At 43.2% G+C, this 57,671-nt stretch carries 54 protein-coding genes, 1 pseudogene and 1 riboswitch (1 of these 56 running past the window's edge); of the genes and pseudogenes, 44 read left to right on the forward strand and 11 right to left on the reverse strand.

What is annotated here, in order from left to right:
• Positions 1-70 precede the first annotated feature (70 nt).
• Positions 71-512, forward strand: a pseudogene (locus IGI78_RS05310) (HIT family protein).
• 65 nt (positions 513-577) lie between these two features.
• Here IGI78_RS05310 and IGI78_RS05315 read toward each other — a convergent pair.
• A complete protein-coding gene (locus IGI78_RS05315; RefSeq protein ID WP_195265693.1) occupies positions 578-2,575 on the reverse strand; it encodes a beta-galactosidase in 1,998 nt (665 codons plus the stop codon).
• Between the two features lie 433 nt (positions 2,576-3,008).
• Between IGI78_RS05315 and arcA the strand changes: the two genes are divergently transcribed.
• The 10 genes from arcA to IGI78_RS05365 all read left to right on the forward strand — a co-directional run bounded on the left by arcA (position 3,009) and on the right by IGI78_RS05365 (position 13,140).
• Positions 3,009-4,226: an arginine deiminase gene (gene arcA / locus IGI78_RS05320; RefSeq protein ID WP_140965385.1), complete on the forward strand. Its 1,218-nt coding sequence runs from the start codon at positions 3,009-3,011 to the stop codon at positions 4,224-4,226.
• Between the two features lie 385 nt (positions 4,227-4,611).
• Positions 4,612-4,923, forward strand: coding sequence for a hypothetical protein (locus IGI78_RS05325; protein WP_081118806.1), 312 nt, complete (start codon positions 4,612-4,614; stop codon positions 4,921-4,923).
• A complete protein-coding gene (locus IGI78_RS05330; RefSeq protein ID WP_081118805.1) occupies positions 4,924-6,915 on the forward strand; it encodes a V-type ATP synthase subunit I in 1,992 nt (663 codons plus the stop codon).
• Entirely contained in the window at positions 6,899-7,372 is a 474-nt protein-coding gene (locus IGI78_RS05335; protein WP_005237160.1) for a V-type ATP synthase subunit K, read from the forward strand. The genes IGI78_RS05330 and IGI78_RS05335 overlap by 17 nt, the downstream gene beginning before the upstream one ends.
• 15 nt (positions 7,373-7,387) lie before the next feature.
• The gene (locus tag IGI78_RS05340; RefSeq protein WP_077452669.1) at positions 7,388-7,978 is read left to right on the forward strand and encodes a V-type ATP synthase subunit E; all 591 of its coding nucleotides are present in this window, start codon (positions 7,388-7,390) and stop codon (positions 7,976-7,978) included.
• Positions 7,979-7,992: 14 nt separating this feature from the next.
• The gene (locus IGI78_RS05345; protein ID WP_081118804.1) at positions 7,993-8,994 is read left to right on the forward strand and encodes a V-type ATP synthase subunit C; all 1,002 of its coding nucleotides are present in this window, start codon (positions 7,993-7,995) and stop codon (positions 8,992-8,994) included.
• Entirely contained in the window at positions 8,987-9,301 is a 315-nt protein-coding gene (locus IGI78_RS05350) for a V-type ATP synthase subunit F (RefSeq protein WP_005229240.1), read from the forward strand. The genes IGI78_RS05345 and IGI78_RS05350 overlap by 8 nt, the downstream gene beginning before the upstream one ends.
• Positions 9,302-9,332: 31 nt before the next feature.
• Positions 9,333-11,108 carry a V-type ATP synthase subunit A gene (locus IGI78_RS05355; RefSeq protein WP_081118803.1) on the forward strand — a complete coding sequence of 592 codons (1,776 nt, stop codon included), beginning with the start codon at positions 9,333-9,335 and terminating at the stop codon, positions 11,106-11,108.
• Positions 11,108-12,496: a V-type ATP synthase subunit B gene (locus tag IGI78_RS05360; RefSeq protein WP_005237151.1), complete on the forward strand. Its 1,389-nt coding sequence runs from the start codon at positions 11,108-11,110 to the stop codon at positions 12,494-12,496. Before IGI78_RS05355 ends, IGI78_RS05360 begins: the two co-directional genes overlap by 1 nt.
• Positions 12,496-13,140, forward strand: a complete 645-nt coding sequence (locus IGI78_RS05365; protein WP_005229243.1) for a V-type ATP synthase subunit D — start codon at positions 12,496-12,498, stop codon at positions 13,138-13,140. The genes IGI78_RS05360 and IGI78_RS05365 overlap by 1 nt, the downstream gene beginning before the upstream one ends.
• 76 nt (positions 13,141-13,216) lie before the next feature.
• Here IGI78_RS05365 and IGI78_RS05370 read toward each other — a convergent pair whose 3' ends face one another.
• The 4 genes from IGI78_RS05370 to IGI78_RS05385 form a co-directional block, all read right to left on the reverse strand.
• Positions 13,217-14,023 (reverse strand): ABC transporter ATP-binding protein, encoded by an 807-nt coding sequence (locus IGI78_RS05370; RefSeq protein ID WP_005237149.1) that lies wholly within the window; start codon positions 14,021-14,023, stop codon positions 13,217-13,219.
• Complete coding sequence (locus IGI78_RS05375; protein ID WP_077452666.1) at positions 14,023-14,943, reverse strand: ABC transporter permease; 921 nt, start codon at positions 14,941-14,943, stop codon at positions 14,023-14,025. The genes IGI78_RS05370 and IGI78_RS05375 overlap by 1 nt, the downstream gene beginning before the upstream one ends.
• 29 nt (positions 14,944-14,972) lie before the next feature.
• Positions 14,973-15,950, reverse strand: a complete 978-nt coding sequence (locus IGI78_RS05380; protein WP_081118802.1) for an ABC transporter substrate-binding protein — start codon at positions 15,948-15,950, stop codon at positions 14,973-14,975.
• Between the two features lie 499 nt (positions 15,951-16,449).
• Positions 16,450-17,610, reverse strand: a complete 1,161-nt coding sequence (locus IGI78_RS05385; protein WP_081118801.1) for a hydroxymethylglutaryl-CoA synthase — start codon at positions 17,608-17,610, stop codon at positions 16,450-16,452.
• Between the two features lie 192 nt (positions 17,611-17,802).
• Between IGI78_RS05385 and IGI78_RS05390 the strand changes: the two genes are divergently transcribed.
• Complete coding sequence (locus IGI78_RS05390) at positions 17,803-20,277, forward strand: hydroxymethylglutaryl-CoA reductase, degradative (protein ID WP_430618541.1); 2,475 nt, start codon at positions 17,803-17,805, stop codon at positions 20,275-20,277.
• A gap of 38 nt (positions 20,278-20,315) precedes the next feature.
• Here IGI78_RS05390 and IGI78_RS05395 read toward each other — a convergent pair whose 3' ends face one another.
• The 3 genes from IGI78_RS05395 to IGI78_RS05405 all read right to left on the reverse strand — a co-directional run bounded on the left by IGI78_RS05395 (position 20,316) and on the right by IGI78_RS05405 (position 22,292).
• The gene (locus IGI78_RS05395; RefSeq protein WP_081118799.1) at positions 20,316-21,026 is read right to left on the reverse strand and encodes a hypothetical protein; all 711 of its coding nucleotides are present in this window, start codon (positions 21,024-21,026) and stop codon (positions 20,316-20,318) included.
• Positions 21,027-21,139: 113 nt separating this feature from the next.
• Complete coding sequence (locus IGI78_RS05400) at positions 21,140-21,421, reverse strand: hypothetical protein (RefSeq protein WP_081118798.1); 282 nt, start codon at positions 21,419-21,421, stop codon at positions 21,140-21,142.
• Between the two features lie 25 nt (positions 21,422-21,446).
• A complete protein-coding gene (locus tag IGI78_RS05405; RefSeq protein WP_016613071.1) occupies positions 21,447-22,292 on the reverse strand; it encodes an aldo/keto reductase in 846 nt (281 codons plus the stop codon).
• 162 nt (positions 22,293-22,454) lie between these two features.
• Here IGI78_RS05405 and IGI78_RS05410 point away from each other — a divergent pair, with 162 nt between their 5' ends.
• Positions 22,455-23,459 carry a nucleoid-associated protein gene (locus IGI78_RS05410; protein ID WP_081118797.1) on the forward strand — a complete coding sequence of 335 codons (1,005 nt, stop codon included), beginning with the start codon at positions 22,455-22,457 and terminating at the stop codon, positions 23,457-23,459.
• 125 nt (positions 23,460-23,584) lie between these two features.
• Here IGI78_RS05410 and IGI78_RS05415 read toward each other — a convergent pair whose 3' ends face one another.
• A complete protein-coding gene (locus IGI78_RS05415; protein ID WP_081118796.1) occupies positions 23,585-23,944 on the reverse strand; it encodes a YxeA family protein in 360 nt (119 codons plus the stop codon).
• 246 nt (positions 23,945-24,190) lie between these two features.
• Between IGI78_RS05415 and tuf the strand changes: the two genes are divergently transcribed.
• The 14 genes from tuf (at position 24,191) to IGI78_RS05485 (ending at position 38,271) form a co-directional block, all read left to right on the forward strand.
• Positions 24,191-25,378: an elongation factor Tu gene (gene tuf, locus IGI78_RS05420; protein ID WP_005237121.1), complete on the forward strand. Its 1,188-nt coding sequence runs from the start codon at positions 24,191-24,193 to the stop codon at positions 25,376-25,378.
• Positions 25,379-25,593: 215 nt separating this feature from the next.
• A complete protein-coding gene (locus IGI78_RS05425; RefSeq protein ID WP_077452682.1) occupies positions 25,594-26,223 on the forward strand; it encodes a lysozyme family protein in 630 nt (209 codons plus the stop codon).
• Positions 26,224-26,380: 157 nt separating this feature from the next.
• Positions 26,381-28,216: a DNA primase gene (dnaG, locus tag IGI78_RS05430; RefSeq protein WP_081118795.1), complete on the forward strand. Its 1,836-nt coding sequence runs from the start codon at positions 26,381-26,383 to the stop codon at positions 28,214-28,216.
• Between the two features lie 23 nt (positions 28,217-28,239).
• Entirely contained in the window at positions 28,240-29,346 is a 1,107-nt protein-coding gene (gene rpoD / locus IGI78_RS05435; protein ID WP_005229298.1) for an RNA polymerase sigma factor RpoD, read from the forward strand.
• A 309-nt stretch (positions 29,347-29,655) separates the two neighbouring features.
• Positions 29,656-31,542, forward strand: a complete 1,887-nt coding sequence (locus IGI78_RS05440; protein WP_081118794.1) for a cell division site-positioning protein MapZ family protein — start codon at positions 29,656-29,658, stop codon at positions 31,540-31,542.
• Between the two features lie 119 nt (positions 31,543-31,661).
• Positions 31,662-32,369, forward strand: a complete 708-nt coding sequence (locus IGI78_RS05445) for an AzlC family ABC transporter permease (protein WP_081118793.1) — start codon at positions 31,662-31,664, stop codon at positions 32,367-32,369.
• Positions 32,362-32,679 carry an AzlD domain-containing protein gene (locus tag IGI78_RS05450; protein WP_081118792.1) on the forward strand — a complete coding sequence of 106 codons (318 nt, stop codon included), beginning with the start codon at positions 32,362-32,364 and terminating at the stop codon, positions 32,677-32,679. Before IGI78_RS05445 ends, IGI78_RS05450 begins: the two co-directional genes overlap by 8 nt.
• 34 nt (positions 32,680-32,713) lie before the next feature.
• Entirely contained in the window at positions 32,714-33,577 is an 864-nt protein-coding gene (locus tag IGI78_RS05455; protein ID WP_081118791.1) for a CvfB family protein, read from the forward strand.
• Between the two features lie 109 nt (positions 33,578-33,686).
• Positions 33,687-34,139 (forward strand): Fur family transcriptional regulator, encoded by a 453-nt coding sequence (locus tag IGI78_RS05460; protein ID WP_005237105.1) that lies wholly within the window; start codon positions 33,687-33,689, stop codon positions 34,137-34,139.
• 233 nt (positions 34,140-34,372) lie between these two features.
• Complete coding sequence (gene xerD, locus IGI78_RS05465; protein ID WP_081118790.1) at positions 34,373-35,263, forward strand: site-specific tyrosine recombinase XerD; 891 nt, start codon at positions 34,373-34,375, stop codon at positions 35,261-35,263.
• A gap of 14 nt (positions 35,264-35,277) precedes the next feature.
• Positions 35,278-36,027, forward strand: coding sequence for a segregation/condensation protein A (locus IGI78_RS05470; RefSeq protein ID WP_005237103.1), 750 nt, complete (start codon positions 35,278-35,280; stop codon positions 36,025-36,027).
• Positions 36,020-36,604 carry an SMC-Scp complex subunit ScpB gene (gene scpB / locus IGI78_RS05475; protein WP_005229316.1) on the forward strand — a complete coding sequence of 195 codons (585 nt, stop codon included), beginning with the start codon at positions 36,020-36,022 and terminating at the stop codon, positions 36,602-36,604. The genes IGI78_RS05470 and scpB overlap by 8 nt, the downstream gene beginning before the upstream one ends.
• Positions 36,605-36,606: 2 nt before the next feature.
• The gene (locus tag IGI78_RS05480; RefSeq protein ID WP_077452651.1) at positions 36,607-37,323 is read left to right on the forward strand and encodes a pseudouridine synthase; all 717 of its coding nucleotides are present in this window, start codon (positions 36,607-36,609) and stop codon (positions 37,321-37,323) included.
• 79 nt (positions 37,324-37,402) lie between these two features.
• A riboswitch (FMN riboswitch) is annotated at positions 37,403-37,527 on the forward strand.
• Positions 37,528-37,677: 150 nt separating this feature from the next.
• Complete coding sequence (locus tag IGI78_RS05485; protein WP_016613081.1) at positions 37,678-38,271, forward strand: ECF transporter S component; 594 nt, start codon at positions 37,678-37,680, stop codon at positions 38,269-38,271.
• 57 nt (positions 38,272-38,328) lie between these two features.
• Here IGI78_RS05485 and IGI78_RS05490 read toward each other — a convergent pair whose 3' ends face one another.
• Positions 38,329-38,544, reverse strand: a complete 216-nt coding sequence (locus IGI78_RS05490; protein WP_077452650.1) for a ferredoxin — start codon at positions 38,542-38,544, stop codon at positions 38,329-38,331.
• A 26-nt stretch (positions 38,545-38,570) separates the two neighbouring features.
• Here IGI78_RS05490 and IGI78_RS05495 point away from each other — a divergent pair, with 26 nt between their 5' ends.
• The 15 genes from IGI78_RS05495 (at position 38,571) to IGI78_RS05565 (ending at position 55,620) form a co-directional block, all read left to right on the forward strand.
• Entirely contained in the window at positions 38,571-39,566 is a 996-nt protein-coding gene (locus IGI78_RS05495) for a helix-turn-helix domain-containing protein (protein WP_081118789.1), read from the forward strand.
• A complete protein-coding gene (locus IGI78_RS05500; RefSeq protein WP_081118788.1) occupies positions 39,560-40,942 on the forward strand; it encodes a RecQ family ATP-dependent DNA helicase in 1,383 nt (460 codons plus the stop codon). Before IGI78_RS05495 ends, IGI78_RS05500 begins: the two co-directional genes overlap by 7 nt.
• 72 nt (positions 40,943-41,014) lie before the next feature.
• Positions 41,015-41,641 (forward strand): SAG1386/EF1546 family surface-associated protein, encoded by a 627-nt coding sequence (locus tag IGI78_RS05505; RefSeq protein ID WP_077452647.1) that lies wholly within the window; start codon positions 41,015-41,017, stop codon positions 41,639-41,641.
• A gap of 105 nt (positions 41,642-41,746) precedes the next feature.
• On the forward strand, positions 41,747-42,418 hold the full coding sequence (gene cmk, locus IGI78_RS05510; protein WP_081118787.1) for a (d)CMP kinase: 672 nt from the start codon (positions 41,747-41,749) through the stop codon (positions 42,416-42,418).
• 212 nt (positions 42,419-42,630) lie between these two features.
• The gene (rpsA, locus tag IGI78_RS05515) at positions 42,631-43,845 is read left to right on the forward strand and encodes a 30S ribosomal protein S1 (protein WP_005229333.1); all 1,215 of its coding nucleotides are present in this window, start codon (positions 42,631-42,633) and stop codon (positions 43,843-43,845) included.
• A gap of 163 nt (positions 43,846-44,008) precedes the next feature.
• Positions 44,009-45,319, forward strand: coding sequence for a ribosome biogenesis GTPase Der (gene der, locus IGI78_RS05520; protein WP_005237082.1), 1,311 nt, complete (start codon positions 44,009-44,011; stop codon positions 45,317-45,319).
• A 234-nt stretch (positions 45,320-45,553) separates the two neighbouring features.
• A complete protein-coding gene (locus IGI78_RS05525) occupies positions 45,554-45,829 on the forward strand; it encodes an HU family DNA-binding protein (RefSeq protein ID WP_003126821.1) in 276 nt (91 codons plus the stop codon).
• Between the two features lie 568 nt (positions 45,830-46,397).
• A complete protein-coding gene (ilvD, locus tag IGI78_RS05530; RefSeq protein ID WP_096742425.1) occupies positions 46,398-48,086 on the forward strand; it encodes a dihydroxy-acid dehydratase in 1,689 nt (562 codons plus the stop codon).
• A gap of 2 nt (positions 48,087-48,088) precedes the next feature.
• A complete protein-coding gene (ilvB, locus tag IGI78_RS05535) occupies positions 48,089-49,789 on the forward strand; it encodes a biosynthetic-type acetolactate synthase large subunit (protein ID WP_081118785.1) in 1,701 nt (566 codons plus the stop codon).
• A gap of 4 nt (positions 49,790-49,793) precedes the next feature.
• Complete coding sequence (gene ilvN / locus IGI78_RS05540; protein ID WP_077452643.1) at positions 49,794-50,270, forward strand: acetolactate synthase small subunit; 477 nt, start codon at positions 49,794-49,796, stop codon at positions 50,268-50,270.
• Between the two features lie 50 nt (positions 50,271-50,320).
• Positions 50,321-51,310 (forward strand): ketol-acid reductoisomerase, encoded by a 990-nt coding sequence (gene ilvC, locus IGI78_RS05545; RefSeq protein ID WP_081118784.1) that lies wholly within the window; start codon positions 50,321-50,323, stop codon positions 51,308-51,310.
• A 17-nt stretch (positions 51,311-51,327) separates the two neighbouring features.
• Entirely contained in the window at positions 51,328-52,575 is a 1,248-nt protein-coding gene (ilvA, locus tag IGI78_RS05550) for a threonine ammonia-lyase IlvA (protein WP_081118821.1), read from the forward strand.
• Positions 52,576-52,743: 168 nt separating this feature from the next.
• The gene (locus tag IGI78_RS05555; RefSeq protein WP_081118783.1) at positions 52,744-53,793 is read left to right on the forward strand and encodes a hypothetical protein; all 1,050 of its coding nucleotides are present in this window, start codon (positions 52,744-52,746) and stop codon (positions 53,791-53,793) included.
• Positions 53,794-55,053 carry a tetratricopeptide repeat protein gene (locus tag IGI78_RS05560; RefSeq protein WP_081118782.1) on the forward strand — a complete coding sequence of 420 codons (1,260 nt, stop codon included), beginning with the start codon at positions 53,794-53,796 and terminating at the stop codon, positions 55,051-55,053.
• A gap of 9 nt (positions 55,054-55,062) precedes the next feature.
• Positions 55,063-55,620, forward strand: coding sequence for a YpiB family protein (locus tag IGI78_RS05565; protein ID WP_081118781.1), 558 nt, complete (start codon positions 55,063-55,065; stop codon positions 55,618-55,620).
• Between the two features lie 45 nt (positions 55,621-55,665).
• Here IGI78_RS05565 and IGI78_RS05570 read toward each other — a convergent pair whose 3' ends face one another.
• Positions 55,666-56,571, reverse strand: a complete 906-nt coding sequence (locus tag IGI78_RS05570; protein ID WP_010749295.1) for a YitT family protein — start codon at positions 56,569-56,571, stop codon at positions 55,666-55,668.
• A gap of 136 nt (positions 56,572-56,707) precedes the next feature.
• Here IGI78_RS05570 and IGI78_RS05575 point away from each other — a divergent pair, with 136 nt between their 5' ends.
• The gene (locus tag IGI78_RS05575; RefSeq protein WP_016621021.1) at positions 56,708-57,058 is read left to right on the forward strand and encodes a nucleotide pyrophosphohydrolase; all 351 of its coding nucleotides are present in this window, start codon (positions 56,708-56,710) and stop codon (positions 57,056-57,058) included.
• Positions 57,045-57,671 carry the 5' portion of a CCA tRNA nucleotidyltransferase gene (locus IGI78_RS05580; protein ID WP_081118780.1) on the forward strand. It continues 588 nt past the right edge of the window, so only the first 627 of its 1,215 coding nucleotides appear in the window; it begins with the start codon at positions 57,045-57,047; its stop codon lies off the right edge, out of view. The genes IGI78_RS05575 and IGI78_RS05580 overlap by 14 nt, the downstream gene beginning before the upstream one ends.

Below are 57,671 nucleotides of genomic sequence, written 5' to 3' on the forward strand. Positions count from 1 at the left end.
CTCATATAGCAAAGATTTTTTTTGTTTTGTTACTATTGAAAGCCTTCCCTTAATCTTTTATAGTTTTTACATGAATAGCTGCAAGGAACAGGAAAGAGGGGGGATCAAATTGAAGCAGTTTTGCTGTTTATGGCGATGTCCAATTTCTTCCTGGATATTGTGTATTATTACCTAAAAGAGAGGTGGCTTCTTTAAATGATCTAGATTTAAATGAGCGACAGGTTTTCTTAACTGATATGACTCTTTTAGGAGATGCTATAATACAGGCTTGTTCTCCATTAAGAATCAATTATGAACTATTAGGAAATACCGATAACTTTCTTCATGCACATCTTTTTCCTCGTTATGAATGGGAAACCGACGAAGCGAAAAAAATGCCTGTTTGGCTGTATGACAAATCCCATTGGAGTAATCCAGAGTATCACTATTCAGAAAAAAGAGATGGAAAGCTAAGACAAAAGATAGCCTCTTGTTTAGAAAATGCCTATCGTTTGTCTAATGAATCTTCTTGAATCTAGTAACGACTATAAAAAGAACCTCCATGAAGCGATCGCTTCATGGAGGTTCTTTCCTTAGATCAATCAATATACTTAAGAACTGCGACTTCTTTTGGTTTCAGAACTGCCAATTGTTTGGTTTCTTTGGTAAGAAGGTCTACTCCAGCGGCTTTCAGCTTCACTTCTGTTGTCTGCTCGGTGTGGTTTAAGAGAAAGACGAGTGTATAGCCATCACCTTTGCGGCAGGTAACAGAGACTCCAGTAGGAGCAGCCAAGAAGTGCTGGGCATGAGTCGTTATTTTGTATTTTTCTAAAATGGTCGCTAAAAATGTGGTCACCCCATCAAGAGACAATTCTGTTCCCAGGTAATACGCATACCCATCATCGATTTGATTCATAGTAATGGCCGGCTTATCGGATAAAAAACCGGATTGGAAGGTTGCTAAAGCTTCAGCACCATTTAGATGGATAACTTCCTCCCAGAGGGAATTGTCGTACCGACGACCTTGAAAGTCAATCTGATGGTAGGAAGCGGCTTTCATTGGGGAAAACTCTTCTACAATGATCCCTAAGGTGTCTCTAAACAGTCCTGGATAGCCCCCAAGATAGACTTGGTCATATTCATTGACGATCCCACTAAAGAAATTCGTCAAGAAGATGCCGCCTTGTTGCACGTAATCATGGATCTTCTTGCCGAAGGCTTCGGGTGCTGAATAGAGATTCGGAGCGATCACTAAAGGATAGCCGTCTAGGGATTCGGAAGGATGGACAAAGTCTACGCTCAGATTTAACGCCCTTAGCGCGGCATACAGGCTGCGTAACTGATGAATGTACTTTAAGGTGCTTGGTTTGGCATCCAATTCCAGCGCCCACCAATTTTCCCAGTCGAAGACAACCGCGACATCAGCCAAGAAGCGCGTCCCAACGATTTCCGACAGTTGCGAAAATTCGTTGCCTAATTGTGCACATTCACGAAAGATACGGCTTGACTGAGGATCTCCGTGAGACACCATCGCACTATGGAATTTTTCCGCACCGCCACGAGACTGTCGCCATTGGAAGAACATGATACCATCAGCGCCATGAGCGAGCGCTTCATAACTCCAAAGACGCAACTGGTTGGGTGTTTTTGCCCCATTAATTTGCCGCCAATTAACGGCGCTGGTGGCTTGCTCCATGATCAAGAAAGGCTTTTTCTTCAAGCTGCGGGTTAAATCGTTAGCAAGAAATTGCGGGTAAGGAATTTTTTCAAAGGGATTCGGATACGAATTCCAACTGACCACATCCATTTCAGGGGCCCATTTAAATCCATCCACGTATTTGTGTAAGCCCATAAGATTGGTCATATAAGGGATGCCTTGCGAATATTTTGCAATCGCCGCCTTTTCGAGTTGATAAAGTTCCAGATTCATGTCGGAAAGAAACCGACGATAGTCTAATTGCTGCGCAGGATTTTTGAAGGTTGGCATTGCCTCAGGTAAAAAAATTTCCCCCCAGCTGCCATAGGATTGACTCCAAAACTTGGTTGACCAAGCATCATTCAATCCAGCGATCGTCTGATACTTCTCTGCTAACCATGTCTGAAATCTTTTCCGACAATGATCGCAATAACACTCGTGGATGTGACAGGTATATTCATTATTGATATGCCACATGACCAGCCCTGGATGATTAGCATAACGTTTTGCGACTGCTTCAGACAAATCGGCGGCATATTGACGATAGATAGGGGAAGTCGGACAGTAGTGCTGGCGCGCCCCATGAACCAGTCGATTGCCATGAATGGTCACAGGCAGCATCTCAGGATGTTTTTGAACAAGCCAAGCCGGTGGAGAAGCTGTACCATTGGCTAGGTCGATCATGACATTGTTTTTATATAAAAGATCCATCAACCAGTCCAGAAAGTCAAAATCATAGGTGGATTCATCTGGTTGTAGATTGACCCAGCCAAAAATATTGATACTCACATAGTTCACACCTGCTTCTTTCATTAAACGCATATCTTCAAGAATGACTTCTTTAGACCATTGTTCAGGATTGTAGTCGGCACCATAGTAAAGATGACGTTGCGTTTTCATCAAATCGCTCCTTTATAGACGTTTCGCTAGTAACAAGCTACTTGAATCATATCAAACAATCATGCTTTTGATAGCGTTATCATTAAACAAACATGAAATGATCCAAAAAAACAAAGATAGTTCAATCCTTTTTCAGAGCAGCGTCTATCGGCCAACAGTTCTTTTGTCTTGCTGTTTTTTTAACAAAAATATACAATTGAAAAAGGCGGTAAATTAAAACATCTAAACTTTATCTCTCTAATTAGTTGTTTTTTTTATTGATCGTTTCTTTATAAAAAATTGCATGTTTATAACCAACAAATCTAAAAAACTTTTAAACATTAGCAGAAGAACACTATGAGACAAAGAAATGAATAATTATGTGATGAGAAGTCATGAAAAAGGAATGACATAAGTTATTCTACAAAAAATGCGAAAAAGGAGAGACACGTCCATGAACCAGCCAATACAAATCTTTTCTGAGATTGCCCCTTTAAAGCGGGTGCTTTTGCATCGTCCAGGAGCAGAATTGGAAAACTTGATGCCGGATTATCTTGATCGCTTGTTGTTCGATGATATTCCCTTTCTAGACCAAGCGCAAAAAGAGCATGATTTTTTTGCCGAGACGTTAAGAAACAGAGGAGTGGAAGTTTTTTATTTGGAGGATCTAGCTGCTGAAACATTGACAACAACTGGTGCCAAAGAGGCCTTTTTAGAAGACTATTTAAATGAAACTACGATCCTTGATGAAGAGATTCGCAACGAAGTGCGCAATTTTTTCCTTTCGATCGAAGATAATCGCGCCTTTATCGATCATACGATGGCGGGCTTGAAAAAAAGTGAGGTAGAAATTTCAAAAGCCAGTAACTTAACGGCAATCGTTGAAACAGAATATCCTTTCTTGATCGATCCGATGCCAAACTTGTATTTCACGCGAGATCCGTTTGCAACGATTGGTCATAGTGTTTCCTTGAATCGAATGTATTCTGCAACGAGAAGACGGGAAACCCTCTACGGAAAACAAATTTTCACGCACCACCCGATGTTTGCCCGCAATGAGACGAACTTTTTGTATCATCGGGACGAAACGACGCGGATGGAAGGCGGCGATCAACTGATTTTATCTGATAAAATCGTAGCGATCGGGATTTCTCAACGAACCGAAGTTGCCTCAATCGAAAAAATTGCCGAAACGATTTTTGCCACAGAACCGAGTTTTGAACATATCTTGGCCTTTAATATTGGTGAAGAACGAAAATTTATGCACTTAGATACGGTCTTTACGATGGTGGATCATGATAAGTTCACGATCCATCCAGAAATCGAGGGAGAACTTTCGCTGTATTCAATCACTAAACACAAGGACAGTGTTCGGGTATTTGAGGAAAAAGATACATTGGAAAATATTCTTTGTCGTTATTTAGATCTGCCTGAAGTGCTCCTGATCCGCTGTGGTGGCGACGATTTGGCAGCAGCAGCTAGAGAGCAATGGAATGATGGCTCCAATACACTGGCGATCGCCCCAGGGGAGGTCGTGGTCTATGACCGCAACACCATTACCAACCGGCTGTTAAAAGAGGCTGGCGTTAAGTTGAATGAGATCTCCGGCAGCGAATTGGTTCGCGGACGTGGGGGTCCCCGCTGTATGAGTATGCCGTTTATTCGTGAGTAGGACAGTTCTTTGTTATTTAAAAATACGGCAACTTGCTTTGAAATTATGAAAGTTAAGAAATGGAAGAGAAAAAAATAAAAGGAAGATTTGAAACGGAATTCTGTTTCTAATCTTCCTTTTTTGTCCTCATTTAACCCACTTTAAATTGAAAAGGATTTCTTTTTGTGAAAATGTGTAATTTTTGTGACTTTTGTATGTAAAGACTATAAAAAAACGCTAGGAACCTTGTTCTATCGCTAGATTTATGTTACGGTTATATTAGAAAACGGAAATAGGTGAAGGTATTTGCCACTTATTGATTTTTGACACCCTACGATCAGCGAATGCCATATGCTTGATTTGTAGTGGTTTTTTTTGCGGAAAAAAAGTGAAAGCAGGTGAGAAAATGACAGTAGATGCCATTCGATTATTACAAGAAGCAGAGCAATTTGCGGAAAATAAAAATAAAGAAGCAGAAGCAGAAAAAAAACAATTGGCACAAGCACGCGAAGAACGGTTGAAGGCGTTTAAAAAAGAGTTGGCAGAAAAAGAGGCCCAACAAAAAGAAGCAATCAATCAAAAAATCGCAGCTGAGTTGGTACAATCAAAAGAACCGCTCATGGCTAAAACGAAAGCAGAAGTAGAAACACTAAGAACGATCCCTAATGAGTTAAAAGAAGAAGCATTAGCAATAATAATAAATAAGGTTGTGACATAAATGGCAATTGCAAAAATGCAAAAGTTCAGTCTGTTGACCTTTTACGATCAGAAAGAAGCTGTTTTAGAGCAGCTGCAAGACTTTCAAGGCGTAGAACTGCTTTCTTCGGAAAAATATTATGATTCTGAAGAAACGACGGGTGTTTTGGCACCGGTTCGCGAGGAACAGTCTGAAGAAGAAATGGAGAACCAGTTTGGTCAAGTCAACTGGAGCTTAAATTTTTTAGAAGAATATGTACCCAAAAAAGGAATGCTGGCACAACTGCGGCAACCAATCAAAAAATATACCCTTCAAGAATTGGCTGAAACAGCCCACACCTATCCTTGGCAAGAATTATGCCAAACCCTTCGTAAACAAGACAAACGTCTTCGCTTGATTGATCAAGAAAAACGCGATGTATTAGCACAAGAAGCAGAGCTGTCGATCTGGAAGTACTTCAAAGAACGGCCGGCTGTTTTAAAAGAATTAAAAAAATCAGGTGGCATGTTAGGATCGATTCCTACTTCTGAAATGGCTGACTTTACGACCAACAGTGAAAAGCTGCCGCTTGTCTATGTCGAAACCATTTATCAATCGCAAACGACAACTTACTTGTTGGTGCTTTTCCATAAAGATGTAAAAGAAAAAGTAACTACTCTTCTAAAGAAAGCAGCCTTTGAGCAATACATCTACCCTTATGAGGGCATTCCAGAAGAAGATCTGCAAACGATGAAAGAAAAATCCCAACGTCTAATTGATGAAGAAAAAGAGATCAAAGCCGCTCTTCGCGCAATGACAAACGAGCAAGAAATGTTGCGGATCGTTGCCGAGTATTTAGATGGAGCGATCACCCGCTTAAAAAGCAATAAAATGCTTTTACGTTCAACTCATGCGGTCTCGATTTCTGGCTGGGTTCCTGTTGATGGGGCGACCGAATTAGAAAAACGTATCAAAAAAGGAACCACAGGTAACTATTACCTCGAATACCAAGAAGTGACGGAAAAAGAGATCGCTGATGTGCCGATTTTATTAGAAAACGCACGTTGGATCAAACCTTTTGAAGGACTTGTTCGGATGTACAGCTTGCCGCAATATGATGAGTTAGATCCGACACCATTTATGGCGCCTTTTTATATGGTGGCATTCGGGATGATGGTTGCCGATTTTGGCTATGGGTTGCTCTTGTTTCTGGCGACATTCCTGGGGAAAAAGCTGTTTCACCTCAGCAAAGGGCTGGAACAAAATTTGACCCTCTTTCAGTTGTGCTCGATCCCTACGATTATCTGGGGCTTGATCTATGGCAACTTCTTCGGATTTGAATTCTCATTCCAGCTGTTGTCTGCCCAAGATGATGTCAATCAGATCTTAGTCTTATCCGTGATCTTTGGGTACATTCAGATCATGTTTGGATTGGCGCTGAAATTTTATATTTTATGGAAGAAAAAAGACCAGAAACTGGCTGCGATGTTCCAAGCCGGTTCGTGGATCGTCTTTTTGATCAGTGTGGTTTTTGTTGCCGCAGGAATGCTGCTTTTCCCTGATACACCGTTGCTAACGATTGGGATCGTGATGATCGCTGCCAGTCTTTTAGCAGTGGCGATCGGCGGCAGTTTAGAAGGAAAGACCTTAGCTGGAAAAATCGGTTCTGGATTGTACGGATTGATGGATGTGACCAATTATGTTGGTGACTTGATCAGTTACACCCGTCTGATGGCGTTAGGGGTTGCCGGCGGAAGTATCGCCTCAGCCTTCAATTTGATCATCAGCTACCTACCGCCGGCAGCCCGGTTTACCGTTGGTATCTTATTATTTGTGGCATTGCATGGCCTAAATATTTTCTTAAGTTACCTTAGTGCGTATGTTCATGGTATCCGTTTGCAGTATTTAGAGTATTTTGGAAAATTCTTTACGGGGGGCGGACGTGCTTTTGACCCCTTCAAATCAAATGAAAACTATGTAGAGATCATCTCAGAAGAGAAGTTACAGGAGGACAATAATGGAAAATTGGATTAGTTTCTTTTACGAAAATGGTGGAATTGTTTTTGCAGCTTTAGGTGTGGCGACCGCAACGATTTGCGGCGGTATCGGATCAACGATCGGTGTTGGGATGACCAGTGAAGCAGCGTCAGGCTTGATCTCTGAGCAGCCAGAGAAATTCGGGCAAGCGTTGATCTTGGAATTGCTGTCTAGTACTCAGGGATTATACGGGTTCGTAATTTCCTTTATGATCTTTGGTCAGATCAGCGGTTCGCTCTCATTCGATCGCGGATTGTACTTGTTTATTGCTTCATTGCCAATCGCATTAACAGCAATCGTAGCCGGAAAATGGCAAGGACGTGCCGCAAGTGCTGCGATGCAGATTTTAGCCAAAAAACCAGAACATGTGACCAAAGGAATTATCTTAGTAGCGATGATGGAAACGTATTGTATTTTAGGGTTCGTAATTTCCTTCTTGCTTGTCTTGAATTAAGAGGAGGGAAAGTGAATGTCTGATATTACACGTTTAACTGACAAAATAACCGCTGATGCGGAAAAGAAATACCAGTTGCAAATCAAAGAAGCAAAAAAAGAAAGTGAAAATCAAGAAAACTTAAAGCGAACGCAATTAGAAAAAGAGCTGAACGAACGACTAGCTTTCTACGAAAAAGAAAAACGTGCGGCGATGTATTTGGAAATCTCAGATGTGCATATCCAATCAAGAAACAAGGTCTTGGCAGCAAAGCAGTCTGTCTTAGATGAGCTGTTTTCTGAGGCTCTGACTCGTTTAAATACAATGGATCAAGCAGCATTTTATGCGTTTATCGCTAAAGGCTTGGCGAATGCACGGTTAACTGGTGAGGTTGAGTTGCTTTTAGGTGAGAAGACCCGCCATTTAGTAGATGAGGAACTCTTCACTAAGTTGCAAGCATCGGTTCCAGATGTTCAGCTGAAACTGGTAAATAAAACGATCCCTCGTAAGGGCGGCTTTTTGTTGCGACAAGAAGCGATTGAGTTGAATTTTACTTTTGATGCGCTGCTAGAAGCCAACAAAGAAGAGTTAAGCAATACGTTACTGCAATTGATTTTTGAACAGTAAGTAGGTGCAAACAGATGAATGACATCAAATACAATACCTTAAATACGAGAATTCGGACGTATGAATCGCAATTATTCGATCGCAGCCGCTATGAGCGGATGCTCTCGGCTGCTAGCGCAGAGGAAATCTACAGTATGTTGCAAGAAACGGTTTATGGTGACTTCATCAACGAGGATGATCGTGTACACGACTTTGAAGATGTGTTGATGGCGGAGTTGAAACGGGTATACGACACGATGTATCAGCTGACACCGGAAAAAGCGATCGTTGATTTCTTTGCTTTGAAATATGACTATCAAAATCTGAAAGTCTTGGTAAAAGCGGCGTATATGCAAGAAGATTTTTCTGAATACCTTGTCCCAATCGGCACCCAGCCGCTTTCCGTCCTTAAGGATCTGGTCAAGACCAGAAAAAGCAATCTTGTTGCCAAAGAGATGGTTGATTGTGTGGAAGAAGTCTTCTCTTATATTGAGAACTACCATGAGGTCCAATCGATCGATATCATCTTTGATAACCATTATTGGGAACAATTGTGGACGATCGGCAAAGAATACGACAACGATCTGCTGCAAAGCTTGATTCGTCGACAGATCGATATCTTCAACATTTCAACAACGTTGCGCAGTTACGCGATGAAACGCAAGCGCGGCTTTATCAGCGCAGTTTTAGCCGATCATGGGAACCTACCTGCAAAAGAACTGTTAGCTGAGATCACGACTTCCCTTGAGGCATTTGTGGCATATTTGCAAGGAACTCCTTATAAAGAACTGATCAATCACAGCTATGAAGAGTTGGTAGAGAAGAAGACCTTGAATACCTTTGATATACGCAAAGACAATTTTCTGATGGCGAAGCTCAAAGAACATAAAATTGTTCCTTTTGGCCCTTCAGCATTGGCAGGGTACTTGTACGCCAAGGAAATTGAAAGCAAGAACTTGCGAATTCTCTTGATTGGGAAAATCAATAAGGTGCCGGAAGAGATTTTAAGAAGTCGGGTGCGTGATAGTTATGCATAAAAAAATAGCAATGATGGGTGGTAAGAACTCGATCTTGCCTTTCAAAGGGCTGGGGATCGACATCTTTCCAGTCAGCGATTTGGATGAAGCCGCCCAACAACTAGAAGAAATGGCTGAAGCCTATGGGGTGATCTTTTTGACTGAGCGACTGATCGAACAATTAGAACCGATCGTTCGCCGCTATGAAGAAGTACCGACACCAGCAATCATTCCGATCCCAAGTAGTACAGGTAGTCTAGGAATCGGTATGGCACGCATTCAGCAAAATGTGGAAAAAGCGGTAGGAATGAATATTTTAGATTCATAACAGACAAGTCAGCCAGCTAGGAGGAATAAATGTGGCATTTGGCACAATTGAAAAAGTATCGGGACCACTGGTCACCGCCTCAGGATTGAGTGGCGCAAAAATCCATGAAATCTGCAAAGTCAGTGACAAGGGCCTTATCGGTGAGATCATTGAGATCAAAAAAGGGCTGGTTTCGATCCAAGTATACGAAGAAACAGCGGGAATCGGACCAGGCGAACCCGTGGAAACGACAGGCGCACCATTGTCTGTCGAACTAGCACCAGGTTTGTTGACTCAGATGTTTGATGGGATCCAACGACCATTAGATACGTTTATGTCGCAAACAGAAAGTGATTTTTTGGAACGAGGGGTCACCATCGATCCACTGAATCGCCAAAAGAAATGGACCTTTGTCCCTCAAGTACAAGTCGGTGATACCGTACAGGGCGGCGACATTTTAGGTTCAGTACAAGAAACGTCGGTGATCGAGCATAAAATCATGGTTCCACCAAACTATGAAGGAACCGTCAAAGAAATCATGGTAGGGAATTTTGCGATTACTGAAGTGATCTGTGTTTTAGAAACCATTGAGGGGGAAAAATCCTTGACGATGGTTCAGAAATGGCCAGTTCGTCAACCACGTCCCGTTACTGCTAAATTAAATCCAGGCGAACCGCTGGTCACTGGACAGCGAGTCATCGACACCTATTTTCCAGTAGCAAAAGGCGGCTCAGCTGCCGTTCCCGGACCATTTGGTGCCGGAAAAACAGTTGTTCAGCACCAAATTGCTAAATGGTCAGATGTGGATATCGTTGTCTATGTCGGCTGCGGCGAGCGAGGCAATGAAATGCGGGATGTTATGAATGAATTTCCTGAACTGATCGACCCAAATACCGGCAAGTCGATCATGGAACGAACGGTCTTGATCGCCAATACGTCGAATATGCCAGTTGCTGCTCGGGAAGCCTCAATCTATACAGGAATCACGATTGCAGAATATTACCGTGACATGGGCTATAGTGTGGCCATCATGGCAGACTCAACATCACGTTGGGCAGAAGCGCTGCGGGAAATGAGTGGCCGATTGCAAGAGATTCCCGGAGATGAAGGTTATCCGGCTTATCTTGGAAGTCGAATTGCGGAATACTATGAGCGAGCAGGGCGTTTCCATTCATTAGGCACGCAGCCTCGGGAAGGAAGCATTACCGCAATTGGCGCGGTTTCACCAGCTGGTGGAGACATCTCAGAACCAGTCACCCAAAATACCTTACGAATCGTGAAAGTTTTCTGGGCATTGGATAGCATGCTGGCGCAAAAACGGCATTTTCCCTCCATCAACTGGATGAATTCCTATTCCCTTTATGAAGATCAAATCAATTCTTATTTAGATCAATTATTAGGCGATCGCTGGTCGGAGCTAGTCAATGAATCAATGGCGATTCTCCAAGAAGAAAGTCGTTTAGAAGAGATCGTTCAATTGGTAGGGATGGATTCTCTTTCTCAAAGAGACCGTTTGACGATGATGACAGCCCGTTCTTTGAGACAAGATTACTTGCAGCAAAACGCCTTTGATGACGTTGACACGTATACATCTCGTAATAAGCAGTTCAAAATGTTAGAGAATATTCTTTACTTTAATGAACAAGCGCAACGTGCACTGCAGCTAGGTGCTTACTTAGATGAGATCACCAAAGGAACGGTTGATCTGCGTGAGCGCATCGCCCGCAGCAAATACATTCCTGAAGAAGAATTGACCCGCTTGGATACGATCAAGCATGACATCAAAGAAATGTTACAACGAATCATTGAAACTGGAGGTGTTCATTGATGTTAAAAGAATATCGTACAGTTTCCGAAATCGCCGGCCCTTTAATGGTGGTTGAGAACGTCAGAGGCGTTAAATTTGATGAACTCGTCGAAGTCCGCATGGACACGGGTGAGATCCGTCAAGGACAAGTACTGGAAGTCAGTGATGACAATGCCGTTGTCCAAGTATTTGAAGGTACTAGCAACTTGAGTGCCGAAGAAAGTAAAGCAAGATTTCTAGGAACTGGTTTGACTTTGGGGGTTTCTCTAGATATGATGGGTCGAGTGTTTGATGGTTTAGGAAAACCCAAAGATAATGGCCCGAGAATCTTGCCAGAAAAACGCATCGATGTAAATGGTGAAGCCATCAATCCAATGGCACGGGACTTCCCGGATGAATTTATCCAAACGGGAATCTCAACCATCGATCATTTAAATACCCTGGTTCGTGGACAAAAACTACCAATCTTTTCCGCCTCCGGTTTGCCTCATAAAGAGATCGCTGCTCAAATTGCGCGACAAGCAACAGTACCCAGCCAAGAAGGCAATTTCGCGATCGTCTTTGCAGCTATCGGAATTCCATTTGAAGAAGCAGAATTTTTCGTAGATGAATTTCGTAAAACCGGTGCGTTAGACCGTTCTGTTTTGTTTATGAACCTTGCCAATGACCCGGCAATCGAACGGATCGCTACCCCTAAGATGGCATTGACCGCAGCAGAGTATTTGGCTTTTGAAAAAGGCATGCACGTTTTAGTGATCATGACCGATATGACGAACTATTGCGAAGCATTGCGAGAAATCTCCGCTGCTCGCCGAGAAGTTCCAGGACGTCGTGGCTACCCAGGGTATCTATACACCAATTTAGCGACGCTGTATGAACGTGCGGGACGTTTGATGGGCAAAGAAGGCTCGGTCACACAGATTCCAATCTTAACGATGCCTGATGGCGATAAAACCCACCCAATTCCTGATTTGACCGGCTATATCACGGAAGGGCAAATCATTTTGTCGCGGGACCTTTACAAACGCAATATCAACCCGCCAGTGGATATTTTGCCAAGTCTTTCCCGGTTGAAGGACAAAGGAACGGGAGAAGGTAAGACCCGTGCCGACCATGCGGCAACGATGAATCAAATTTATGCCGCCTATTCCGATGGGAAAGCTGCCAAAGAGTTATCGATCGTTTTAGGAGAGTCTGCCTTGTCTGATCTTGATAAAAAGTACGCGCGTTTTGCTGATCTTTTCGAAAAAGAGTATGTCAACCAGGGATTTGAAACCAACCGGACGATTGAAGAAACGTTAGATTTAGGCTGGAAGCTATTAGCTACCTTGCCAAAACAAGAGTTGAGCCGTATCAAAGAAGAATTTATCGACGCCTATTACCCAACGGACGAGGATGTGAGTTCTTAATGGCGATCTTAAATGTCAATCCGACGCGGATGGAACTAAGTCGTTTGAAAAAACGGCTGACGACGGCAACCCGTGGTCACAAATTATTGAAAGACAAGCAAGATGAGTTGGTGCGCCAATTCATTCAGCTAGTAAAGAAAAACCAGGAACTTCGTAAAAAAATGGAAACTGCGCTGCAAGCAGGGATGGAAGAGTATGTGCTGGCTTCTAGTAGTATTCCCGATGTCGTTTTGCAAGAAGCATTTATGATCCCTTTAAATAAAGTGACCCTAGATGTACAAAGTCGGACCATCATGAATATGGATGTGCCAGTGTTAAATCCTGTTTACGAAGAAGAAAGCTCTGATGATGACTTTTCCTATGGTTTTGTAAGTACCACCAGTGAGCTGGATCTCTCATTGTCTCATCTCGACCAAATGCTGCCAGTAATGCTGCAATTGGCAGAGATCGAGAAAACCTGTCAACTGATGGCCAATGAGATCGAGCGGACGAGACGAAGAGTCAATGCGTTAGAGTATATGACGATTCCGAAACTGACGGAAACCATTCAATACATTGAAAGCAATCTGGCAGAAGACGAACGAGCAACATTGACCCGCTTGATGAAGGTCACAGATATCATTGCGGAAAATGAAGCAAAGTGAGGCTTTTGCAAATCACTTGGAAAAATCAAAAAAAGACACGTAGAAGGGGATTCCTTTCTACGTGTCTTTTTGCTTGTTAAGAGCGTAGGAGCAGTTGGTCATCTTTTAATTCAGCACCGCTATTTTGATGGAACATTTCCATCAATTCAGGGACGGTTAAATGTTGCTTTTGCTCACCGGCAATATCCACGACGATCTTGCCTTGATGAAGCATGATCAGGCGATTGCCATAGCGAATGGCATCTTCCATATCATGAGTAACCATGAAGGCCGTCAACTGTTGTGAACGAATCAATTGATCGGTCAATGCCATGACAGTCAACGAGGTCTTAGGATCAAGGGCCGCGGTATGTTCATCTAATAAAATCAATTTAGGCTGCTGCAACGTCGCCATCAAGAGGGTGATGGCTTGCCGCTGTCCGCCTGATAACAAACCGATCTCGGCAGAAAGTCGATTTTCTAATCCTAAGTTTAGGCTGGCTAATTTCTCTTGGAAAAACGCGCGGTTTTTCGCTTTGACGCCTGTTGCAAACCCTCGGACTTGGCCACGTTTGTAAGCCAGTGCTAAGTTTTCTTCAACAGTCAAACGAACGGCTGTCCCCATACGTGGATCTTGAAAGACTCGGCTAATATCCTTTGAACGTTTCGTAACGGATAAACGGGTGATGTCTTTTCCATCTAAGGTGATTTTTCCTTGTTCTGTTGGGATCGTTCCTGCAATACTGTTTAAAAGGGTCGATTTTCCAGCACCATTCCCACCGATGATCGTAATAAAATCACCGGCATTCATCGTCAGGTCAATGCCTCGCAAGACATGGTTCTCATTGATCGTTCCTTTTTCAAAGGTTTGGTGTAGATTTTCGATTGTTAAGACTGAAGTCATTAGGATTGGCCTCCTTTGGTTTTTGGCAGCATCTTTTTAAGTCCTAGTTTTGAACGAAGCTGCGGTAACGAGAGGCAGATGACTAAGACGATTGCGGATGCCAGTTTGATATCATTGGCTTCGACATTGAACTCGAAAACGACGGCCAGGATAAAGCGATAAACGATCGCTCCGATCACGATGGTGATCAACCGTAACAGCAAAGATTTATTGGCAAATAAAACTTCTGCAATAATGATCGATGCCAAGCCGATGACGATCGTACCGATTCCGGAGTTTAGGTCAGCAAAACCGTTGTTTTGGGCTAAAAGAGCACCTGAGAGGGCAATACAGCCGTTAGAGATCATGTAACCGATGATCTTCATGTTATCGGTGTTGATACCGTTGGCTTCACTCATAGCTAAATTGTCGCCCGTCGCTCGCAATGCTAAGCCGATCTCTGTACGGAAAAAGAGGAACAAGCACAAAATGACGACAGCTGCGAAGAGAAAGCCCGCAAGAATCACGGCATTGTTTTTGGTCAGTCCCATGGCTTGAAATTGGGTGAAGACCGTGTCTTGTCCTAATAGGGCAATGTTGGGAGCACCCATTACACGATTCGTGATGGAATAAAGCCCAGTCATCGTGATGATCCCGGCCAACAAGGCTGGGATCTTTAGTTTTGTATGCAGTAGTCCGGATACCAAGCCAGCTAACATGCCGCCGCCAAAGCCCATCAAGCTGGCTAATATGGGGGAGACGCCATTCGTAATACTGATTGCTGCGATCCCTGCACCCAAGGGAAAACTTCCTTCTGCAGTTAAATCAGCAATATCCAGAATACGGAAGGTCAAAAATACCCCGATCGCCAGCAATGCCCAAAGGATCCCTTGAGAGGTGGCAGATTGTAGTAATAGCAAGAACGTGTCGACTAAATTCATATGTTTTCCTCAAATCTAAATTAGTATGGTTATTCTGGAGCAGTGATGCTGGCAGGATCAATTCCTAAAGCAGCAGCCATTTCTTCATTGACGACTAACTCTAAATTTTCTGCTGTTTCAACAGGCGTAGTTGCTGGTTGTGCATCACCATCCAAAATTTTCGCTGCTAGTTTCCCTGTTTGAATACCAAGTGATTTATAGTCAATACCATAAGTTGCTAGGGCGCCATCGTCTACTTGTTCCACGGAACCTGCGACGATCGGTGTTTTGGTCTCTTTGGCCACTTCACCAACGATTGCTGAAGCAGAGGCAAAAGTATTGTCTGTTGGGACATAAATGCCATCGACGTCTTTTGCCAGGCTAGTGGTCACTTGCTGCACGTCATTGGTCGTATTGGCTGTCAATACTTTAACATCAACCCCAGCAGCTCTTAAGGCTTCTTCTGCCAAGTCTGCTTGGATTTTTGAATTAGCTTCTCCTGCGTTATACATGATGCCAATCGTTTTGGCGTCAGGGACGATACTTAACAGCAAATTGATCTGCTGCTCGATAGGCACCATGTCTGAAGTACCTGTGATGTTGCGACCGGGTTCTTCATTTGAATCTGCTAATTTTGCTCCAACTAAGTCAGTAACTGCAGTAACCACGATTGGGATATCCGTAGTTTCATTTGCCAATGAAACAGCAGCAGGGGTAGCGATGCCTAATAGAAGATCAGGATCGGCATTCACTAAGCGTTCACTCATACTTTTTAAATTATCTTGGCTGTTTTGCGCATTTTGGTATTCGATCGTCAGGTTTTCACCTTCTGTGTAGCCCGCTTCTGCTAAGCCTTCTTTGAACCCTTCATAGGCGGCATTCAAGGAGCCGTGTTCCACGAGTTGTAAAACACCGACTGTTTTTGTTCCATCGTTTTCCTCCGAAGCATTGTTTGATTCGCCACAAGCTGCTAATGCCAGCAAGGAAGCCGTAAGTAACCCAGTTGTGATCCATTTTTTCATTTTCATTGTAACTCCTCCTATAAACGTTTCTTTTTTTAATTGGGGTTTACCTGAACAAAAAAATCCATTCAGACAATCGTCTAAATGGATTCGATCCTATACTAAGCGTGAACGTATATTGGCAACCATTTAGAAGATTTTCTACATGGCTGCAAGTTCAAGTTAAAATGCTTTAGCCATCATAGATACAAACAAAACTTGTTTTGGGGTTTGCATCCATAATGTGATATGAATACAAACTATCTAAAGTAGCTAAAGTAAAAGATATTCAGTTGTGGGGATACGGTCGTTTTTAACATAAATGTTCCTCCAAACTTGAATTGATTTTAGTATAGACAAAAAAAAACAGACTGTCAAATGTTTTTCCTGAATTATCTGAAAATATTTGAATAACAATCTGAAAAAAGACTGAAAATGCAGATTTGTTTCAATTTTTTTGAACAAAAGAAAAAACTTTGTTCTATCAAGCTTTTTTTGCTTGAAAATAAACAAAGTTTTTCTTAGATCACTCGTTTTCTTCTTTATAATAACGAATGGTATTTTTGATTTCACGAATACTGTAGAGTAGATCATCCTCAAAGGATTGATCTTGATCAATATCGATGGTCTCATTGAACATCGCTTCGTATTCAGCGATCGTTAGTTTTTGCCGGTCATTGAGTAACGCTTGGTGGGCAGCTTGTGCTAACTGTTTTTCATAGCCAGGTACCAATATGCCACTGAAAAATTCAGCAACCGCTCCTGAGCCGTAACTAAATAATCCGATTCGATCATTGGCTTGCAAGCTGGAGGAATTTTCCAATAAAGAGATCAAGCCTAGGTACAATGAACCCGTATACAAGTTGCCGATACGACGACTGTAAACGATCGATTCTTCATAGCGAGCCATCAGGCGTTCTTGTTGCGTTTCTTCTTCTTCAGCAAAAACAGCCAACAAGGCTTTTTTACCCATTTTTGTATAAGGAATATGGAAGCTCAATGCAGCGTAATCTTTTGCTGTGCGTTGATTTTTTTCGCAATGGGCTTGCCAAACTTGTTTGAAGGAATCGATATAAACGGCATTTGACAAGTGGCCATCTACCATTGGATATTGATGGCCAACGGGACGCCAAAAATCATAAATGTCTTGTGTCAACATCAAGTTATCGTTATCAAGCTGCAAAATCGCTGGATCTGCAGAGATCAACATGGCAACTGCACCTACGCCTTGAGTTGGCTCTCCACCGGAGGCTAAGCCATAACGGGCGATGTCTGAAGCCACCACCAACACTTTGCTTTTTGGATTGGCTTGTACGTGGGCTTTAGCAAACTGCAAGCCTGCTGTTGCGCCATAACACGCTTCTTTGATTTCAAAGGAGCGGGCAAATGGTTGGATACCTAATAGGCGATGCAAAACCACTGCCGAAGCTTTTGATTCATCGATGCCGGATTCTGTGCCGACGATCACCATATCAATTGCTTGTAAATCTTCTTTTGTGAGGATATCTTTTGCCGCATGCATGGCAAAGGTGACGATATCTTGTGTTTTTTTATTGACCGCCATTTGATCTTGACCGATCCCGATCGTAAATTTATTTGGGTCGACCTCTCGGGCGTGAGCTAGATCAACCATATCTATAAAATAGGGGGGGACATAAAAATTTATTTTATCAATACCAACGTTCATTCCGTCGCTCCTTTATGTTCTACGTACTTAGTAGGCTACACGTTCTAAGGTATCATATTTTTTGAAAAAAATGAAAAAGAATTGATTAGAATTTAAACTTTATTAAAGAAAGTAGAAAAGGGCGCAGCAAGCTGATGTGGGGTATTCTTTTTTGGAGGATTTAATGATATATTTCAAGAGGAGGTGACGTACGTGGAAGAAGTTGTCATTATCGACGCACTAAGAACGCCAATTGGCAAATACCATGGGTCATTAAAAGAATATTCAGCAGTAGAATTAGGAACAGTTGCTGCAAAAGCCTTGTTGGCAAGAAACCAACAAGCAAAAGAACATATCGCACAAGTGATTATCGGAAATGTCCTACAAGCAGGCAGTGGTCAAAATCCAAGCCGTCAAGTTTCCCTGCAAAGTGGACTTTCTTCAGATATCCCAGCCTCAACGATCAACGAAGTTTGCGGTTCGGGAATGAAAGCGATTCTAATGGGCATGGAGCAAATTCAGTTAAACAAGGCATCCGTCGTTTTGACTGGTGGGATTGAAAGTATGACGAATGCGCCGCTTTTCAGTTATTATAACAAGGCGGAAGATCAGTATTCAGCCCCAATATCAACAATGATGCATGATGGCTTAACGGATGCTTTTAGCAGCAAACCGATGGGCTTAACGGCTGAAACTGTTGCAGAAAGATACGGCATCACGCGACAAGAACAAGATGAATTTGCCTACCACTCCCAAATGAAAGCTGCCAAGGCACAAGCAGAAAAGAAATTTGAGCAAGAGATCGTACCTTTGACTGAAAAGTCAGGGACCGTTTTACAGGATGAAGGCATTCGCGCCGCTACGACGGTCGAAAAATTAGCTGAACTTAAAACGGTTTTCAAAAAGGACGGTACGGTGACTGCTGGGAATGCCTCAACCATCAATGATGGTGCTGCCATGGTCTTGATCGCCTCAAAAAGCTACTGTGAGGAGCATCAGATTCCTTATCTGGCAGTGATCAAAGAGATCGTTGAAGTTGGCTTTGCTCCAGAGATCATGGGAATCTCACCAATCAAAGCAATCGATACGTTACTGAAAAAGCAAGCACTGTCGATTGAAGAGATCGGTATTTTTGAAATCAATGAAGCCTTTGCAGCTTCCTCAATTGTAGTAGAACGTGAACTTGGTTTGGATCCCAAGAAAGTCAACCGTTACGGCGGGGGCATTTCTCTTGGCCATGCGATTGGCGCGACTGGCGCTCGGATCGCAACGACGGTCGCTTATCAGCTAAAAGACACCCAAGAGCGCTATGGGATCGCCTCTTTATGTGTCGGTGGTGGGTTAGGGCTAGCGATGCTGTTAGAAAACCCTTTGGTCGCAGCAAGTCACACTGATTTTCATGAGGAGTCAGCATCAGAAAAAACAGAAAAAAAAAAGTTCTACGCCCTTACGCCTAACGAACGGCTAGCCTTTCTCGAAGCACAAGGGGCGATCGCGGCAACCGAATCCTTGGTTTTTCAAGAAATGGCATTAGACAAGGAAACCGCCAATCACTTGATCGAAAACCAGATCAGTGAAGTGGAAATCCCCTTAGGCGTGGGGGTGAATCTGCAGGTGAATGGCAAGTTATACAATGTCCCGTTAGCCACAGAAGAACCCTCTGTGGTTGCAGCGATGAGCAACGGTGCCAAAATGGCTGGTCCCATTACAACAACTAGCCAAGAACGTTTGCTTCGAGGACAGATCGTCTTTATGGGTGTTCAAGACCCAGATGCCCTTTTGGCAAAAGTCAATACAGAGCAAGCAACGATTTTTGCAGTGGCGAACGAGGCATATCCCTCGATCGTAAAACGCGGCGGAGGACTGCGACGAGTGATTGGTCGGAACTTCTCCCCAGCAGAATCTGAATTAGCAACAGCCTATGTCTCAATCGATTTGTTGGTTGATGTCAAAGATGCCATGGGCGCCAACATCATCAATTCGATTTTAGAAGGAGTAGCCGACCTCTTTCGGAAGTGGTTCCCAGAAGAAGAAATTCTCTTTAGTATTTTAAGCAATCTTGCTACGGAATCGTTAGTGACAGCCACTTGCTCCGTACTTTTTGATAAACTGAGCAAGACCGGAAATGGCAGACAAGTCGCAACAAAAATCGTTCATGCAGCTGATTTCGCTAAGATTGATCCGTATCGAGCGACTACCCATAACAAAGGGATCATGAATGGTGTCGAAGCACTGATTTTGGCTACCGGCAATGATACCCGAGCACTTTCCGCTGCTTGTCATGGGTATGCCGCACGTAACGGTCGGGTGCAAGGCTTAACTTCTTGGAAAATCGCTGAAGACCGACTGATCGGCAGTATTACACTGCCGTTGGCGATCGCCACGGTCGGGGGGGCGACGAAAGTATTGCCGAAAGCCCAAGCGGCGTTGGCACTGACTGGTGTTGAAACGGCGAGTGAGTTAGCTTCGCTGGCGGCAAGTGTCGGGTTGGTTCAGAATCTGGCAGCTTTGCGGGCATTGGTTTCAGAAGGGATTCAGCAAGGCCATATGAGCATGCAAGCCCGTTCATTAGCTATTTCAGTTGGGGCAAAAGGAAACGAGATCGAGCAGCTGGCAGCTAAGCTGCGAGCGGCGAGTCAAATGAATCAAGAGCAAGCCCGTAAATTTTTAACAGAAATACGCAACTAAAAAAGGTTCTCTAGGGAAATTCCTAGAGAACCTTTTGTTTATCGTTTAGAAATCGCCGTGTGGGCATACGCCTCGATCAATGGAATGACTTCTAATTTTACTTTGTATTTGCGTTCTAGCGCGGTTTCGATAGTAAAAGTATCACTTTCTGTTTCAGAAATTGTTGCTAGAACACGATCTTCTTTCGGGGAAGCTTCGATTACGATCGTTTCTCCTGAAGATTGTTTTGCAGAAAATTTAGGGAATGCTGCGATTTTTTCGGCAAATGCTGAAAAAGTCATGGCTTTGTCAGAATCATCAGCCGTTGATTCCGCTGATTTTTCTACTTCTTTAGTTGGTGCAGCCGTTTCGGTTGGTGTTGATTCTTCCTTCACTTCTGCTGTTTCTGTGACAGGAGCGGAAGCAGGCGTCGCACTTACTTGTGTATTGGTCGGCAACCAGTAGGCGGCGATTTCATCGACTAAGTTATCGCTGAAACGATCAAGTAAGCCAGCTTCTAAGCGTTGGATTCGTTTCACGACGATTTTGAAGTTCTCATCTAAAGGAACAGCGATTTTTTGTTCTTTTGGTGTTTCCTTCAACAATTCAATCAATAATTCCTCGTGATTTTTAGGATTGATATAAACAGTTGTCGGAAGGTCGAACTTATCTGCTGTTTTGCGCTCGATCGCTGTAAACAACTGTTGTCGAGCTGTTTCATAAGACGGGCGGAATTGTTGTTTCAATTTTGCTAATTGTTTCTTTTTCATAATCTTCTCCTCTCGATCACTATCGATTATAAGGAAAATTTGCAGAAAAGAACAGTGATTCTCATGAAAAAATACAAAAAAATTTATATACTTCCTGAAAAGCGCCAGCGCTGCTAAAGAAGCGGCGCTGGCGTTTCTACTAGATCATTGATTTGATGGTACTTAGGCATCAGGATCAAAAGCTCCTTGTCTCCAGTGGCGACTAAGTAGTTTTCCCAAAGAAAAAAGCGTATCTCGCCAGTGAGTTTCTCAGCCAGCATCTGCTGATAGTCGCTGGTTGACCATTGACGCGCCGGAAAATGTTGGACTTTGTCTGGCCATACAAGAAAAACAAAATCAGCATGTAAGGCTTTTTGAACAGCAGGGGAGAGGTGAATCAAATCAGTTGTCTTCATAGGCTTCTCCTTATAGAGAGTAAAATTAAAACCCTGTCGTATCTGGATTGGTCGCTTTCCCAACGACGCCATCTAATTGATCGATCGTTTTCATGTCTTCTTCAGATAGCTCAAAATCAAAGACATGGATGTTTTCTTCGATCCGACTTGATGTGACTGATTTTGGTAATGGCAAGAAACCATGTTGTAAAGACCAGCGTAATGCAACTTGAGCGATTGATTTTTGATGCTTTTCAGCTAATGCTTTCATTTCTGGTACATCAAATATCTTCCCGGTACCTAATGGGCTATATGCTTCAAGCAATACATCGTGTTCTTGGCAATAGGTCACGACTTCTTCTTGTAACTCGCCAGGTGCAAGGAAAATCTGATTGACCATTGGGAAGATGGTCGCTGTTTTTTTCAATTCTTCAAAATGATGTGGTAAGAAGTTGCTGACGCCGATCGCTTTGATTTTGCCTGCTTGATACAATTCTTCAAAAGCGCGCCATGTTTCTGCATTCGCTGTTTGCCAGTTGTCACGAAAGGCTACTGGGTTTGGCCAATGGATTAAGAAAAGATCGATATAGTCTGTTTGTAGTTTTTCTAAGGACTCTTCAAAAGAAGACATCACAAGATCATAGGAATGGTTTGCATTCCACAATTTTGTAGTCAAGAAAAGCTCTTCGCGGGGAATGCCGCTTTCTTTGATCGCTTGACCAACACTGGCTTCATTTTTATAGCCTTGTGCTGTATCAATATGGCGGTAACCTACTTCCAGTGCTTTTTTGACTGATGCTACGGCAACGTCGCCGTCTGGTGTTTGCCATGTGCCAAAGCCTAGCTCAGGGATGGTCACATTATTTGATAACGTATAGCTGTTCATGTTCATTCCTCCGTTTTCTGTGATACCTTTAGTTTAGCAGACGAAGACGGATTTTCCAATGAATGCATCTTTCAAAAAGGAAGTGTCCAACAAGAAAAATGACGTTTGACTCTTGTCAGTTCGCCTATTTTTTTTGTACACTAGACAAATGGATAAGGAGCGTAACCAATGGATATTTATTTGAAACATGCGATTTTACACATTATTGACCGTCAAACAGGCAATCCGGTTTTTTCACAAGTTGAACTTGATTTAACAACGGAATACATACGTGATTATTTGACGAAAAAAATACAGAAACTTGCAACACCGCAAACCAAAACAGGGCGTTTACTCGAAACATCAACGATCGCTCAACTGGTCAAACAAGCACCGGATGATTTTGTCGCAGCCAGTGAAGCGATCGTCCAACGGTGGTATGAAGCCTACAAGGAAAGTGAAGATGCACCAAGTGCGGATGCCTTTGTCGTCTTGTATGAATTTGATACAAGAATGCAGTTGGCATTTTTGAAGGTCAATTATCAAGACGGCTATACGCATTTTATTGATAATGGGGAAGCTGGGATCGAAAACAATTTGATTTTGCATCGTGCCCTACTAGCAGGTAAAACCCAAAAGGCCGATGAAGGGATCACAATTGATGTGGAGAGCTTAGATTTTGAACTGATTGAAAAGAAATATAGCTTTTCAGGGGAAAAATATGCTTACTTTTCAACGAAAGTCATTGATGCCGAACCGATTCCTTCGTTAGAAGAAAACGTCAAAGTCATCAAAAAAGTGGCGGAAAAAATTGGGCAGAAGTTTGAAACACCTACCTATAACGTTGTTGCCGATTTAAAAGAAGCGGTCTACGACACGATCGAAGAATCTGGTCATATCGATGTCAGCGAAGTAGCGCAAAAAGTCTTTAAAGACAATATTACCGCTCAGCTTTCTTTTCAAGAAGAAGTGGCTGAAAAAGGATTCGTCAATCAGGCGCCAATGATGCGGGATGTCCGTGAGATTTCGGAGAAAAAATTTGGGAAACAAAAACTGAAATTATCTAACGGGATCGAATTGATCGTTCCTTTGGATGTCTACCGAGATCCAAATTTGATTGAATTTATCAATAACCCAGACGGAACGATTTCTGTAACGATCAAAAATGTAGAAGAAGTAATTAATCGGATGTAGGAGAAGGGGCTTCTGTGGGGATGATACGGAGCTAACAACATAGAACAACAAAAAAAGCAGAGATTCCTCTTTAAGAAATGAGGAGTCTCTGCTTTTTTCTGGATATCTTTGATCAATATCAGCAATTATTGAGCGGCCAGTTTCTCAAGGGCGGCTTTAGGAACGTCTTCTTCAGAAACTTCTTCCCAGCTCAGAACACCTTTATTAGGATTGACCAATAATTTTAAATAGGCACCTTCTCTTAAAGGAGCGGAACGGTGCTCATTCATTTTGACCCTTTTGACTTCTCCAGAGGAACTGTAAGCGTCTTGTGTGTAACGGTAGACATCTTCGGCAACCCCGTTATCACTAATTTCTGTATCGTGCTCGCCGGCATCCGTGATGACTGTATAGTAGTCATTTCCACCATAGTAATAATGATAAGTAGCAAAACAGCCCCCAAGGAAAATTGCTGTAAAAACCAGCGCTGCCATGATTTTCTTCACATCTCTCACCTCATCTTCTATTATTCATAAAAATTGTCCTACGTCCAATAGATCGCTAAAAAGCAAAGAAATTCTTAGGGATTGGGAGCTGAGACCTCTGACTTGACTTTGACTAATTTTGACCTATAATAAGAGTAGATTTAAACTTACAAAAAATAAGTTGAGGCTTATGAATTTGGAAGCGTAAATCGCAAAAATATGATTCGAGTCAAACAGCGACTCAACTTTCTCTAGGAGGGAAACAATATGGCAAAACAACATTATGATCGTAGCAAACCCCATGTCAACATCGGAACAATTGGACACGTTGACCATGGGAAAACAACCTTGACTGCTGCTATTACCACAGTTCTTGGGAAAAAAGGGCTTGCCAATCCGCAAGATTACGCAAGTATCGACGCGGCTCCTGAGGAACGCGAACGTGGTATCACTATCAATACTGCCCATGTAGAATATGAAACAGAAAAACGGCACTATGCCCATATCGATGCACCAGGACATGCGGACTATGTGAAAAATATGATTACAGGGGCTGCCCAAATGGACGGCGCAATCTTGGTCGTATCAGCGACAGATGGCCCAATGCCACAAACACGGGAACATATTTTGCTTTCTCGTCAAGTAGGTGTGAAACATTTGATCGTCTTTTTGAATAAAACGGACCTTGTCGATGATGATGAGTTGATCGATTTAGTTGAAATGGAAGTCAGAGAATTGCTGACTGAATATGATTTTCCAGGGGATGACATTCCTGTGATCAAAGGCTCTGCTTTAAAAGCCTTGGAAGGTGATCCAGAAGCAGAAGCAGCGATCTTAACGCTGATGGATACGGTAGATGAATATATCCCAACACCTGAACGAGATACTGACAAACCATTATTGTTGCCGATCGAAGATGTCTTTTCAATTACTGGACGGGGAACCGTTGCTTCTGGTCGGATTGATCGCGGAACAGTAAAAGTCGGTGATGAAGTAGAAATCGTCGGAATCAAACCTGAAACACAAAAAGCAGTCGTGACAGGAGTAGAAATGTTCCGTAAAACGATGGACTTTGGCGAAGCTGGTGATAATGTAGGGGTATTATTACGGGGAATCACCCGTGATGAAATTGAACGGGGACAAGTGTTAGCAAAACCAGGTTCCATCACACCACATACGAAATTCCAAGCAGAAGTCTATGTGTTGACAAAGGAAGAAGGCGGTCGCCATACCCCATTCTTTAATAACTATCGCCCACAATTTTACTTCCGTACAACGGACGTAACTGGGAATATCGTTTTACCAGAAGGAACGGAAATGGTTATGCCTGGTGACAACGTAACGATCGATGTGGAATTGATCCATCCAATCGCTGTGGAAAATGGAACGACCTTCTCCATTCGTGAAGGTGGACGAACAGTTGGTTCTGGTATCGTGACCACGATCGAAAAATAAAAATCAGTGAAACAGTGCTTCCTTTATCTGAAGGAGCACTGTTTCCTTTTTCATGTCAAACCATCAACAATCCCTCCATCAGCTTAGGATTGCTTGTTTTTTTCTAAATAATCTTGTGATTTTATTAAGGATTTTTTAGGAGAGAAAAAATTCTAGTCAGCCTGTTCATTTCATAGTACGATAGATTCTGACTTAGAAAAGATGGGATGTATTTGATGAGAAAAATTCGACGTTTCCTAGGATTTGTACTGAAGCTTGCGCTCTTGCTGCTGCTGATCGGAGCAGGGGTTTGGGGCTATCGAAATTACACGGCATTGAAAGCTGTCTATGCGTATGAAGAGGAAATCGCACAGCAGACACAAGCCCACGACATCTCTGAATATCAGTCTTTAGCAATGAGTATCATGCTGACGGAGTCAAAAGGACAAGGCAATGACCCGATGCAAAGTTCTGAAAGTGTATATGGAAAACAAAATCAATTTGATACGCCAGAACAAAGCATCGAACAAGGGGTTTCTTATTTAGCCGAGTTGATCGAAAAAGCAGAGCAAATGAATTGTGATCTTTGGACCGCGGTCCAGGCTTATAATTTTGGGACAGATTATATTGATTATGTCGCTGAACGGGGTGGCGTGAACACCTTAGAATTAGCAGAAACATACTCCCGAGAGGTTTTATCCCCGTTGTTAGGCAATGATACAGAACAAACCTATCGTTATTGGGGCATCCAATCGGTCTTTTATAATGGCGGTCATTTGTATCACAATGGCGGCAATATGTTCTATGCGGATCTAATAAAAATGAACCGGTGGAAAATCGACGTTACGGCGCGGTTTTTTTCTTGATCGTCAAGAAACAACGCAAGCAAAAAAGCTTGAAATACAAATAGAATATGGTAAAATCATTATGAGTGATTCTGTCTAATTATTCTTCGCACTGATACCTATTAGTGCGTTTTTTTACCTAGTAAACGATGAATACTTACCAAATGGAGGTGAGTGGATGGCACGAATTCCTCAAACGATCATTGACGATATTCGCGAACGCAGCAATATTGTTGATATCGTGGGACAGTATGTCCAGTTAAAGAAATCCGGAAAGAATTATTTTGGTTTGTGTCCCTTTCATAATGAAAAATCACCTTCTTTTTCCGTTGCAGAAGACAAACAAATTTTTCATTGTTTTGGTTGTGGTCGTGGGGGAAATGTTTACGGTTTTTTACAAGAGCTTGAAGGCATCAGTTTTCCTGAAGCAGTCGTCAAAGTAGCAGAAATGAACGATATTCCTCTTGATCCGCAATATCAACAGTCAGAAGGTATCAATGAGGCGACCTCACAAACGAGTCAACTGATTGCGCTGCATGAAAAAGCCGCCGAGGTCTATCATCACATGTTGGTGAATACGGCTGCTGGACAAGAAGCGCTTGATTATTTGTTGGATCGCGGATTGACGATGGCATTGATTGAAGAATTCAATATTGGTTTTGCGCCGAACGAACGCTCGTTTTTGGAGAAAGTCTTTTTGAATGAACAAGCCAAAGCTGAATTTTTTCCTGATACAGGGCTCTTTGTTCAACGAAACGATGGTTCATTGGCGGATCGCTTTTACCAACGAATCATGTTTCCGATTCGTAATCCTCAAGGAAAAACGATTGGTTTTTCTGGTCGTTGGCTGGCAAGCGAAAAAGTTGGTGATCAAGACCAGCCGAAATATTTAAATAGTCCTGAAACGATCCTTTTCAACAAGCGCGAGGTTCTCTTCAACTTTGACAAAGCACGCCGTGCGATGCGCAAAGATGGCCAAGTGTATTTATTTGAAGGATTTATGGACGTGATCGCCGCTTGGCAGGCAGGAATCGAACATGGGATCGCCTCAATGGGAACCAGCTTAACCAATCAGCAGATCGCCCATATCGAACGAGTGGCACAAGAAGTGATTCTTTGTTACGATGGAGATAGTGCAGGGGTTGAAGCAACGAACCGCGGGATCGATCTTTTGCAAAACAATAGCCGTTTGAAACTATCGGTGGTTCGAGTACCGGAACGGATGGACCCAGATGAGTATTTGCGCAAATATGGGACAGAAGCTTTTTATAAATTAGCTGTCCACGGCAAAGAAACGGTTTTTGCATTCAAAATGGATTATCATCGGACGAATCGCAATTTAGCCAATGAGAAAGAACAATTGGACTATGTCCAAGTTGTGTTAAATGAATTGCAGCGTGTGGATTCTTTGTTGGAGCAAGACCGTTATTTGACCCAGCTGTCTACAGAGTTCAATTTGAGTCGTGAAACCCTGCAGCAGCAACTCAAGCAAAATCGGCAAGAACAGCGACCGATGCAAGATGCAGCGCCACCACCGCCAGCAGATAATCCTGTGGTCTTTATGCCGCCAACGCGGCAGCAGCCCAAAACACAGGTAGAAAAAGCACAAGAATTATTATTGTACCGTTTGTTTCATGACAGTACATTAAATCATCGCTTTCGAGCGAGTGGCATATCCTTTATCCATGATCGTTACCAACAGCTTTATCTGCTGTTTGATGCGTATATGGAAACAGAAGAACACTTTGTTTTAGCAAAGTTCTTAGATTTTTTAAAAGAAGATTCAATGAAAAAAATGGTGATCGATATTGCAGATCTTAAAGCTTCTGAGGAAGGGACTGAACAAGAATTTCAGGACATTCTGCAGGTCTTTCAAAAGTCGGGCATTGCTGAAGAAATCAATCAAAAACGAATCCAGCAGCAAGAAGCAAGACAAAAAGGAAACCAGCAATTAGAACTTGAACTAGCGATCGAAATCATTGATTTGACCAAACGGTTGAAACAAGCTAAATAGCGAACTGAAAGGGGCTTTCTTTCATGGCAGAAGAAACAAAAAAAACGTATGACAAAGCAGTTGCCGAATACATCCGAGAAAACAAAACAAAGGGGCAAGTTGTTTACGATGACATTACGAATCGTTTAGCAACGCCGTATACTTTGGATGCTGATGCAATGGACAAACTAATTCAAAAACTGGAGGATTCAGGCATCAGTGTCGTGGATGAAAACGGAGAGCCTTCAGTCCATAGTTTAAAGAGTAATGAAAAACGACAAGAAACCCAACCTCAAGAAGATCTGTCTGCACCGACTGGTGTGAAAATCAATGATCCCGTTCGGATGTACTTGAAAGAAATCGGTCGGGTGCCACTATTGACCGCAGAAGAAGAAGTGGCTCTTGCACTGAAAATCGAAGAAGGCGACCAAGAAGCAAAACAGCGTTTGGCAGAAGCCAACCTACGTTTGGTCGTTAGTATTGCCAAACGTTATGTAGGTCGAGGAATGCAATTCCTTGATTTGATCCAAGAAGGAAACATGGGTTTGATGAAAGCCGTTGAGAAATTCGACTACCGCAAAGGGTTCAAATTCTCGACGTATGCGACCTGGTGGATCCGTCAAGCAATCACCCGTGCCATCGCTGACCAAGCCCGCACCATTCGGATCCCAGTGCATATGGTAGAAACCATCAACAAATTGATTCGTATCCAACGGCAATTATTGCAAGACTTAGGACGCGAACCGACACCGGAAGAAATCGGTGCAGAAATGGATCTGCCGACAGAAAAAGTTCGTGAAATCTTGAAGATCGCTCAAGAACCTGTTTCATTAGAAACACCGATCGGTGAAGAAGATGATTCTCATCTAGGTGATTTTATTGAAGACCAAGATGCCACAAGTCCAGCAGAGCATGCGGCTTATGAGCTTTTGAAAGAACAATTAGAAGATGTACTGGATACCTTGACTGACCGTGAAGAAAACGTGCTACGCTTGCGTTTCGGAATCGATGATGGTCGTACTCGGACATTAGAAGAAGTCGGCAAAGTCTTTGGGGTAACGAGAGAACGGATTCGTCAGATCGAAGCAAAAGCGTTACGGAAACTACGCCATCCATCTCGTTCAAAACAATTGAAAGATTTCTTAGAATAATCAAGGTTTATCGACTTTCCAAAGGTCCTCTTTGGAAAGTCTTTTTTGTTCTCGTTCTGTCATCTCTTCACAGGATCAGTAAAGAACTTAATAAAAACGTAACCAAGCAAGTGTTGGCTAATTGCTTAGAATGTGATAAATTTAATTTTGTGCATCTGCATAATTGAGTAATTAAAAAGAAATGCGAAGAAGACTTATTATTTGTCGGTCTTTGAAATAGGGAGCAGTGGGCGCATCAAGCGTTTGATCTGGTAGGTTACTGCTCCATAAAAAGGAATTGCAAAAAACAAAAGGAGTCAGTTTGAATCAATGAAGAAGACATGTCCTGAATGTGGATTTCAAGCAATAGAAGAAACATCTGTTTGTCCCAATTGCGGGTTTCAATGGAAGGAAGCAAAGGAGAACCAACAGGAACCAGCATCTGACTCTTCCGTTACGCCAGAAGAGCTACAAAATAAAAACGATGATATTCGCTGGTCTGACTTTAAAAATGTTCCGATCGGAAAAATGGAGGAGCATTTAGGTGATCGGCCGTCCTTGAATGAAGAAACGATCGACCTTGCGCAGCAGGAGGCCCTTCCCGATGAGCAAAAAGTAGCACTTGAATCAGAGTCCAAAAAAGAACCAGAAACGGCGGAAAACTCTGGGTCTAAAGAAGACCAAACAACATCAGCCAGCGAAGAAGTAAATGAGACCGATGCATTAAATACGGATGATCAGCATGACTCTGAGATTTTGGCTGCTTATATCCGGCAGCACAAACTTGATGAAGAAGCCAAGGCAGCTGCAGCTTTGGAAGCAGAAGAAACCGCTGTTGATCTATCCTCTGCTGAAGCAGAAAGTCAGGTGCAAGCCAGCGAGGAATCTCTGCCGGCAAGTGAAGAGGAAGCAGTGATGGAGCCAGTTATTGAAGAAGCTGGGAAGCAGCCAGAGCCAGTCATCGATCCAATTCCTGAACCAATCACCATAGCGGAGGAAACACCGCAAAAGGCGACTGCTGAAGAAAAAACACCTGTTTCTACCGAAAACAAGAAGAGCCCTCGTAAAGCACTCTACATTACAGCGGCTTGTCTATTAGTGGCAGCAGGTGGTGGTTGGGCGTATTACTATCAACAACAGCAACAAGAAACTGCCCGACAAACGCAACTGGCACAAGAGAACCGCACGTTAGATCAGATCGAAAATGAGCTGAATGATTTTTATACAGATGATGAGCGTGTGTTCATTAAAAGCGACAAAACAGCAGAACAGTTGGCGGCTGTGACGAATCAGTTGGCAGATTTTCAAGACCACGAACGATACGATGCCTTGTCACAAGAAGCAGAGACGATCGCTGACAAAGTAGCGGCTTTAACAGAGATCAACAGCTATTTCAGCAGTCCTGCCGTTGTGGGGGATCAGTTGGAAGAAGTCCCCTTGAAAGAAGCTGCTGCTGTCACAATGGCGAAGCGTGAGAACGGGGATGCCTTTGATGAGTTGATCAATCAAGCCATCGACATGGGACAAAAAGAGTTCAGCGCGATCGAGGAAGTTCAAAATGCAGTGAAGAGCATGGTGGCTTTAAGTGGTGATGGGGAAGCTCCGGCAAGTGTCACCCGCGAGAACTACAATGCTTTAATGAAAAAAGTCCAAGCATTGTCAATCGATTCATTGGTGGAAAGTCTTACGACTGAACTTCGTAAAGTCGATACTGCCTTGACGAAGCGTGAAACAGCTACCCAACAAGCAGCGGCGCAACAACAAGCCGAACAAGCAGCACAAGCAGCGGCTTCTGAGAACAATTCTTCAGCTTCGAGCGGTGGTTCTTCAAGCGCTGCGGCACCAGCGCAAAGTACTTCTGAAGAAGAGTATGTCCTTTCGCCAAATACGCCAACAAATACTAACAATCAACCAATCATTCCAGCTCGTCAAAGTGATTTGGATGATGTGAACAATAGTGCTTGGGTGTGGGCGGATGGCGTCCAAGAAAAAATCATCGCCACAGCGATTGCCCGTGGTTATGTGGTGGAAGGCGGCTATACTTTTGAACGTGTGCGAATCGTCAATGGTGAAGGCTATTACAATTTTTATGCGACAAATGCCCAAGGTAGCTTGCTCAAAGGAACGGACGATTCAGCCTTCCCGCTATACTTATTTACGGTAAACGCCAAAACCGGCTATTTCAGAGGCAATGGGAACGATCACACCGTTCGCTAAATCCCCTGAGTCACTAGCAAACTTTCAGAGTAATTACATGCACATGTGAAAAACTCTTGTTTCCCCTCCCTGTTTTCGATATGATGAAAGATAATCGTTCAAACAAGGAGGGGTTTTTTGTGCAGAAAATGGAAAGATATGATCGGTTTGAAGATGGAGTCATTGCTTGTGTACCAACGATTCTTGGGTATCTGGGCATTGGTTTTGCGATGGGGGTTGTGGGAAAAGGCGTTGGGTTGTCTATTTTAGAAATTATTTTAATGTCTATTATTGTCTATGCTGGCAGTGCCCAATTTATCATTTGCGCGTTACTAGCGATTCAAGCACCCTTCATGACGATCGTCGCAACAGTTTTTTTAGTGAATTTACGACACTTTTTGATGAGCTTGTCAGTAGCTTCCTATTTTAAAAAGACACCTTTGCTTTCTGCTATTGGGATTGGGACGCTTTTGACCGATGAATCTTATGGTGTTTTGACGACAGCACTGCAACAAGACAAACCAATCACAGCGAAATGGACCCATGGGTTGAACGTGATGGCTTATTTGAGTTGGATCTTCGCAACCTTCTTAGGCGGATTATTAGGCTCGTTTATTCCAGATCCGGAAGCGTTAGGCTTAGATTTTGCCTTGGTAGCCATGTTTGTTGGTCTTTTTTTATTTCAAGTAGAGCGACCGCTTAAGAAGAAAACCCAGCAAACCCTCTTAGTACTAGGGGCAGTTGTGGGGACATTGATTTTATTTATGCGTTTTTCGACAGCTGAGATTGCGGTAATTGCGGCGACCTTGGCAGGTTGTTTGGTTGGGACGGTGACACATCATGACTAATTTTGTTATACTAATGCTAGCATGTGGGTTGGTTACATGGATTCCGCGGATCGTTCCTTTTTTATTTTCTAAAAAGCTGGTCTTTCCGAAGTCCTTCACCATCTTTTTGAGTTATTTACCTTTGTGTATTTTGGCGGCATTGTTGGTGCAAAATTTGTTGATCTTTCGTGAAGGGCAATTTCCCCTCTTGAAAGTCAAAGAAGCTGTTGCCTGTATCCCAGCATTGTTGGTGGGGTATTATACCAAAGATTTGATGAAGATCGTTATTACAGGCGTTATTGCTATGGCACTGCTGCGTTTCTTTGTATAGCAACTGGCAGTTTTTATGAAGAAGGAGAGAATAGATGAAAGACTTATTAGCATCCGTATTTAGCGGATTGATCATTGATGAAAATGAACAAAATTATTTTGTTCAAAAAGGCGGGGTTACCTTCCGACTAGCCAAGGAAGAAGGCGAGCATCATTTAGGTGAAGCAGTCGAAGGGTTTGGCTATCAAAATCAAAAGCAAGAAAATGTGCTCACTACGAACATTCCGAAAAGCCGCAAAGGGCATTATGCCTTTGGTACAGTCACAGGAAGCCGTCGCGACTTAGGCGTTTTCGTCGATATCGGTTTAAAAGACAAAGATATGGTGGTTTCATTAGATGAATTGCCAACGATGCGGGAACTTTGGCCTAAAAAAGGCGACCGCTTGATGGTCAGCTTGCGGGTCGATGACAAAGAGCGCATTTGGGCTTCATTAGCAGATGAGAAAATTTTTAAGGCATTGAGCAAAAATGGTACGGAGCAAATGAAGAATCAAGATGTTACAGGTACCGTGTACCGTTTGAAGTTAGCGGGTACTTACTTGCTGACGGATGATTTTTATATTGGCTTCGTCCATCCATCAGAACGGTATCAAGAGCCGCGCCTTGGGGAAGTGGTCAAAGGGCGAGTGATTGGGATTCGTCCAGATGGTGTCTTGAACCTTTCATTGAAACCAAGAGCCCACGAAGCGATCTCAAATGATGCCGCCATGGTTCTAACCTTTTTAGAACGAGCACATGAGAACAAAATTCCTTTCACCGACAAATCAGCACCGGAAGAGATTTTACAAACATTTGGTATTAGTAAAGGCCAATTTAAACGGGCATTAGGAACCTTGATGAAACAGCGTTTGATTGAGCAAAAAGACGGCTTTACGATTCTTATCAAAAAACCTAATTGAGAATACTTGTTTCTTTTATCGTTCTAATTTATAATGATTACAATGTTTGTCTTGAGTGATTCTCACTCAGATTAGAATCGTTATAAATTAACGGCATACGGAGGCAACTATGAACACAACAGCAGCGTTAAAAAAGACCAAGAAACAATTGCACGAGTCGGGGTTTAAATTAACTCCTCAGCGAGAAGCGACGTTATTGGTCTTATTAGAAAATGAGAAAGACCATTTATCCGCCGAAGAGATTTTCTTTTTTGTGCGAAAAAAAAATTCTGAGATTGGCTTGGCAACCGTCTATCGAACGTTGGAGATCTTAACGGATTTGAAAATCGTCGATAAAGTCAGCTTTAATGACGGTGTCGCTCGCTATGATCTACGCAAAGAAGGTGCCAAACACTTTCATCATCACTTGTTGTGTTTGGAATGCGGCAATATTGAAGAGGTTGAAGAGGATTTGCTGGGCAGTGTCGAAGAGATCGTTGAACAAAAGTACCATTTTTTAGTAAAGGATCATCGGTTGACATTTCATGGTGTCTGCCAAAAATGCCAAAGCAAAGCCGAGTAATTGTACTTTGGCAATTTTAAATAAACGTTTGTTATCACCCGAATGATAGTCAGATGGTTTCCAATAGGAAGAGCGCTATTTTTTCCAATTTGAAAGAAACCGAAAAATCTGCTATGATTCGGGTGTTTCCTTGGGCAAACGATATGGGTAGGTGCCTCTTTTTTATTGGCAAGCTACTATCTTAACGAGCCAGAATTTGATATGATAAAAAAGCTGAAAGTAGAGGGAGCCCCATGAACGAACAAATCATTGATTATCTTCATTATTTGACCATTGAGCGCGGGCTATCCCAAAATACCCGTGCCAGCTACCAACGAGATCTGCAACAGTATCTTGCGTTTTTACAAAAAAAACAAGTCACTCAGTGGCAGCAGATCGACCGAGTAATCGTTTTGTCTTTTTTGCAAAGTCTGCAAGAAGCGGGAAAATCCTCGGCGACCGTGATTCGGATGGTCTCTAGTTTGCGAAGATTCCATCAATTTTTGCGTCAAGAACGGTTTACCGATCATGATCCAATGCAGCATATTGATTCACCGAAAAAACAGCAGAAGCTGCCTGATACCTTGAGTTTACAAGAAGTGGAGCGGTTGATCGAAACACCGGATACGCGAGCGGTGTTGGGCGTCCGTGACCGAGCGATTTTGGAAGTGATGTATGCAACGGGCTTACGTGTCAGCGAGTTGATCGGTTTGAAATTAAACGATTTGCATTTAAGTATGGGGTTGCTGCAAACAACCGGGAAAGGCGACAAAGAACGGATCGTTCCATTAGGGGATCTAGCGATTCAATGGATCGAAACCTATCTCAGCGATGCGCGTCCATATTTGACGAGAAAAACGCCAGATGAAAGCCATCTGTTTGTGAACAACCACGGCACGCAACTGTCTCGTCAAGGGATCTGGAAAAATTTAAAGGCCTTGGTTCGACAAGCTGGGATCACCAAGAATGTGACTCCCCATACGTTGCGCCATAGTTTTGCGACCCATCTATTAGAAAACGGGGCAGATCTGCGAACGGTTCAAGAGTTACTAGGACACGCAGATATCTCGACTACTCAGATTTACACGCATATAACGAAGAAACGGATGACGGAAGTGTACAAGCAGCACTTTCCGCGCGCCTAGAAATCGAGGATGGAATGGAAGAAATCAAAATAAAATTGGCTGTCTTTGAAGGACCGCTGGATTTGCTGCTTCATTTGATCAAAAAACTGGAGATCGATGTTTATGATATTCCAGTTGCTACCATCACCGAACAATACATGCAGTACATCCATGCCATGAAAATTTTAGAATTAGAAGTCGCTGGAGAATATTTAGTTATGGCGGCGACTTTGATGGCGATCAAAAGCCAGATGCTATTGCCTAAACAAGAATTGATTGCTGAAGTCGAAGAGTACGAAGAAGATCCGCGGGATATGCTGGTGGCACAACTGCTAGAATACCGGAAATTTAAGTACGCAGCCGAACAGCTTTCAGAAAAAGCGGAAGAGCGCAGTTTGTATTACACGAAAGATCCAATGGATGTCGATGAATACAAAGAGGAAGAAGATCAATTAAGAGCCAATCAATTCAACACGATCGATCTCTTTTTGGCTTTTCAAAAAATGGTCGAGAAAAAGAAAAATCGCCAAGTACTAGAAACCAAGATTTCTCCTGATGAAAGCACCATCGATGAAAAGATGGCGGCGATTCAGTTGGAGATGCAGCATGTCAGTGCCAAAAAAGGCCGCAGCTTCGATTCGTTTTTTACCTCTTACAATAAAACAGAAGTTGTGGTAACCTTTATGGCACTATTAGAATTAATGAAAAAAGGAACGATTCGAGTAGAGCAAACAGACAATTATGCGTCGATTCTGCTCTATCCAACAGGTAAAGAAGATGAGTAAATATAGTGAATTAGAAGCGATCTTATTCGTCGTCGGTGATGAGGGGATCGGACTTGAAGAACTAAGTTATTTAGTCAAAAGTAATACTGCCAGTGTCTATCAGCATTTGCAGGAATTAAATCAGCAATATGAAGAAAATGAACATACTGCGTTGCACATTCTAGAAGTCGGCAATCATTTTATCTTAACCACTAAGAAACAATTTGCCCCTTTATTGAAGAAATATGCCGAATCACCGATGGGCAGTTCATTGTCGCAAGCGGCTTTGGAAACTTTGTCGATCATTGCTTACAAGCAACCGATCACTCGGATGGAAGTAGAAGAGATTCGCGGCGTCCAATCCAGCGGCTCGGTTCAAAAACTGGTGGCAAAACGGCTGATTGAAGAAAAGGGCCGCGTGGACGGACCAGGACGAGCGATCTTATACGGTACGACGGAATACTTTATGGATTATTTTGGCTTAAAAAGTTTGGCTGAATTGCCTGACATCCAATCAATGGAAGATGAACTTGAAGAAGATGCACCGTTTGATCTTTTTTACGACCGCTACAAACAAGCAGAAACAGAAGGAGAATGAAGATGGAACGTTTGCAAAAAGTGATTGCCCATGCCGGCATCACCTCAAGAAGAAAAGCTGAAGGATTGATAACCGAAGGCCGAGTGCGAGTTAATGGACAAGTAATCAAAGAATTAGGGGTCCAAGTCAGTTCAAAAGACGTCGTTGAAGTCGATGGCATACCGATCGAACAAGAACAACACGTCTATTATTTGTTCTACAAACCTCGTGGCGTGATTTCAGCTGTTACGGATGATAAAAAGCGCAAAGTCGTTTTGGATTATTTTGCTGAAGTGCCTGAACGAGTGTATCCAGTCGGACGCTTGGACTATGATACCTCCGGTTTACTGCTCCTGACAAATGATGGGGAATTATCACAGACACTGATGCATCCAAAACACGAAGTCGACAAAGTGTATGTTGCCAAGGTCAAAGGCATTGCGGATAAAAAGCAGCTGCTCCCATTGACAAAAGGGATTCGGATCGAAGGCCGTAAGACGGCACCTGCTCGCTTTGAAATCTTATCGACAGACCAAACAGCGCAATCTAGTATTGTGCAATTGACGATCCACGAAGGTCGCAACCATCAAGTCAAAAACATGCTAAAAGCAGTTGGTTTGCCTGTGCAAAAACTAAAACGGGAAAACTATGGTCCGTTAGATCTGAAAGGACTTCGTCCAGGGGAATACCGAGAATTGTCGAAGAAAGAAGTCAGCCAGCTGAAAAATAGTGCAAAATAGTTGAAAAGTATCTGAAAACGTAACTATTGTTAATTTTTAGATTTTGTGTATAATAGAACATGTAATAAATAGAATAAAGGTTCGTCTTCAGGGGCAGGGTGCAATTCCCGACCGGTGGTTATAGTCCACGACCTATTTCTTCGGAAATAGCTGAATCGGTGAAATTCCGATACCGACAGTACAGTCTGGATAAAGAAGATAGAGCGTATTTGATTTGCTTATGGCTATTTCGAATGCCCTCTTTTTTCCCTGTGGAAAAAAGAGGGCATTTTTTGTCTGGCGCCGACAAGAAAGCCGAGGAAATTTAATAGGTTCGTTTGAAGAGGAATCCTGAACTTAGGAGGATTTATACTGATGAACAACAAAACAAGAAAAATGGTGACAATCGCCATGTGTGCTGCTATGGGAACAATTTTGCAATTTATCGCTTTTCCAATTTTTCCGGCATTCAGCTTTCTAAAGATCGATTTTAGTGATATTCCCGTGATGATCATGATGTTTTTATTTGGTCCTTGGAGTGGGGTAGTGACTGCCTTCATTCGTTCGGTCCTACATTTGTTCTTATCTGGTTTTTCACCTGCTGATATGGTGGGGGATACGGCAAGCTTTTTAGCATCATGTGCCTTTACTTTACCAATGTACTACTTTTTCCGCAAAGGTATCCACACCAAAAACAAAATGGTTGGTGTCATCAGCGGTATCTTGTCGGTAACGATTTTTATGAGTGTGGCGAACCTATTTGTGATCACACCGCTTTACCTACGCTTTTTCGGGGTCACAGCCGATCAATTTTTAGGAATGTCTTTGCCGCAATATGTGGCGATCGGGATCTTACCTTTTAATTTGGTTAAAGGCGCAATCGTCAGTGCCGTCTTTTTAGCACTACATGCCAAACTGCTGCCATGGTTGGCTCGTAAGCAGCCCCATCATTCTGCTATAGGAAAATAAAAAATGAGCCGACTTGCTGTTGCAGACGAAAGGTCTGTCAATGGCAGGTCGGCTTTTTTATTTTTCCATGATAATCGCACGGGTAGGGCATTTGCGATAAGCAGTTTTGACTTTTTCTTGTTGTTCTTCTATGATAAACTGTTGCCGAGCACTCGGTTCTTGGGCAAATAAAACGATCCCATCTTCATCATAATCGAAGATCTCGGGGGCATAGATCGCACATAGGCCACAAGCAATGCAGCGCTCAGGAACAATTTTACAGCGTTGTGACATTTTTTAGTCCTTTCTGGAGGGAAGATATGGATTCTTTTATTTTAGCGCTGTTTTCTGATACTGACAAGCTACGCCCATCGACACTTTATCAAATTCTCATTGGAAAGCGTACTAGCTCTGTTTTGAGTTATGCCTTTTTTTATGATCGCTTAGGTCTTTTTCAAGCGATGCCACAGTTGAATGAGTGGGAGTATCAACAGACGATCGCTGACTTGATCCAACAAGGGATGTTAAGTCGGGATTCAGATGGTCTGCTGCTCAAAAGGACCGTTGCAAATTATGAGCAGTCCAGAGAAATGTTGTTGCATCAGATGGATTATTTTCGGTATGGACGAACGACGGAGGAGGCTTGGCGTTTTGTCCGACTGTTGGTTCAAGCAGCTGCATATCAAGGGGTGACTAATCAGTATATTCCTGTTGAGAACACGCCCTTATATACAGAACCTGTGCGTCGACTGATCCATCAATACCCTGAAATCAAAAAGATCACTCATCGAGAACTTTCGGCAGTTTTTGACCAGCTTCCCGCAGAAGTTGCAGATTTTTTAGCGGGCACCTTATCTGGTCCTGATCTTCTTGGGCAGGCGTTTTTCCAACTTTTGCCAGAATCTGTACAAGGTAAGCCTTGGGACAATCTTTATGTAGGAGCTGCGATCCATCAATTTTTAGCCCTGGTCGAAAAAGAGCCGCAGATGGTACTGTTTCAAGGATTATCGCCTTTTCTAAATAGGAATCTGAATCAAAGTATGCTGGAAAGTCGTGCATTATTCTTGCAAGGAGCTTCTGTTGAGCAGATCATGGAAAAAAGAAGGATCAAACGAGGAACCGTTAATGATCATTTGATTGAATGGGCACTGCTTGATCCGACATTTCCTTATCAGCGCTTTGATACAGCGTTGCTGAATAAGCTGCCAGTAACTTCTTGGAAAAACAGCTATCAAGAATTACAGGAACTTCTGGCGACAGATTTTTTGACGATCCGTTTGTTACAGATTGCTCAGAAACGGGGGATTCGATGTTAGAAAACGCACTGAATCAGTACTTTGGCTTCAAAACATTTCGTCAAGGACAAAAAGAAGTCATCGAAAGTGTTTTAGCGCAGCAAGATACGTTAGCGATTCTGCCTACCGGGAATGGCAAAAGTCTCTGTTATCAGCTACCAGGGTACCTCATAGATGGCATCGTGATCATTATCTCACCGCTTGTTTCTTTAATGGAAGATCAAGTCTATGGCTTACAAAAGCAAGGGGAAAAACGCGCGATTGCATTTAATAGTCAACTGGACCTTGCCGATCGTCACTACGTGATGCAGCACTTGCAGAAGTACAAATTTTTGTTTTTAAGTCCAGAAATGATCGTGCAAGAAGCCATTTTGCAACAACTCGAACAAGCTAAGATCGCTATGCTCGTGGTGGATGAAGCTCATTGTGTTTCCCAATGGGGCATTGATTTTCGACCAGAGTACTTGCAGCTTGGTGAAGTAAAAAAACGCTTGAAGACACCCGTCACATTAGCTTTGACGGCTACTGCTACGGCACAAGTGGAAGCAGATATTCGACAGGTGTTGTTAGCAAAGAACGCCAATGTCTATCGTTATTCGATGAACCGCAGCAATATCGGCTTGTTCGTAGAGCAAACAACAGACAAAGATGCGGCATTAGCAGACTATCTCAGCCGCTTAGGCGGGGCTGGGATCATTTACTGTTCCACAAGAAGCAAAGTCGAAGAAGTCTATAATAAACTGCGTCAGCGCTATTCGGTAGGTTATTATCATGGTGGTTTAGCGAGTGATCAAAGAAAAACGTTGCAGCAGCAGTTTTCTCAGAATAAATTAAAATTGCTCGTCGCAACCAATGCGTTTGGGATGGGGATCAATAAAGAAGATATTCGTTTTGTGATCCATTATGACTTGCCTGATTCGCTGGAAAACTACAGTCAGGAAATCGGTCGAGCAGGCCGCGATGGCAAACAAAGCAGTGCGATCTTGCTTTATCAGGAACACGATGAGCAGATCCACTACTTCTTTCAGCGAGAAAACAAAGAAGAACGCCGTGCTTTAGAACGAATGGTTCAGGAAAAGAGGAAAGAACCCTTGACACCGCTGCAAGAAAAATGGCAGCAGAAGATGAAGGAGTTGGGGGCTGCGTTTTGGCTGGAAACGCTAAAACAAAACGAACAGCAAAAGCAAGAACAATTACAAAAAATGTTGGCTTATATTCATTTTGCCGGTTGCCGCCGTCAGTTTTTATTGGCGCATTTTGGAGAAGAAGTGCAACAGAATCCTTATTGTTGCGACAATGACGGGATCGAATTGGCAGTAGAAGAAGAGCTTTTAGAAAAAAAAGTCATCCTTCATTGGCAAGAACGTTTAATAAAAATTTTTAAAGATATAAATTGAATCGTATTTTGCAGGACAGTTTTTATTTACCTATGGTATAATACATCGGAAGGAAACTAGGAGGGAATACGAGTGAGCAAGAAAGACAATGACTACAATTCAGAAAATCAAGAACCGTGGGAACAACCAATCTATGATACAGAATACGATGATTCTGCATCAAGATCCCAACAAAGAAAACAAAAGCGTGGGAATTCACTCTTTTTGACGATCGTTTTAGTTTTGCTTTTCTTGATCGTGGCAATTCCGGTTGGTGCCGGTATTTGGGTATTGAATCATAACAGTGATGCCCCGACCGCAGCAAGTTCAAGCAGTACAGTAGAAAGTACGACAGAATCTTCGACAACCGAGTCATCAACAACGGAATCATCCACTACTGAATCGACAAGGGAAACGAGTTCGTCAACAAGTGAATCAAGTTCTTCATCAAGCAGTAGCAGTTCTGCACCAGCTTCAACGACGCCATCAAGTAGTAGTGAGCCGGCTCAACAAGAAAACAATGCAGGACAAGACACTACGCAAAATAATCAAGGGCAAGGAGCGACTGGTACCGAGGAATATACGACGGTGCAAGCAGGTGAAGGTCCTGAACAAGTGGCAGCCCGTACAGGCATCTCAGTTGAAACCCTATATCAATTAAATGGGATTGATCCAAACAACTACATGCTATACCCTGGCGACACATTACGAATTAAATAAAAAACCGCTTTGGCGGTTTTTTTTCTTGGTAGGAAGAAGCCAAGGTGAACGATAAGCAGAAACGATGAAGGAATACACATCGTTGGGAAACGAGGAGTAAGAAAAATGAAAAAAATCAACATCGCTATTGATGGTCCTGCGTCATCGGGAAAAAGCACAGTGGCAAAAATCATTGCCAATGATTTAGGGTTTATTTATACAGATACCGGTGCCATGTATCGCAGCATCACGTATTTGGCTTTAAAAAGCGGCTGTTCACTAGAGGATGAAACGGCGATCGCTGCTTTGATCGATCAATACCCCATCACTTTTGAACCAACTGAACACGGTCAAGAGGTCTTTGCAGGAGGAGAGCAAGTCACAGAAGCGATCCGTCAGCCAGAAGTAACCAACGCAGTTTCGAAGGTGTCGGCATACCCTGCGATCCGCGAAAAACTCGTCCAACAACAGCAGATGATCGCTAAAGATGGCGGTGTCGTGATGGATGGCCGCGATATTGGTACGGCGGTTTTACCACAAGCAGAAGTCAAGATTTTTCTGGTAGCAAGTGTGGAAGAACGGGCGCAGCGCCGTTTCAAAGAAAATCAGAAAAAAGGGATCGGTACCGATTATGAGACCTTGAAAGAAGAGATCCAGCAAAGAGATTATTTGGATTCCCATCGGGAAGTCTCGCCTCTGAAACAAGCAACAGATGCCGTTCGAATCGACACCTCCGGTTTAACGATCGAGCAAGTCGTAGAAGCAATCAAAAAAACGATCCAAGAAAAGATCAACTAACGAAAACAGTGGGTGTTCCCCATTGTTTTTTTATTTTTCCTACGAAAAAGATGAAAGCAAGCAAGAAAACAGACGTGAAAAGACTTTTTCAACGAAAAAACCGTAGTTTTTTAGGAAAATAAGAGAAATCGCTTTATTTTTTTTTCATTCTATTTTAAACTAAAAGATGTAGTGCAATTATTGCAGAATTGTTGGTTAGGAGGACATGAGAGATGACAGAATTTGAAAATAATCAGGTTGAGAGTGGAAATGAATCAATGGAAGCCGCTTTAGACAATTTCCAAGAAGTAAAAGTTGGAGATATCGTTAAAGGCGAGGTATTAGCCATTGAGGATAAACAAGCGATCGTAGGGATCGAAGGCGCCGGCGTTGAAGGCGTTGTTCCTGCAAAAGAATTATCGACTTTACCTGTTGAAGACATCAACGAAGCAGTCAAAGTAGGGGATGTCTTAGAATTAGTTGTGATTTCAGCAATTGGTAAAGACAAAGAAAACGGCAGCTATCTCCTTTCTAAACGTCGCTTAGATGCGAAAAAAGTTTGGGAAGATATCGAAAAAGATTTCCAAGAAGGAAAAATCATCGAAGCACCAGTCACCAACGTCGTTAAAGGCGGGTTAGTGGTTGATGTAGGTGTTCGTGGTTTTGTTCCGGCATCAATGGTCGAAGATCATTTTGTTGCGGATTTTGAAGATTACAAAGGGAAAACATTGACCTTTAAAATCGTTGAGATCGAGCCTTCTGAAAACCGCTTGATCCTTTCTCATAAAGCTGTTGTTGAAGCAGAAAAAGCAAAACAAAAAGAAGCGTTATTAGCTGATTTATATGAAGGACAAGAAGTAGAAGGAAAAGTAGCTCGTTTGACTGATTTTGGTGCCTTCGTAGACCTAGGCGGCATCGATGGACTTGTCCATGTCTCTGAAATTTCACATGGGCATGTGGGCAAACCGAGTGACGTTTTGTCTGTTGGCGATACCGTCAACGTCCGTATCTTATCTGTTGATGCAGACAAAGAACGTGTGTCTCTTTCAATCAAAGACACATTGCCTGGACCTTGGACCAATATCGAAGAACAAGCGGCTGTTGGCAGTGTCTTAACTGGGACTGTTAAACGTTTGACAAGCTTCGGTGCGTTTGTGGAAGTCTTCCCAGGTGTTGAAGGGCTGATCCATATTTCACAAATCTCCCATAAACACATTGCGACACCACATGAAGTCTTACAAGAAGGCGATGAAGTGCAAGTGAAAGTGCTCGAAGTGAACCCTTCAGAACACCGAATCGCATTAAGCATCAAAGCATTAGAAAAAGCCGAAAACACCAATGAAACACAAGAAGTTTCAGAGGATGATTATCAATTGCCAGAAGAATCAACCGGGTTTACCATGGGTGATATCTTAGGCGATGCCTTAAAAGACAGCGACGAAGAGTAATTGTATGCCATCAGCTTATAACGATTCGATGTTTGAATTTGTTATAAGCTGATTTTTTGTTTGCCGGGAAAGCTTGCAACTTTCCATGGCTTTAGGTAAACTAAGTAAGATTGAATACAAGAAGCAGCGTACAAGGACTGCTTTTTTAAATGGAGGGTAAAAAATGTCAAATCCAACAATAGCGATCGTTGGACGTCCGAATGTGGGGAAATCGACCATTTTCAACCGGATAGCTGGAGAACGAATTTCGATCGTTGAGGATACTCCAGGAGTGACCAGAGATCGTATTTATGCCACTGGCGAATGGCTAGGCCGTGAGTTTAGCGTAATCGATACAGGTGGGATCGATTTAAGTGATGAGCCGTTTATGGATCAAATCAAGCATCAAGCAGAAATCGCCATCGATGAAGCAGATGTCATTGTTTTTATTACGAGTGCTCGTGAAGGAGTAACAGATGCGGACGAGCTTGTGGCTCGTTTGTTATACAAAAGCAACAAACCCGTGATTTTAGCGGTCAACAAAGTTGATAATCCCGAGATGCGTAACGATATCTATGAATTCTATGGTTTAGGTCTGGGCGATCCATACCCGATCTCAGGAAGTCATGGATTAGGGATCGGTGATGTTCTTGATGAAGCAGTCAAACACTTCACCAATGAAGCGGAAGAAGAAGACGATTCCATCATCAAGTTTAGTTTGATCGGTCGACCAAACGTCGGGAAATCCTCTTTGATCAATGCGATTCTTGGAGAAGAGCGAGTGATCGTTTCAGATATCGAAGGAACGACTCGTGATGCGATCGATACCCATTTTACTAGCGAAAGCGGTCAAGAATTTACCATGATCGATACCGCCGGCATGCGTAAAAAAGGGAAGGTCTACGAATCTACTGAAAAATACAGTGTCATGCGAGCAATGCGGGCCATTGAACGCTCAGACGTCGTCTTGATGGTCTTGAACGCCGAAGAAGGAATTCGCGAGCAAGACAAACGGATCGCTGGCTATGCCCATGAAGCAGGCCGTGGAATCATTATCGTTGTCAATAAATGGGATACATTGAAAAAAGAAACGAATACGATGCGTGATTTTGAAGAAGAGATCAGAGATGAATTCCAATATTTGGATTACGCGCCAATCATTTTTGTTTCCGCAGTGACGAAGCAGCGCTTGAATAAGCTGCCGCAATTGATTGAAGAAGTCAGCATGAATCAAAACATGCGTATTCCATCTGCGTTGTTGAATGACGTCATTATGGACGCTGTGGCGATCAACCCAACACCAACAGACAAAGGCAAACGTTTGAAGATTTTTTATGCGACGCAAGTAGCTGTCAAACCGCCAACTTTTGTTATTTTTGTCAACGAAGAAGAACTGATGCATTTCTCTTATGCACGTTTTTTAGAAAATCAAATCCGCAAGGCATTCACTTTTGAAGGAACGCCGATTCGGATCATTCCTCGCAGAAGAAAATAGAGATTTTATCATACTTTGTTTCTTTTTACAAAGAAATCTGTCCTTTTCTAGAAAAATGGGAAAAAACCAAAAAAAAACCCCCTAAAAACGTTAAAATCCTTGATATTACAAGGTTCTTATGATAACGTTATATCAGAATATTGATGGTAATCAATATTTGACAAAAACCTTGGACCACTCAAGATTTTTGTTGATGCATGACATCAAAAAAAATATCAGGAGGTGAAACCATCCATGGCAAATAAAGCAGAATTAATCGAAAAAGTTGCAGCAGCTACTGACTTAACTAAGAAAGACGCAACTGCAGCAGTAGACGCTGTATTCTCAACAATTCAAGACGCTTTAGCTAACGGTGAAAAAGTTCAATTGATCGGCTTTGGTAACTTTGAAGTTCGTTCTCGTGCAGAACGCAAAGGACGCAACCCACAAACTGGTGAAGAAATCAAGATCCCTGCTAGCAAAGTACCTGCATTCAAACCAGGTAAAGCTCTTAAAGACGCAGTGAAATAATTGAGTCTTGTAGAAACCCTTGAGTAATCAAGGGTTTTTTCTTTTGCTTAAATATTGGTTGTTGCCATGCGGTTGTCATCTGGAAAGTAAGCAATCACATTTTATTGTCAGAAAATTCAAAATAATAGTGTGTTTTTCTTTTGATCTAAAAAAAACACTTAGCGCCAATGCTTACTCACTTTTGGATATAATCAACCTTGATACAAAAGAGATCTTAACGAAAAGGGGAGACCGATTAAATGACATCCAATGTTAGAATAGTCTGGATAGAATTGTCATTATTGAAAAAAAATTCAGAAAATTCGTTGACAAGTGTTTTTCCAAAGGGTATATTGGTAAACAATTACAAGAACGTTACTATTTCTAATGAAGGAGCCATTTTCTATGCGTAATTTTAATCAATATTTATTAGTCATTATTATTGATACCAGGACTTAGAACACGGAAGCAAAAATTATCCGTTTGTTTGAGTCCTATTTGCGTAAGTAAAATGGGATTCTGGCAAAGCATCCCAGTTTTTTATAACCGGGATGCTTTTTTTTATTCCAAAATGCAGGAGATGATGAGTGTGAGAAGTGATCAAATTAAAAAAGGGATCGATGCAGCGCCAGCTAGGAGTCTGCTCTATGCCACAGGACAAGTTAAAAATATCCATGATATGAACAAACCATTTATCGCGATATGTAATTCCTATATCGATATCGTACCCGGACATGTGCATTTACGGGAGTTAGCAGATATCGCTAAAGAAGCGATTCGTGAAGCTGGCGGCATCCCTTTTGAGTTCAATACAATCGGCGTGGATGATGGCATTGCGATGGGACATATTGGCATGCGTTATTCGCTACCTAGCCGAGAATTGATCGCTGATTCTGCAGAAACCGTCATCAATGCCCACTGGTTTGACGGCGTATTTTATATCCCAAATTGTGACAAGATCACTCCTGGCATGATTTTAGCAGCGATGCGGACCAACGTACCAGGAATCTTTTGTTCCGGCGGTCCGATGAAAGCCGGCATTGATCCTCGGGGACATCAAATAACCTTATCTTCCATGTTTGAAGCCGTTGGGACGTACAAGACGGGGAATATGACAAAAGAAGATTTTGAGTTTATGGAACAAAATGCCTGTCCGACTTGCGGCTCCTGCGCAGGGATGTTTACTGCCAACTCGATGAATTGCCTCTTAGAAATCTTAGGATTGGCAATGCCAGGCAATGGCACGATCCTCGCTGTGTCTCAAGAGCGACGAGAACTAGTTAGACAAGCCGCCTTTAAGTTGATGGATCTTGTTGAAAAACAAGTCAAGCCTCGCGACATCGTGACCAAAGAAGCTATTGATGATGCCTTCGCTTTAGACATGGCGATGGGGGGTTCCACCAACACAGTGCTGCATACCTTAGCGATCGCCAATGAAGCAGAGATCGACTATGACTTAAGACGGGTCAATGAAATCGCTAAAAGAGTGCCTTATCTCTCAAAAATCGCGCCATCATCAGCCTATTCGATGCACGATGTCCATGAAGCTGGCGGCGTTTCGGCAATCATAAGGGAGCTTTGTGATATCGAGGGAGCGATTCATCCCGATCGACCGACTGTTACCGGTAAGACGTTACGAGAAAATGTCGCTGAAGCGAAGATCCACAACGAAGAAGTCATTCATCCCAAAGAAAACCCGTATAGTCCTGTGGGCGGTCTATCGATCTTGTACGGCAATATCGCCCCAGAAGGCAGTGTCATCAAGGTCGGTGGGGTCGATCCAAGTGTCCAAGTATTCAAAGGGAAAGCGATCTGTTTTGATTCTCATGATGAAGCAGTTGCTGCCATCGACAACCATACCGTACAAAAAGGACATGTTGTAGTGATCCGCTATGAGGGTCCAAAAGGAGGACCAGGTATGCCAGAAATGCTGGCGCCTACCTCAAGTATCGTTGGTCGTGGGTTAGGCAAAGATGTCGCCTTGATCACCGATGGCCGCTTTTCAGGAGCGACCCGAGGAATCGCGGTTGGCCATATTTCGCCAGAAGCTGCAGCCGGGGGCCCACTAGGGCTAGTCAACGACGGTGATGAAATCATAATTGATTTGCCAAATCGGACGCTAAATCTGCAAGTTTCAGAAGAAGAACTTGCCACGCGTGCGCAAGAACGACCAAAGTTTCGTTCGAAAGTGAAGAAAGGCTGGCTTGCACGTTATACCGCTTTAGTGACCTCTGCGAATACGGGCGGGATTATGCGAGTACCTGATGAGGAGGAGTAGCAATGGAAAATATCGAGTATCAAGCATCGCATCTAAGGACTGGCGCGCAAGTGTTAGTGGACAGCCTGCAAGAGCAAGGCGTCGAGATGATCTTTGGCTATCCGGGTGGCGCCGTCTTACCGTTATATGACCAATTATATGATGCAGCGATTCCAAATATTTTGACGCGTCACGAGCAAGGGGCGATCCACGCCGCTGAAGGCTATGCCAAAGCTACTGGTAATGTGGGGGTCGTTTTAGTGACTAGCGGACCAGGTGCTACGAATGTTGTTACGGGCATTGCCGATGCCATGAGTGATTCCGTACCGTTGGTGGTTATCACGGGGCAAGTGGCGGTACCAGGAATTGGCAAAGATGCTTTTCAAGAAGCGGATATTCTAGGTATCACGTTGCCGATCACGAAATACAACTACCAAGTCCGCTGTGTCGATGAGTTGCCGAAAGTGATCGCTGAAGCCTTTCACATCGCTTCAACTGGTCGTAAGGGCCCAGTTGTCATCGACCTTCCGAAAGATATTACCCTACAAGAAACCGCCGAAACCTGCTCGTTGCCGATCACAAGGAAAAGCTATCAACCGACTGCAGAGCCATCTCGTCTGCAAATCGAAAAATTGATGCAAGTTCTAGAAAAAGCACAGCGACCAGTAGTACTGGCGGGTGCAGGCGTGATCGCTGCCGAAGCTGCGGCTGAACTAAATGCATTTATTGCCAAGTACAAGTTGCCGACAGTCACAACGTTGCTCGGCTTAGGCTTGCTGCCAAGTGATCATCAATTTTTCTTGGGCATGGGCGGTATGCATGGCACCTATGCGGCGAACATGGCTTTATCGGAAGCCGATTTGATTATCAATATCGGCTCTCGCTTCGATGATCGTTTAGCAACGGCCGGCAGTCAGTTCGGCAAGCAGGCGATCGTTGCTCATATCGATATCGACCCAGTAGAGATCGGCAAGATCGTAGAAACTAAGATCCCAATCGTTGGCGATGCCAAGGCTGCTTTGCAACAAATGCTGCGCTATAAGCCAACAAGAGGAACATGGTCTGACTGGTTGGATCTATGCCAAAAACGGAAAAAGGAAAAACCTTATCGCTATGATCGCACCCAGACACAAGAAATCAAACCGCAAAAGGTCATCGAAGAAGTAGGACGTTTGACCAAAGGAGAGGCTTACGTCATTACCGATGTTGGGCAACATCAAATGTGGGTCGCGCAGTATTATCCGTTTCGCTTTCCTAAACAATTGATTACCAGTGGCGGACTGGGCACGATGGGCTATGGGATCCCTGCGGGAATTGGTGCCCAATTTGCTCATCCAGAAAAAATGGTCGTGGTGTTTGTTGGCGATGGTGGATTTCAAATGACGAACCAAGAATTTGCGATTTTGAATGAGTATGGCTTGAATGTCAAATTTGTTTTATTGAACAATCGTTCGTTAGGAATGGTCCGTCAATGGCAAGAAACATTCCATGGCAAACGACGCTCTGCCTCTGTTTTTGCACAACAACCTGATTTTGTTAAACTGGCACAAGCTTACGGCATCGAAGGCTGTCGGATCGATGCCCCAGAGCAACTGGCAGATCAATTGGCAGCAGCTTTTTCTCAATCAGGACCGCAGCTGATCGAAGTAATGGTCTCGCCCTCAGAGCACGTGCTGCCGATGATTCCACCGGGGAAAGCCAATCATGAAATGATGGGGGTCTAAGGAGATGAAACGGGTATTAGCAGCAATCGTTCATAATGAAGCAGGTGTTTTGAGCCGCATTACGAGTGTCTTAAACCGCCGACAGGTCAATATCGAGAGTATCTCTGTCGGCACAACGGAACGGCCAGAATTTTCACGAATGACGATCATTGTCAACGTGAACGATTTGGCAGAAACAGAACAAGTGACTAAGCATCTGAACAAACAGATCGATGTCTTGAAGGTTTCTGATATCACAGAAATTCCTCATATCGAACGGGAGCTGGTGCTGATCAAAGTCAATGCACCAACTACCAGCCGCTCGGAGATCCAAGCAGTGATCGATCCGTTTCGAGCGCACATTGTCGATGTCGCACTGAAAACGATCGTTGTGCAAGTTGCCGGCGATACAAAAAAGGTAGAAGCATGCATCGAAGTTTTGCGTCCCTACGGGATCAAACAGTTGGCACGAACAGGGGTCACGGGTTTTACAAGAGGGTAAGTGCAATTTTGAATTGCTTAAAATAAAGAAAGAATTCGGAGGAAACAAGTATGGTAAAAGTATATTACAACGAGGAAGTTACAGATAATCTAGGAGACAAGAAGATTGCGATCATCGGCTATGGCTCTCAAGGGCACGCCCATGCGCAAAATTTACGGGACACAGGCCATGAAGTCTTTATCGGCATTCGTGAAGGAAAGTCAGCAGAAGCCGCAAGAAACGACGGGTTCGAGGTCTTTCCAGTAGCCAAAGCCACACAAAAAGCGGACGTAGTCATGATCTTGGCACCCGATGAGATCCAAGGATCGTTGTATAAAAATGAGATCGAACCGAATCTTTCTGCCGGCAATGCATTAGCATTTGCGCATGGTTTCAATATTCATTTTGATGTGATCGAGCCGCCAAAAGAGGTGGATGTGTTTCTAGTTGCGCCTAAAGGACCGGGCCACTTGGTGCGTCGAACCTTTACCGAAGGGTTTGCGGTGCCAGCCTTGTTTGCAGTCTATCAAGATGCAACTGGCAACGCACAAGCGACAGCTTTATCTTATGCAAAAGGCATTGGTGCCACACGGGTCGGTGTTTTGGAAACCACCTTTAAAGAAGAGACCGAAACCGATCTTTTTGGGGAACAAGCCGTACTTTGTGGCGGTTTGACCAGTATGATCGAAGCTGGCTTTGAAACATTGGTAGAAGCCGGGTACCAACCGGAATTGGCGTATTTTGAAGTTTGTCATGAATTGAAACTGATCGTTGACTTGATTTATGAAGGAGGCTTCAAAAAAATGCGTCATTCGATCTCAAATACGGCAGAGTATGGCGATTACGTTTCCGGTGCACGGGTGATCACCGCGCAAGCTAAAGAGAACATGAAAGCCGTATTGACAGATATCCAAAATGGTCAATTCGCGAAAGGATTCATTGAGGATAATCAAAATGGCTTCCCTGAATTCCATAAAATGCGTGAAGAAAACGGCAACCATCAAATTGAAAAAGTCGGTAGCGAATTACGGAAAATGATGCCGTTTGTTGCGAAAGATTAGGGGGGACGCGTTTGTTGATGACAGTTTCTGCAATCGAACAAGCCTACGAGCGACTGCGGGGAGCAGTTAGTCATACACCGCTGCAATATGATCGCTTTTTATCTGAAAAATACCAAGCGACGGTTTTATTGAAACGAGAGGACTTGCAAAAAGTCCGCTCCTTCAAATTACGAGGTGCCTACTATGCGATCACCCAGGCAGATCCTGTACAGACCAGTCGTGGGGTTGTCTGTGCCAGTGCTGGGAATCATGCCCAAGGCGTTGCTTATACCTGTCAAGAACAGCAGATCCATGCGGTCATTTTCATGCCGACAACGACCCCGCAACAAAAAATCGCGCAAGTCCTCTTTTTCGGCGGTGACTACGTCAAGATCGAATTGGTGGGAGATACCTTTGATGCGGCGGCGCAGGCTGCCAAACAATTTGCCAAAGAAGAACAAATGGCTTTCATTGCTCCTTTTGATGATCCCAATATTATCGCAGGACAAGGAACAGTAGCCGTGGAAATGTTGGCTGATGCTGAAAAGAAACAAGTAACGATCGATTTGGTGGTGGCTGCCATTGGCGGTGGTGGCTTGATCAGCGGAACCGCAGCCTATTTGAAAGAAAAGCAACCGAAGATAAAAGTTGTTGGAGCAGAACCTGTAGGGGCAGCCTCGATGCAAGCAGCCTTTGATCACCAAGGACCAGTGGCTTTAGAGCATATTGAAACCTTTGTGGATGGTGCGGCAGTCAAACAAGTCGGAGCTCAAACCTATGCCCATGCCAAACGCTACGTGGATCAATTGGTAACGGTGGAAGAAGGTGCAATCTGCCAAACGATTTTAGAATTATACAGCAAACAAGCGATCGTCGCTGAACCAGCTGGTGCCTTGAGTGTGGCAGCTTTGGATCTGATCAAAGAGCAAATCAAAGGCAAAACAGTCGTCTGTATTGTGAGTGGCGGCAACAATGATAGTTCCCGCATGGCTGAGATCGAAGAGAAATCACTGATTTATCAAGGATTGAAACATTATTTTATCGTCAACTTCCCGCAACGTCCCGGTGCGTTGAAGGAATTTGTTAGCCATGTATTAGGGCCTGATGATGATATCACGAGGTTTGAATATACGAAAAAAATCAATCGTGGAACAGGACCAGTAATGCTGGGAATCTTGTTGAAACACAAAAAAGATCTACCCGCATTACTGTCACGAATTGAACAGTTTGACCAAAACTATATCAACCTTCAGCAAAATCAATCACTTTACTCGCTTTTGGTTTAGAAAAAAACATGGTTTCCTTTGTAATAACAGGAAATCATGTTTTTTGCTTTTTGGCATAGAAAGATGGGACAAATCGGCGAAAAATACTTCCTAATGGTTAGCGATTTAGTAGGTGTTTCAGCGGCTTCTTGCTATAATAGTAAGTAGTAGCAACAAAGGAGTGAGCCGATGGAAGCTGTTTTTTACAGAAATGAGCAAGAAACTCAGATTTCTTACGGTGAAACACTGGCATCGGTCATGAAAGAACAGTCGATCGAGCCGCAGCAGGTGATCATTTTGACGAATCAGCGTTATTATGACCGCTTTTCAGAAAAAGTAACACGCCTGTTTTTGCCGCGCGAGGTCAATTGGTATATTTGTACCAACCAAATGTATTGCAACAACTTTAGCGAATTTAAGGCCGCAATGGATTTCTTCGGTCGCTTTTCTAAGCAAGAGTCCTTGTTGATCGTCGGATTTGGGAATGAAGGTGTATTGGCACTGAGCAGTTTTATCCATGCGACTTCGGTTCTAACGACAAAGCTTTGGCTGATTCCCGTCTCCTTGCGGGCTTTAGCTAAAAGTGTCAAAGAAACAGCGATCGTTGTGAAAAAGCCAGATATCCCGATGTTGGAAAACCCTAACACACCACAATTTGTTATTTTCGATCAGACGATTGCCGAAAAGCAGATCGATGGGAAACTGGTGGACTTTTTGACCCTGATCCGTGGTGGCGTGCTTGCCGATAGCGATTTTTTAAAAGAGCTTTATCGAACGTATCCCAGTCATCAGGCGTTGATGAGACACTCATTGGCAGCATATACCAATCAGCTGATCCAATTGTATCAGCAGTCGGGCGGCGAATTGGAGGAGTTTGGGCAACTCTTTGCCGATGCTGCTTATCGAACGGAAAATGGTCACTTACTGTCTGATGCGATGAAATTGTTCTTTGGCTTTTTGTTTCATTTTATTTGGACAGTCCAGCAGCAACAGTTGACTGTCGATCTGCCGGTGTTTTGCCAATGGCTTACCCGATTAGGCTTTCCTATCGAATTGCCCGAATCTTTTTCCTTAAGCGAGTATTTCAGCCATGTACTAGAATTGCAGCAAAAAGAAAAAAAACTGTTATTTTTGGCAAAAGTTGGTACAATAGGGGGCAGAACAGAAATCGAGGAAAAAGATCTTGTCCAGACGATGGAGACTTATCAGCGATTAATCAATGAGATTCGAGGGGTCTAGATGGAAACTTATAGTGAAAAAATGTTAAAAGCACTAGCCGCAGAAGAGTTGGCAGAAGCACAATTGAATTTTACCGAAGCACTGCAAAAAGATGATGATGAAACACTCGGCGCTTTGGGCGATGAATTATTGCAGATCGGTTTTTTAGAAGAGGCAAAAACGTTATTTGAAACCCTGCAGCAGCGGCATCCTGAAAATGAAGCTTTGCTGCTTCCTTTAGCAGAAATTGCGATGGAAGAAGACCAGATCGAAACGGCCTTTGCCTATATCGATCAAATACCACCAACGAGTGAAGCGTATCTGCAAGCCTTGTTATTGAGTGCGGATCTCTATCAACTGATCGGTATCCCGGAAGTCAGTGAAGCCAAATTAAAAGAAGCGCAAAGCCTTGTGCCAGAGGAACCCTTGATTCGCTTTGCCTTAGCTGAGTTAGCTTTTTCAACGGATCGCTATCAAGAAGCTGTTGACCTTTATCAAGGATTGTTGGAAGAAGAAATTACGGATATTTCAGGGATCTCAATCGTTGAACGGACCGGGACTTCATTGAGTATGGCAGGTAAGTTTGAAGAGGCGTTAGAATACTTTGAAGCAAGCTTAGAAGACGAACAGACGGATGAGCGTCTCTTTCAAACAGCTTTAGTCTATTTGCAGCTGAAGGAAAATGAACAAGCGATACGCTACTTGCAGCAGTTGCGGGTCATGAATCCCCAATACCGGGCCTTGTATCTCTATTTGGCTGAAGCATTGCAAGAAGAAGAGCAGCTGGAAGAAGCGCAACGTGTGATCGAGGAAGGAATTCATGAAGATCCATATCAAGTAGATTTCTATCATTTTGCTGCCGAGAATGCTTACCGACTTCATGACAGTGAAGCAGCCGAATCATTTTTACTTAAAGCACTGGAAACTGGTGAAAAAGAAGAGGATACCTTGCTGACCTTAAGTAATTTATACTTGAACGAAGAGCGTTGGCAAGAAGCGATCTTGGCGATCGAGCGAATGGAAGACAATGAACAGCCTCACGCTCTATGGAATCTGGCGCAAGCCTTCAATGCGTTAGAAGATTTTGACAAAGCAGCAAAATATTACGAAGCAGCCAATGTTGATTTGCACCATGAACCAGCGTTTATGAAGGAATACGGCATTTTCTTACGTGAAGAAGGACGTTTGTCTGAAGCACTTCATTTGCTGCAACATTATTTGGCACACGAGCCAGGTGATTTAGAAGTACAGTCGATCGTGGAGGACTTATTAGAAAGATAGGTGAGAGAAATGAACGTCAATGTACAAGAAAAGAAAAAGTTTCTTAATTGGTTAGTTTCGACCGTTTCCTTCAGTCGTCGTGAAGTCTCTTGGGTGTTGAACTATCTGGCGAATCATGAAGCGATCTTGACCAATGTTCATTTTGTAGAAGGGGCCGCTGCAGCCAAACGAGGGTTAAGTGTCCGCAGTACGGAAATTGGAGGCGAACCCTTTGTCTTGAGTATCGAGGAACAGACCTTTTATGACATTGATCAGATTTTTCATGAGATTCGCATGAATTGGAAACAACCGTTGTATCTTGAATGTCTCTTCCCAGATTCTTGGTCGCAATCCCTATATTTAGCTGTTCTGGAAGACAATCCCTATGAACGGTGGAACGACCACTTGGATCAAGAAATGACCCAACATGTTACCCAGTACCTTGAAAAAGAAGAAGCAAAAACCAAAATCGATACCTTGTATCGGCAGATCGATCGAGCATTGGAAAACGGGGATCGTGATGCCTTCTTAGAACTTTCCGATGAAGTAAATCGGCACTTGCTCCAGCAAAAAGAAGAAAGCCGTTAACAAGCAAAAAGCAGTCCTTTAATCGGGGCTGCTTTTTTTATGTCATTATTTTGTTTTAGAAACAGCGGTTTTGCGCTGTAAGAACCGCGACTTAGGCCTTAAATAGGTAAAGCCTTCGCCTTCGACTTCATGGACATTGATGACCGAAACAAACGCTTGCGGATCAAAGTCATGAACGATGCGCTTGACTTCAGAAATCTCCCGTCCACTGACCACCATATAAATGATTTGTTTCGATACTCTTGAGTAAGCCCCTTCGCCCTGTAAAAACGTGACACCGCGTTCTAATTCATCCATTAAAACAGGAGCCATCTCTTCGCTGTGATTGCTGATCACTAAGATCCCTTTCGCTGAATAGCCGCCGTCTAGGATCGAATCGATCACACGCGTGAAGACATAAGAAAAAATCAACGTATACATCATGCGGTTCAAATCTATATAGGTCAAAGAAAGCAACAGGACGAACACATCAAAGATCAAAAGCGACCGCCCGATCGTCACCCCAAAGTTTTTCTCTAAAATACGTGCCAATACATCGACGCCACCTGTTGTTCCACCAACTTTGTAGACGATCCCACTACCGATTCCTGCAATCAAACCGGCTAAGAGTGCGACGATCAGTAGATCGTGCTGTAGATCGATCAACAGGGGAACACTCTGCCAAAAGGCCAACCAAAAAGACAAACCAAAGGTTCCTAAAATCGTATACACTAATGAGCGTCGACCAAGAATTTTGCCACCGATCAAAATGATCGGAATATTTAAGATCAACGTACTAATGGCAGGATTGATGCCCCATAAGGCTCGCAGGATCAAGGTAATCCCTGTCACACCGCCTTCTGCTAAATCATTTGGGATATTTAGATAGACTAGACCGAAGCCATAAATACTCGTACCGAAAATAATCAAAACAATGTCGCGAATCGTTCGCCATGAAAAAAATGCCCGCATCCTGTTTCCTCCGTTATTCAACTTCCACAAGTATCAATGTAGCACGAAATCATTGAATGTACAACAAATCCTGAGGGGGCTCTATCTAGGCAGGCAGCCATTCTTTTGGTAAGATAAACGAGAAAGGGTGAAGAAGATGACAGAAAAACGTTCTTTGGCATCGATGCAAGAAGAAGTCGATGCCTATATTCAACAATTTAAAACTGGCTATTTCAGCCCCCTCGCCCAAATGGCTCGTTTGACCGAAGAAGTTGGCGAATTGGCGCGAGAAGTGAATCACTATTACGGGGAAAAAAATAAAAAAAGCGATGAAGTTGAAAAGACCGTGGCAGAAGAACTCGGTGATGTACTCTTTGTGACGATGATCATGGCTAATTCACTAGACATCGACCTGACTGAAGTGTTTGAGGAAAATATGGCAAAATTCAATCAGCGGGATGCGTATCGTTTTGAAAGAAAAGATGGGAAAGTACATGAAGCTGACTAAACTACCAAAAGAATTTGCAGAAGCTGCACCACTCCTAAAAAAAATCGAAGCCGCAGGCTATGAAGCCTACTTCGTTGGCGGCAGCGTGCGGGATACGATCTTAGGCCAGCCGATCCATGATGTCGATATTGCTACCAGTGCATTTCCAGCCGAGATCAAGGCGCTTTTTCCTCGAACCATTGACATTGGTATCGAGCATGGGACGGTGCTGGTCTTGTGGGAGCAGGCGCAATATGAGATTACCACGTTTCGAACCGAAGCCGCCTATCAGGATTATCGTAGACCTGACAAAGTCGATTTTGTCCGTTCCTTGAAAGAAGATCTAAAGCGGCGGGATTTTACCATCAATGCATTGGCACTTCAAGAAGATGGGGTCATCATTGATCTTTTCGATGGACTTGCAGATATCGAAAATCAAATTTTACGAGCAGTGGGTCACCCACAGGAACGGTTTCATGAGGATGCGCTGCGAATGATGCGGGGGCTACGTTTTGTCAGCCAATTAGGCTTTGTTTTGGAAAAAGAAACGTTGGCTGCTATCCATGCGAATCATGCCTTGTTAGGAAAAATCTCTGTTGAACGGATCATGATTGAATTCGTCAAATTACTGTTA

Source organism: Enterococcus sp. DIV1767 (genome assembly GCF_050542585.1).
GTDB lineage: Bacteria > Bacillota > Bacilli > Lactobacillales > Enterococcaceae > Enterococcus_D > Enterococcus_D innesii.

Coding starts and splice junctions, on each gene's coding strand:
- ilvA (WP_081118821.1), top strand. CDS start 51,328: ATGACAGTTTCTGCAATCGAACAAGCCTACGAGCGACTGCGGGGAGCA.
- IGI78_RS05480 (WP_077452651.1), top strand. CDS start 36,607: ATGGAACGTTTGCAAAAAGTGATTGCCCATGCCGGCATCACCTCAAGA.
- dnaG (WP_081118795.1), top strand. CDS start 26,381: ATGGCACGAATTCCTCAAACGATCATTGACGATATTCGCGAACGCAGC.
- IGI78_RS05425 (WP_077452682.1), top strand. CDS start 25,594: ATGAGAAAAATTCGACGTTTCCTAGGATTTGTACTGAAGCTTGCGCTC.
- IGI78_RS05485 (WP_016613081.1), top strand. CDS start 37,678: ATGAACAACAAAACAAGAAAAATGGTGACAATCGCCATGTGTGCTGCT.
- scpB (WP_005229316.1), top strand. CDS start 36,020: ATGAGTAAATATAGTGAATTAGAAGCGATCTTATTCGTCGTCGGTGAT.
- IGI78_RS05555 (WP_081118783.1), top strand. CDS start 52,744: ATGGAAGCTGTTTTTTACAGAAATGAGCAAGAAACTCAGATTTCTTAC.
- arcA (WP_140965385.1), top strand. CDS start 3,009: ATGAACCAGCCAATACAAATCTTTTCTGAGATTGCCCCTTTAAAGCGG.
- IGI78_RS05455 (WP_081118791.1), top strand. CDS start 32,714: ATGAAAGACTTATTAGCATCCGTATTTAGCGGATTGATCATTGATGAA.
- IGI78_RS05570 (WP_010749295.1), bottom strand. CDS start 56,571: ATGCGGGCATTTTTTTCATGGCGAACGATTCGCGACATTGTTTTGATT.
- IGI78_RS05330 (WP_081118805.1), top strand. CDS start 4,924: ATGGCAATTGCAAAAATGCAAAAGTTCAGTCTGTTGACCTTTTACGAT.
- IGI78_RS05345 (WP_081118804.1), top strand. CDS start 7,993: ATGAATGACATCAAATACAATACCTTAAATACGAGAATTCGGACGTAT.
- IGI78_RS05490 (WP_077452650.1), bottom strand. CDS start 38,544: ATGTCACAACGCTGTAAAATTGTTCCTGAGCGCTGCATTGCTTGTGGC.
- cmk (WP_081118787.1), top strand. CDS start 41,747: ATGAAAAAAATCAACATCGCTATTGATGGTCCTGCGTCATCGGGAAAA.
- IGI78_RS05360 (WP_005237151.1), top strand. CDS start 11,108: ATGTTAAAAGAATATCGTACAGTTTCCGAAATCGCCGGCCCTTTAATG.
- IGI78_RS05335 (WP_005237160.1), top strand. CDS start 6,899: ATGGAAAATTGGATTAGTTTCTTTTACGAAAATGGTGGAATTGTTTTT.
- IGI78_RS05575 (WP_016621021.1), top strand. CDS start 56,708: ATGACAGAAAAACGTTCTTTGGCATCGATGCAAGAAGAAGTCGATGCC.
- IGI78_RS05340 (WP_077452669.1), top strand. CDS start 7,388: ATGTCTGATATTACACGTTTAACTGACAAAATAACCGCTGATGCGGAA.
- IGI78_RS05385 (WP_081118801.1), bottom strand. CDS start 17,610: ATGAACGTTGGTATTGATAAAATAAATTTTTATGTCCCCCCCTATTTT.
- IGI78_RS05365 (WP_005229243.1), top strand. CDS start 12,496: ATGGCGATCTTAAATGTCAATCCGACGCGGATGGAACTAAGTCGTTTG.
- IGI78_RS05375 (WP_077452666.1), bottom strand. CDS start 14,943: ATGAATTTAGTCGACACGTTCTTGCTATTACTACAATCTGCCACCTCT.
- IGI78_RS05405 (WP_016613071.1), bottom strand. CDS start 22,292: ATGAACATGAACAGCTATACGTTATCAAATAATGTGACCATCCCTGAG.
- rpoD (WP_005229298.1), top strand. CDS start 28,240: ATGGCAGAAGAAACAAAAAAAACGTATGACAAAGCAGTTGCCGAATAC.
- IGI78_RS05395 (WP_081118799.1), bottom strand. CDS start 21,026: ATGAAAAAGAAACAATTAGCAAAATTGAAACAACAATTCCGCCCGTCT.
- IGI78_RS05560 (WP_081118782.1), top strand. CDS start 53,794: ATGGAAACTTATAGTGAAAAAATGTTAAAAGCACTAGCCGCAGAAGAG.
- tuf (WP_005237121.1), top strand. CDS start 24,191: ATGGCAAAACAACATTATGATCGTAGCAAACCCCATGTCAACATCGGA.
- IGI78_RS05565 (WP_081118781.1), top strand. CDS start 55,063: ATGAACGTCAATGTACAAGAAAAGAAAAAGTTTCTTAATTGGTTAGTT.
- IGI78_RS05400 (WP_081118798.1), bottom strand. CDS start 21,421: ATGAAGACAACTGATTTGATTCACCTCTCCCCTGCTGTTCAAAAAGCC.
- IGI78_RS05350 (WP_005229240.1), top strand. CDS start 8,987: ATGCATAAAAAAATAGCAATGATGGGTGGTAAGAACTCGATCTTGCCT.
- ilvN (WP_077452643.1), top strand. CDS start 49,794: ATGAAACGGGTATTAGCAGCAATCGTTCATAATGAAGCAGGTGTTTTG.
- ilvB (WP_081118785.1), top strand. CDS start 48,089: ATGGAAAATATCGAGTATCAAGCATCGCATCTAAGGACTGGCGCGCAA.
- IGI78_RS05410 (WP_081118797.1), top strand. CDS start 22,455: ATGGATATTTATTTGAAACATGCGATTTTACACATTATTGACCGTCAA.
- rpsA (WP_005229333.1), top strand. CDS start 42,631: ATGACAGAATTTGAAAATAATCAGGTTGAGAGTGGAAATGAATCAATG.
- IGI78_RS05370 (WP_005237149.1), bottom strand. CDS start 14,023: ATGACTTCAGTCTTAACAATCGAAAATCTACACCAAACCTTTGAAAAA.
- der (WP_005237082.1), top strand. CDS start 44,009: ATGTCAAATCCAACAATAGCGATCGTTGGACGTCCGAATGTGGGGAAA.
- IGI78_RS05470 (WP_005237103.1), top strand. CDS start 35,278: ATGGAAGAAATCAAAATAAAATTGGCTGTCTTTGAAGGACCGCTGGAT.
- IGI78_RS05380 (WP_081118802.1), bottom strand. CDS start 15,950: ATGAAAATGAAAAAATGGATCACAACTGGGTTACTTACGGCTTCCTTG.
- IGI78_RS05495 (WP_081118789.1), top strand. CDS start 38,571: ATGGATTCTTTTATTTTAGCGCTGTTTTCTGATACTGACAAGCTACGC.
- IGI78_RS05460 (WP_005237105.1), top strand. CDS start 33,687: ATGAACACAACAGCAGCGTTAAAAAAGACCAAGAAACAATTGCACGAG.
- IGI78_RS05500 (WP_081118788.1), top strand. CDS start 39,560: ATGTTAGAAAACGCACTGAATCAGTACTTTGGCTTCAAAACATTTCGT.
- IGI78_RS05525 (WP_003126821.1), top strand. CDS start 45,554: ATGGCAAATAAAGCAGAATTAATCGAAAAAGTTGCAGCAGCTACTGAC.
- IGI78_RS05315 (WP_195265693.1), bottom strand. CDS start 2,575: ATGAAAACGCAACGTCATCTTTACTATGGTGCCGACTACAATCCTGAA.
- ilvC (WP_081118784.1), top strand. CDS start 50,321: ATGGTAAAAGTATATTACAACGAGGAAGTTACAGATAATCTAGGAGAC.
- IGI78_RS05450 (WP_081118792.1), top strand. CDS start 32,362: ATGACTAATTTTGTTATACTAATGCTAGCATGTGGGTTGGTTACATGG.
- xerD (WP_081118790.1), top strand. CDS start 34,373: ATGAACGAACAAATCATTGATTATCTTCATTATTTGACCATTGAGCGC.
- IGI78_RS05325 (WP_081118806.1), top strand. CDS start 4,612: ATGACAGTAGATGCCATTCGATTATTACAAGAAGCAGAGCAATTTGCG.
- IGI78_RS05440 (WP_081118794.1), top strand. CDS start 29,656: ATGAAGAAGACATGTCCTGAATGTGGATTTCAAGCAATAGAAGAAACA.